Source organism: Pseudomonas sp. Tn43, from assembly GCF_014192635.1.
GTDB lineage: Bacteria > Pseudomonadota > Gammaproteobacteria > Pseudomonadales > Pseudomonadaceae > Aquipseudomonas.
In genome coordinates this window covers 1-57,671 of record NZ_JACHYG010000012.1, presented here as the reverse complement: position 1 = coordinate 57,671, position 57,671 = coordinate 1, and the positions used below count along the sequence as shown (strand labels likewise).

General features: G+C 60.5%; 43 protein-coding genes, 1 tRNA gene and 2 pseudogenes (1 of these 46 running past the window's edge). 11 read left to right on the top strand and 35 right to left on the bottom strand.

Annotated elements, in window-relative coordinates; translation table 11 throughout:
- Positions 1–177, top strand: partial view of a sensor domain-containing diguanylate cyclase gene (locus FHW68_RS23445; protein ID WP_095633567.1) — the final stretch only. It extends 813 nt beyond the left edge of the window; 177 of the gene's 990 nt are visible here — the last part of the coding sequence; its start codon lies off the left edge, out of view; its stop codon occupies positions 175–177.
- 131 nt (positions 178–308) lie between these two features.
- Here the strand turns inward: FHW68_RS23445 and FHW68_RS23440 are convergent, their stop codons facing one another.
- From FHW68_RS23440 to gabD, 3 genes are all read right to left on the bottom strand, one after another.
- On the bottom strand, positions 309–1,523 hold the full coding sequence (locus tag FHW68_RS23440) for a response regulator (RefSeq protein WP_183683340.1): 1,215 nt from the start codon (positions 1,521–1,523) through the stop codon (positions 309–311).
- 135 nt (positions 1,524–1,658) lie between these two features.
- Positions 1,659–2,936 carry a 4-aminobutyrate--2-oxoglutarate transaminase gene (gabT, locus tag FHW68_RS23435; protein WP_095633569.1) on the bottom strand — a complete coding sequence of 426 codons (1,278 nt, stop codon included), beginning with the start codon at positions 2,934–2,936 and terminating at the stop codon, positions 1,659–1,661.
- Between the two features lie 175 nt (positions 2,937–3,111).
- Entirely contained in the window at positions 3,112–4,554 is a 1,443-nt protein-coding gene (gene gabD / locus FHW68_RS23430; RefSeq protein WP_018929370.1) for an NADP-dependent succinate-semialdehyde dehydrogenase, read from the bottom strand.
- Between the two features lie 347 nt (positions 4,555–4,901).
- Here gabD and FHW68_RS23425 point away from each other — a divergent pair.
- Positions 4,902–4,978 (top strand) — tRNA-Arg (locus tag FHW68_RS23425).
- Between the two features lie 104 nt (positions 4,979–5,082).
- On the opposite strand, the gene FHW68_RS23420 is transcribed toward FHW68_RS23425, so the two are convergent.
- Positions 5,083–5,967 carry a LysR substrate-binding domain-containing protein gene (locus FHW68_RS23420; protein WP_095633570.1) on the bottom strand — a complete coding sequence of 295 codons (885 nt, stop codon included), beginning with the start codon at positions 5,965–5,967 and terminating at the stop codon, positions 5,083–5,085.
- A 104-nt stretch (positions 5,968–6,071) separates the two neighbouring features.
- Between FHW68_RS23420 and FHW68_RS23415 the strand changes: the two genes are divergently transcribed.
- Positions 6,072–7,373, top strand: a complete 1,302-nt coding sequence (locus tag FHW68_RS23415; RefSeq protein ID WP_256582874.1) for an MFS transporter — start codon at positions 6,072–6,074, stop codon at positions 7,371–7,373.
- Here FHW68_RS23415 and FHW68_RS23410 read toward each other — a convergent pair.
- The 7 genes and pseudogenes from FHW68_RS23410 to FHW68_RS23385 form a co-directional block, all read right to left on the bottom strand.
- Entirely contained in the window at positions 7,327–7,659 is a 333-nt protein-coding gene (locus FHW68_RS23410; protein WP_095633571.1) for a type II toxin-antitoxin system HicB family antitoxin, read from the bottom strand. The two genes, FHW68_RS23415 and FHW68_RS23410, sit on opposite strands and share 47 nt — an antisense overlap.
- Positions 7,656–7,760, bottom strand: a pseudogene (locus tag FHW68_RS27345) (type II toxin-antitoxin system HicA family toxin); the annotation flags it as partial. The pseudogene FHW68_RS27345 and the gene FHW68_RS23410, both read right to left, overlap by 4 nt.
- A 194-nt stretch (positions 7,761–7,954) precedes the next feature.
- Complete coding sequence (locus FHW68_RS23405; RefSeq protein WP_221217253.1) at positions 7,955–8,221, bottom strand: hypothetical protein; 267 nt, start codon at positions 8,219–8,221, stop codon at positions 7,955–7,957.
- 21 nt (positions 8,222–8,242) lie between these two features.
- A complete protein-coding gene (locus tag FHW68_RS23400; protein ID WP_095633573.1) occupies positions 8,243–8,866 on the bottom strand; it encodes a hypothetical protein in 624 nt (207 codons plus the stop codon).
- Positions 8,863–9,444 (bottom strand): RNA polymerase sigma factor, encoded by a 582-nt coding sequence (locus FHW68_RS23395; RefSeq protein WP_095633574.1) that lies wholly within the window; start codon positions 9,442–9,444, stop codon positions 8,863–8,865. Before FHW68_RS23395 ends, FHW68_RS23400 begins: the two co-directional genes overlap by 4 nt.
- Positions 9,445–9,461: 17 nt before the next feature.
- Entirely contained in the window at positions 9,462–11,195 is a 1,734-nt protein-coding gene (locus FHW68_RS23390; protein WP_095633575.1) for a VWA domain-containing protein, read from the bottom strand.
- A gap of 85 nt (positions 11,196–11,280) precedes the next feature.
- Entirely contained in the window at positions 11,281–11,841 is a 561-nt protein-coding gene (locus FHW68_RS23385) for a YbhB/YbcL family Raf kinase inhibitor-like protein (RefSeq protein WP_095633576.1), read from the bottom strand.
- A gap of 137 nt (positions 11,842–11,978) precedes the next feature.
- On the opposite strand from FHW68_RS23385, the gene FHW68_RS23380 reads away from it, so the two are divergent.
- Positions 11,979–13,508, top strand: a complete 1,530-nt coding sequence (locus FHW68_RS23380) for an apoptosis inducing factor family protein (protein ID WP_095633577.1) — start codon at positions 11,979–11,981, stop codon at positions 13,506–13,508.
- A gap of 163 nt (positions 13,509–13,671) precedes the next feature.
- Here FHW68_RS23380 and pgaD read toward each other — a convergent pair whose 3' ends face one another.
- The 6 genes from pgaD to FHW68_RS23350 form a co-directional block, all read right to left on the bottom strand.
- The gene (pgaD, locus tag FHW68_RS23375; RefSeq protein ID WP_183683338.1) at positions 13,672–14,199 is read right to left on the bottom strand and encodes a poly-beta-1,6-N-acetyl-D-glucosamine biosynthesis protein PgaD; all 528 of its coding nucleotides are present in this window, start codon (positions 14,197–14,199) and stop codon (positions 13,672–13,674) included.
- Positions 14,196–15,551, bottom strand: coding sequence for a poly-beta-1,6-N-acetyl-D-glucosamine synthase (gene pgaC, locus FHW68_RS23370; protein ID WP_095633579.1), 1,356 nt, complete (start codon positions 15,549–15,551; stop codon positions 14,196–14,198). Before pgaC ends, pgaD begins: the two co-directional genes overlap by 4 nt.
- Position 15,552: 1 nt before the next feature.
- Positions 15,553–17,550: a poly-beta-1,6-N-acetyl-D-glucosamine N-deacetylase PgaB gene (gene pgaB, locus FHW68_RS23365; RefSeq protein ID WP_183683336.1), complete on the bottom strand. Its 1,998-nt coding sequence runs from the start codon at positions 17,548–17,550 to the stop codon at positions 15,553–15,555.
- Between the two features lie 12 nt (positions 17,551–17,562).
- On the bottom strand, positions 17,563–20,043 hold the full coding sequence (gene pgaA / locus FHW68_RS23360) for a poly-beta-1,6 N-acetyl-D-glucosamine export porin PgaA (RefSeq protein ID WP_183683334.1): 2,481 nt from the start codon (positions 20,041–20,043) through the stop codon (positions 17,563–17,565).
- 421 nt (positions 20,044–20,464) lie between these two features.
- Positions 20,465–21,976 carry a YdgA family protein gene (locus FHW68_RS23355; protein ID WP_095633582.1) on the bottom strand — a complete coding sequence of 504 codons (1,512 nt, stop codon included), beginning with the start codon at positions 21,974–21,976 and terminating at the stop codon, positions 20,465–20,467.
- Positions 21,977–22,188: 212 nt separating this feature from the next.
- Positions 22,189–22,824 (bottom strand): NADH:ubiquinone oxidoreductase subunit N, encoded by a 636-nt coding sequence (locus FHW68_RS23350; protein WP_095633583.1) that lies wholly within the window; start codon positions 22,822–22,824, stop codon positions 22,189–22,191.
- Between the two features lie 232 nt (positions 22,825–23,056).
- Here FHW68_RS23350 and FHW68_RS23345 point away from each other — a divergent pair, with 232 nt between their 5' ends.
- Together FHW68_RS23345 and FHW68_RS23340 are read left to right on the top strand one after the other, a co-directional pair.
- Entirely contained in the window at positions 23,057–23,335 is a 279-nt protein-coding gene (locus FHW68_RS23345) for an antitoxin of toxin-antitoxin stability system (RefSeq protein ID WP_095633584.1), read from the top strand.
- Entirely contained in the window at positions 23,332–23,613 is a 282-nt protein-coding gene (locus FHW68_RS23340) for a type II toxin-antitoxin system RelE/ParE family toxin (protein WP_183683331.1), read from the top strand. The genes FHW68_RS23345 and FHW68_RS23340 overlap by 4 nt, the downstream gene beginning before the upstream one ends.
- Before the next feature lie 3 nt (positions 23,614–23,616).
- On the opposite strand, the gene FHW68_RS23335 is transcribed toward FHW68_RS23340, so the two are convergent.
- Both FHW68_RS23335 and FHW68_RS23330 read right to left on the bottom strand, forming a co-directional pair.
- The gene (locus FHW68_RS23335) at positions 23,617–23,862 is read right to left on the bottom strand and encodes a DUF2789 domain-containing protein (RefSeq protein WP_095633586.1); all 246 of its coding nucleotides are present in this window, start codon (positions 23,860–23,862) and stop codon (positions 23,617–23,619) included.
- 135 nt (positions 23,863–23,997) lie between these two features.
- Positions 23,998–24,465, bottom strand: a complete 468-nt coding sequence (locus tag FHW68_RS23330) for an aminoacyl-tRNA deacylase (RefSeq protein ID WP_183683329.1) — start codon at positions 24,463–24,465, stop codon at positions 23,998–24,000.
- Between the two features lie 213 nt (positions 24,466–24,678).
- On the opposite strand from FHW68_RS23330, the gene FHW68_RS23325 reads away from it, so the two are divergent.
- Positions 24,679–25,227 (top strand): NfeD family protein, encoded by a 549-nt coding sequence (locus FHW68_RS23325; protein WP_183683327.1) that lies wholly within the window; start codon positions 24,679–24,681, stop codon positions 25,225–25,227.
- A gap of 2 nt (positions 25,228–25,229) precedes the next feature.
- Positions 25,230–25,988 carry a slipin family protein gene (locus tag FHW68_RS23320; protein ID WP_095633589.1) on the top strand — a complete coding sequence of 253 codons (759 nt, stop codon included), beginning with the start codon at positions 25,230–25,232 and terminating at the stop codon, positions 25,986–25,988.
- Positions 25,989–26,073: 85 nt separating this feature from the next.
- Here FHW68_RS23320 and cysC read toward each other — a convergent pair whose 3' ends face one another.
- The 5 genes and pseudogenes from cysC to FHW68_RS23295 all read right to left on the bottom strand — a co-directional run.
- Complete coding sequence (gene cysC, locus FHW68_RS23315) at positions 26,074–26,679, bottom strand: adenylyl-sulfate kinase (RefSeq protein WP_183683325.1); 606 nt, start codon at positions 26,677–26,679, stop codon at positions 26,074–26,076.
- Positions 26,663–28,177: a TolC family protein gene (locus FHW68_RS23310; protein ID WP_183683324.1), complete on the bottom strand. Its 1,515-nt coding sequence runs from the start codon at positions 28,175–28,177 to the stop codon at positions 26,663–26,665. The genes cysC and FHW68_RS23310 overlap by 17 nt, the downstream gene beginning before the upstream one ends.
- 39 nt (positions 28,178–28,216) lie before the next feature.
- Complete coding sequence (locus FHW68_RS23305) at positions 28,217–35,416, bottom strand: Ig-like domain-containing protein (RefSeq protein ID WP_409258780.1); 7,200 nt, start codon at positions 35,414–35,416, stop codon at positions 28,217–28,219.
- 134 nt (positions 35,417–35,550) lie between these two features.
- Positions 35,551–36,387, bottom strand: a complete 837-nt coding sequence (locus FHW68_RS23300; protein ID WP_183683322.1) for a sulfotransferase — start codon at positions 36,385–36,387, stop codon at positions 35,551–35,553.
- Positions 36,388–36,619: 232 nt separating this feature from the next.
- Positions 36,620–37,855 (bottom strand): annotated as a pseudogene (locus FHW68_RS23295) (glycosyltransferase family 39 protein); the annotation flags it as partial.
- 245 nt (positions 37,856–38,100) lie between these two features.
- Here FHW68_RS23295 and FHW68_RS23290 point away from each other — a divergent pair.
- Positions 38,101–38,688: a phage tail protein gene (locus FHW68_RS23290; protein ID WP_095631000.1), complete on the top strand. Its 588-nt coding sequence runs from the start codon at positions 38,101–38,103 to the stop codon at positions 38,686–38,688.
- Between the two features lie 53 nt (positions 38,689–38,741).
- A complete protein-coding gene (locus tag FHW68_RS23285; RefSeq protein WP_183683320.1) occupies positions 38,742–39,053 on the top strand; it encodes a DUF6916 family protein in 312 nt (103 codons plus the stop codon).
- Between the two features lie 145 nt (positions 39,054–39,198).
- On the opposite strand, the gene FHW68_RS23280 is transcribed toward FHW68_RS23285, so the two are convergent.
- The 11 genes from FHW68_RS23280 to FHW68_RS23230 form a co-directional block, all read right to left on the bottom strand.
- The gene (locus tag FHW68_RS23280) at positions 39,199–39,696 is read right to left on the bottom strand and encodes a GNAT family N-acetyltransferase (protein WP_183683318.1); all 498 of its coding nucleotides are present in this window, start codon (positions 39,694–39,696) and stop codon (positions 39,199–39,201) included.
- A 12-nt stretch (positions 39,697–39,708) separates the two neighbouring features.
- On the bottom strand, positions 39,709–41,805 hold the full coding sequence (locus FHW68_RS23275) for a biotin/lipoyl-binding protein (RefSeq protein ID WP_183683316.1): 2,097 nt from the start codon (positions 41,803–41,805) through the stop codon (positions 39,709–39,711).
- Positions 41,806–43,125, bottom strand: coding sequence for an efflux RND transporter periplasmic adaptor subunit (locus FHW68_RS23270; protein ID WP_183683314.1), 1,320 nt, complete (start codon positions 43,123–43,125; stop codon positions 41,806–41,808). It lies immediately after the preceding gene.
- Positions 43,122–43,904 (bottom strand): efflux RND transporter periplasmic adaptor subunit, encoded by a 783-nt coding sequence (locus FHW68_RS23265; protein ID WP_095631005.1) that lies wholly within the window; start codon positions 43,902–43,904, stop codon positions 43,122–43,124. Before FHW68_RS23265 ends, FHW68_RS23270 begins: the two co-directional genes overlap by 4 nt.
- Positions 43,905–44,062: 158 nt before the next feature.
- Positions 44,063–44,929, bottom strand: coding sequence for an ABC transporter permease (locus FHW68_RS23260; RefSeq protein ID WP_007906397.1), 867 nt, complete (start codon positions 44,927–44,929; stop codon positions 44,063–44,065).
- A 19-nt stretch (positions 44,930–44,948) separates the two neighbouring features.
- A complete protein-coding gene (locus tag FHW68_RS23255) occupies positions 44,949–45,809 on the bottom strand; it encodes an ABC transporter ATP-binding protein (RefSeq protein WP_183683312.1) in 861 nt (286 codons plus the stop codon).
- A gap of 5 nt (positions 45,810–45,814) precedes the next feature.
- On the bottom strand, positions 45,815–46,840 hold the full coding sequence (locus FHW68_RS23250; protein ID WP_183683310.1) for an ABC transporter substrate-binding protein: 1,026 nt from the start codon (positions 46,838–46,840) through the stop codon (positions 45,815–45,817).
- A 15-nt stretch (positions 46,841–46,855) separates the two neighbouring features.
- On the bottom strand, positions 46,856–47,767 hold the full coding sequence (locus FHW68_RS23245; protein WP_183683308.1) for a TauD/TfdA family dioxygenase: 912 nt from the start codon (positions 47,765–47,767) through the stop codon (positions 46,856–46,858).
- Between the two features lie 291 nt (positions 47,768–48,058).
- Positions 48,059–49,426, bottom strand: a complete 1,368-nt coding sequence (locus FHW68_RS23240; RefSeq protein ID WP_095631009.1) for an HlyD family type I secretion periplasmic adaptor subunit — start codon at positions 49,424–49,426, stop codon at positions 48,059–48,061.
- Positions 49,416–51,572, bottom strand: a complete 2,157-nt coding sequence (locus FHW68_RS23235) for a type I secretion system permease/ATPase (protein WP_095631010.1) — start codon at positions 51,570–51,572, stop codon at positions 49,416–49,418. The genes FHW68_RS23240 and FHW68_RS23235 overlap by 11 nt, the downstream gene beginning before the upstream one ends.
- 39 nt (positions 51,573–51,611) lie before the next feature.
- Positions 51,612–52,964 (bottom strand): TolC family outer membrane protein, encoded by a 1,353-nt coding sequence (locus FHW68_RS23230; protein WP_095631011.1) that lies wholly within the window; start codon positions 52,962–52,964, stop codon positions 51,612–51,614.
- 358 nt (positions 52,965–53,322) lie between these two features.
- Between FHW68_RS23230 and FHW68_RS23225 the strand changes: the two genes are divergently transcribed.
- Positions 53,323–57,671: retention module-containing protein (locus FHW68_RS23225; protein WP_183683306.1), on the top strand; the 4,349-nt coding region annotated here is incomplete at its 3' end.

The window sequence follows — 57,671 nt, the reverse complement described above, 5'->3', positions numbered from 1 at the left end:
CGGGAAATTCAGCGGTTAAGCTTCAGCCATGATGATCAGACCTTTGGCATCACCGTCAGCCAGGGCCTGAGCAGCCTGACATACGAGGATGAAAGCATCGACAGTCTGTTCGCCCGCGCCGATGCGGCGATGTACCAGGCCAAGCGCCAGGGCAAGAACCGCATCATTTCTGGCTGAGCTCGAATTGAAATTCAACGCAAAACTTGTGGGAGCGGGCTTGCCCGCGATGGCGGACTATCAGCCACATCAATGCTGAATGCCAGACCCTCATCGCGGGCAAGCCCGCTCCCACAGGTATTGCATAAAAGTTATTTTTTGCGCAAACGCATCAGTTCCGGCAATCCGATCTTGAGCAACCGCGCTGTGCGGCTCCTGGCCAGTGCCTCGACGCCCTCATGCTCAGTCAGGCGCGCCAGTTGTGCGGCCATGTTCATCACCAGCGCTTCGCGGGAGTAAACCCCGCCACCGAACTGGTAAACCGCCGCAATCAGCTCCCGCAGCTCCAAGGGCAGGCGCCAGCGGGTCCGTAGCGCCGAACCATAGGCCGCGCCGAATTCGGCCAAAGCATCGCCGACTTCCTGCCATTCATCCAGCTCACCGCCGGCCTGCTTCCACTCCTGCAAACAACGCAGCAACGCCAGGTCGCCGAGGCAATGCAGCATGCCTGCGCAATAACAGCGCGCCTGATCCAGATCCAGCAAACGCGCCAGTGTCCGGGCGTATTCGGCGGTGTGCAGCGACAACTCCCAATAACGCTCGGCATAGTCCGCCAGCTGCGGATCGCTGAGCCGGGCACTGCGTTTGAGAGCGAGCCCCAGAATCAGGTTCATGCTTTGCCCGGTGCCCAAGCGTTGCAGCGCCTGGGCCAGGGTTTGCACAGCGACGCCATGATGCTGGGCTGCGCTGTTGGCGGCGGCGATCAGGACAGCGGTAATTTGCGGGTCCGTGCGGATTTCGTCTTCCAGCCGTGTCAGGTCGAGGCCATCGGGATTGAGGCTGCGGTTGATCGCCACCTGCACATCGGTCATCAATGGCGCACCCTCCGCCAGCTCGCGACGTCGCTCCAGGTACACCGACAAGGTCATGCCTGGCGCCAATGACGGCGCCTCGCAGGACACCTCTTCGCCGGCGTTCAGCAGCAAATCCTGCAAGCGCTGGGTCAGGGTTTCGATGTTCAAGGGTTTGGTCAGGTACGCCGTTGGCGCCAGAGGCAAGACTTCGCGCACGCTGGCGCTGTCGTTGCGGCTGCTCATCAGAATGAAGGGCAGCGGCGGATTACGCTTGCGCTGCCGGACATTGCGCAAGACGTTCAGGCCATCGACGCCAGGCAATTCCCAGTCGACGATCACCAGGTCGTAAGGATTTTCCGCCAACAGCTGCAGGGTCTCCTGGCCATCAGCACACAGGTCCAGCCGCGCGTCGCAACGCACATTCAATAACACCTGCTTGAGCAAGTCGCGGGACCAGGGATCGGCCTCGGCAATCAGCACACGCGGCACAGCGGGTAACACCACAGCAGTCATCGCACACTCCAACGGCAATGCTTGCACCTTAGACAATGATGGCCATTCGATACAGCTCAATTGCCTTCGATCTTTTCACGCGGGTACAAAAAAACCCGCCGAAGCGGGTTTTTTGTCGATCAGGTCACAAATCAATCAGAGCTCGGCGAAGCACTCTTCGATGATTGCCAGACCTTTGTCCAGTTGCTCGTCCGGCGAGGTCAACGGTACCAGTACCCGCAAAACGTTGCCGTAGGTGCCACACGACAGCAGGATCAAGCCCTTGTCACGCGCCTTGGCCACAACGGCTGCTACGGCAGTCGGGTTCGGCTTGTGCGTGTCGCCGTTTTCGAACAGCTCGACTGCGATCATCGCGCCCAAGGCACGTACTTCGCCGATCACCGGGTACTTGGCCTGGATAGCTTTGAGGCCCGTCACCAGACGCTCGCCGACCGCTTTGCAGCGATCCAGCAGGTGCTCTTCTTCGAACACTTCCATCACGGCCAGGGCCGCGGCGCAAGCGATCGGGCTACCGGCATAAGTACCGCCCAAGCCGCCTGGGGCGATAGCGTCCATGTATTCGGCCTTGCCGCACACACCGGCCAGCGGGAAGCCGCCGGCGATGGATTTGGCGAAGGTGGTCAGGTCGGCGGCAACGCCCATCTGCTCCATGGCGAAGAAGGTGCCGGTACGGCCAGCGCCCGTTTGAACTTCGTCAGCGATCAACAGAATGCCGTGCTGGTCGCACAAAGCGCGCAGACGCTTCATGAACTCTTTAGGCGCAACATAGAAACCACCTTCGCCCTGAACCGGCTCGATGATGATCGCAGCGATGTCACGCGGCTCGGCGTCGTTCTTGAAGATGCGTTCGATGCTGGCGATCGAATCGTCGATGCTCACGCCGTGCAGTTCATTCGGGTACAGCGCGCGGAAGATGCCGCCTGGCATCAGGCCCATGCCGGCCGAGTAAGGCACGACTTTACCGGTCAGGCCCAGGGTCATCATGGTGCGACCGTGGTAAGCGCCGGTGAACGCGATCACACCGGCACGGCCAGTGGCGGCGCGGGCGATCTTGATCGAGTTTTCCACAGCTTCGGAGCCGGTGGTCACCAGCAGGGTTTTCTTGGCGAAATCACCCGGCACCTTGGCGTTGATTTTTTCGCACACTTCCACGTACGGCTCGTAGGCCAGTACCTGGAAGCAGGTATGGGTCAGCTTGTTCAGCTGTTCGGTCACGGCGGCGATGATTTTCGGGTGCACGTGACCGGTGTTCAGCACGGCGATACCGCCGGCGAAGTCGATGAACTCGCGACCTTCAACGTCGGTCACGGTGGCGTTCTTCGCGTGGTCGGCGAAGATCGGGTGAATCTGGCCAACACCGCGCGGTACAGCGGCGGTGCGGCGGGCCATCAACTCAGCATTAGTCTTGCTCATACATTCCTCATTCGCCGCTCATCGGTCGGCGTGGTTCAAGGATTAAGTGGCGGGGAAGCAACTACGGCAGCATGCGATGATCGACTGCCACAGCGTTCCCGGCCACAGAGAAAATTCCGTTTGAAGCGTCGCAAAGGGACAGCGCTCTCGTGCCCTTTGCGCTTGAAGCATTGCCTTAGATGCCCAGGCAGAGGTATTTGATTTCCAGGTAATCTTCGATGCCGTACTTGGAGCCTTCACGGCCCAGGCCCGACGCCTTGATGCCGCCGAACGGTGCGACTTCGTTGGAGATCAACCCGGTGTTGACGCCAACCATGCCGTATTCCAGGGCTTCAGCCACACGGAACACACGGCCCAGGTCGCGCGCATAGAAGTACGAGGCCAGACCGAACTCGGTGTCGTTGGACATCGCGATCACGTCAGCTTCATCTTTGAAGCGGAACAGAGGCGCCAATGGACCAAAGGTTTCTTCCTTGGCCACGGCCGCGTTGTTCGGCACGTTGGTCAGAATGGTCGGCTCGAAGAAGTTGCCTTGCATGCTCTTGCCGCCCGCCAGCACGGTGGCGCCTTTGCCGACGGCGTCAGCGATGTGCTCTTGCACCTTGGCCACGGCTTTCTCGTCGATAAGCGGGCCAGTGGTGGTGCCGTCTTCCAGACCGTTACCGATCTTGAGTTTGGCCACGGCCACTTTCAGTTTTTCGGCGAACGCGTCGTAGACCGAATCCTGAATGTACAGGCGGTTGGCGCAGACGCAGGTCTGGCCGTTGTTGCGGTACTTGGAAATGATCGCGCCTTCGACGGCCTTATCCAGGTCCGCGTCGTCGAACACGATGAACGGCGCGTTACCGCCCAGCTCCAGCGACACTTTCTTGATGTCCTTGGCGCATTCGGTCATCAACTGACGACCGATTTCGGTCGAGCCGGTGAAGGACAGTTTGCGCACGATCGGGTTGCCGGTCAGCTCGCTGCCGATATCGCCAGCGCTGCCGGTCACCACACTGAACACGCCGTTCGGAATACCGGCACGCTGAGCCAGCTCAGCCAGGGCGAACGCCGAGAACGGGGTTTGCGAAGCCGGCTTGAGCACCATGGTGCAACCAGCGGCCAGGGCCGGGCCGGCTTTACGGGTGATCATTGCGGCCGGGAAGTTCCACGGAGTAATCGCAGCGGTCACGCCGATCGGCTGCTTGATCACGATCAGGCGCTTGTCTGGCTGGTGGCCCGGAATCACATCACCGTAAACGCGCTTTGCCTCTTCGGCAAACCACTCGATAAAGGAAGCGGCGTAAACGATCTCGCCCTTGGCTTCAGCCAATGGCTTGCCCTGCTCCAGGGTCATCAGACGCGCCAGGTCGTCCTGATTCTCGATGATCAGCTCGAACCAGCGACGCAACTTGTTCGCCCGCTCCTTGGCGGTCAGGCTACGCCAGGCCGGCAGCGCTTTATCAGCGGCTTCGATCGCACGGCGGGTTTCGGCAGCGCCCATTTTCGGCACAGTGCCCAGAATTTCGCCCGTTGCCGGGTTATTGACCTTGATCGTCTGACCGTTGTCCGCATCAACCCAAGCGCCATCGATAAAGGCTTGCTGGCGGAACAACTGGGTGTCTTTAAGCTGCATGTCGGCTTTCCTTAACAGCACCGCGCGAGGCGGAGCGAATTATGATTGTAGAAAGGCGCCTTATAGGCTGCCGTCAGGGAAATCATTCACCGGGCTGAAGCACATAAATAGCGCACAAATCGAACTCGTGCGGTTCAGCACCCAGACAAGAGCGTTTGAAATCTCAAACGAATCCTAGGATCAAAGGGGGTAAAGGACAATAGGCTGTTCGAAAAAAAGAACGAAAACGCCGCATTTGCCTATTTTTTCTGATCAGCGTAGCAAACGCAGGTTACGCTTTAGAAAAACGCAGGCTATTCAGCGGCATGGACGCCCGCAGCGCATATGAGTATCATGGCGCCCGCATCGCACCAGTAGCTCAGCTGGATAGAGTACTGCCCTCCGAAGGCAGGGGTCGTGGGTTCGAATCCCGCCTGGTGCACCATATGTAGAAGTGAGAAAGCCTCAGGCCGTAGGGTCTGGGGCTTTTTTGTGCCCGGCAAAATCAAAGGAGACCTTACCTGGAAAGCCTTCTTTTCGAACTGTCACTCAATAGAAAATTTCACTTCGAATAGCCTGTATGACAATACTCGACAATCGCTCAGTCAACGGATCAGGATTAGCCTCTCGCCTATGCAGGGTCAGGGCTATAGAAGGTAACGGTGGCAACCCTCGTTCGTCGGCGATCAAGAGCTCGGTGCCAGGCTGCAAACCCAAGGCCGTTCTGATCGTGTAACCCAAGCCCGCCTCGGTCGCCGCCGACAAGCCGTTGAGGCAGGAGCTGGTGAACGACAGCAACCAGGGAATCCCTTCGCGAGTCAGCGCTTCAGTGGCCATCGAATGGAACGGACAGGGCGCGTCGAACGCGATAATGGGCAACGGCGTTCCTGATTCGATACGCCAGTCAAGGTACTGGTGAGAAGAGCCTATCCACTGCATGGGCAGTTCCGCCACCCTCTCCTGATACCCGGCTCTATTGACGTCCCCCCACACCACCGCGAGGTCGAGCGAGCCATTTTCGATCCGGCTCAGCAGATCAGCATTGCGCGCAATCCGGGCCTCGACTCGAACATCCGGATGGGCCCTGGCGAACCGACCGAGCACGGTTGGCAAGAAGCTGCTCAGGTCCTCCTGAAGCCCAAGACGTACCCACCCCTTGAGCTTGAGCTCGGAAACAGCCGTGATCGTCTCATCGTTCAGACTTAAAAGCCGTCGGGAATAATTGAGCAGCACCTCTCCGGTGTCCGTCAGGGCCAGCTTGCGACCTGCTTTTTTGAACAACGGCGAGCCCGCCTGGGCTTCCAGCTTCTTCAATTGGGCGCTGATGGCTGACGTCGAACGAGCGAGCTTTTGCGCCGCCTTGGCAAAGCTGCCCAATTCGACCCCGGTGACGAAACTGCGCATGACATCTAAATCGAAATTTACCGGTCTCATGACAATCCTGTTTTTCGGGACGAACACGCAAAATAATTTGATATTCGAGACGATACTCTCATGCGAGTCTTTTAACCCACAACTATTGAACTGGTGGGATTCTTATGCCTGTAGATAACGGTCACCGCTGGAAAGTGCTTGGCGTCGGCGTTGCGGCCAATGCAAGCTTTTCCAGTGTAGTGGGGGGACTACCCGCGACAGCTGTCTATATGAGAGCAACGTATCAACTTGATAACTCCGAGTTGGGGCTTGTTTTGGGAGTTCTAGGTTTGGGCATCGCCGTTAGCGAGATCCCTTGGGGGCTACTGACCGATCGTTGGGGGGATCGTCCTGTTTTGCTGACGGGGCTTCTCACCTCCGGGATCGCCTTGCTGGTACTGGCGATGCTTGCCTTCTCCGCACCCACGGTGGTCTTGCTGGCGGTAGGCCTGTTCGTGGTGGGCTTGCTTGGAAGCAGTGTCAACGGCGCCAGTGGTCGAGCGATCATGGCCTGGTTCAAAGAGGGCGAGCGAGGGTTGGCCATGAGTATTCGGCAAACGGCTGTGCCAGGGGGTTATGCCTTGGGGGCGGTGATGCTGCCCTATCTCGCTCACTCGTACGGATTTGTCGAAGTCTTCACCGCCTCAGCCCTGTTCTGCCTCATCGCAGGCCTGTTTGCGTGGTTCTGGCTGTATGAGCCTGATTTCTCCAGCAATGCTGCGAAAAAGCAGAACCTGGAGGCTAGCAATAGCCCTTTGAAAGACTCGAGGGTCTGGCGAATCGTATTGGCCATCGGCCTGCTCTGCGCACCGCAATTTGCCATTCTCACTTATGCAGCCGTGTTTTTTCATGACTTTGGCAACATCAATATCACGCTGGTTTCCGCTACGTTGGCGGTCATACAAATGGGTGCGATCGTCAGCAGAATCTGGAGCGGGCGCTGGACCGATAAAAACAAAAACCGGCGCAGTTACCTTAAAGCCTGTGCCTGGTTGAGTGCGGTGACCTTTCTAGTGCTGGGCGTTACAGTTTCGGCAACCAGCTTCTACGGCATGAGCGAAACCCCGCTGGTCAGCGCCCTGATCATTGGTGTGATGGTCATTGCCGGGATCAGCGTGTCCGCCTGGCACGGCGTTGCCTACACAGAACTTGCCACACTGGCAGGGGCCAATCGGGCTGGCACAGCCTTGGCCATGGGCAACACCTGCGTCTTTGTCGTGCTGTTCGCGACGCCCATCGCTGCGTCCGCCCTCATGACTCATTTCTCCTGGGGCGTGGTGTGGCTGGCAGCTGCCTTTTGTGCATTGTTGACGGTGCCGCTCTTTCCCCGCACAGGTGAGCGTCCGTCACGCACAAGATGTGTTAGGCGGACGCTTACAGTCAGGCATGCACTTCACGATCAAGAACGTCCGCTACCCACTGATTGATACTCTTGTGGGCTAGCTGCGCTTTTACGGCGACAGTTGCGTGGAGTGCCGGCGCTAAACGCAGACTGAGATGGCCAGAATAGGGCTTCTGCGGCGCACGTCTGAGCTTGGCGCAAGTATCCAGATAATCAGTGACGGCCTCTTCGAATGCATTTCGAAGCTCCTGTACCGACTCGCCGTGAAACCCAACGACATCTCTAATACCAGCGATATGGCCGACAAACAGACCATCTTCCTCGCTGTATTCAATTCGGGCGGCATAGCCTTTGTAATTCATTACGCTCATGGGGTGACTCCTGCTTGTTCTAGGAAAGCCCGAGCATCACGAACCTGGTAGGGCTTTGCTTCTTTGTCCGGGTGTGGTCGGTGAAAGGTGGCGGATGAACCAGTCGCTGCCGATGCTCATCGCCTTACCCCACAACATTTTCTGGGTAGTTCTTGGGGTAGTTTCTTGGGCGGTTTCTTGGGTAGTCAGCGGAGCTGCTGCTACCTTCCCCTACACCTGTTGCGTAAAACACGCCTAGATGGACTCAAGGTCAAACAGCATTTATCAATGACAAAAAACCGCCGAAGCGGTTTTTTCATTCTGTCGTCCAGTCAAACTCGTCGTAATCATCATCCTCTTCATCCTCAAACACTTCATCATCAAGAACGTCTTCCTCAAGATCATCTTCTGCCTGCTTCGCCAGAAGAAACTCCTTGCGACTCTCAGTCACTGCTCGCCGCAGTTCCTCACCCTTCACCGGGCAGTTGAGCATTTGGGCGATGCGGTCGATTTTTTGTGCCACGGCATCCTCCAACGCATCGACTATGGGCCGATAGTGCGCGCTTTCGGGTGTCGATGCCAAATTTGCCGATCGCTGTTCACTTCATTTCTTCTGCAAATCCTTGAGTCGGGCCGTGAGGTTTTCCTTGGGGAAGCGCTTGTGCAATGTCGTCAGCAGCGCCTCGGCCGCTTCGCTTTGACCGGCTTCTTGCAGGCGTATCACTTCACGTAATTGATCATCCAGTGACTTGGCCGGCGCGGCGGCGCGTTTGCTGAGTTTGGTTTCGTCAGCCATTTCGCTGTTGATCGATTCGCGCTGCAGCGGTGCAGAAAACTCCGCCATGGGCGCAGCCGGTGCCGGGGCGGACATTGCTCCGGCCGGTGCAGCAGGTTCATGCACTTCAGCCGCTTCCTGTTTGGAGAGCGGTGCGGAGGCTTTGGGCGCAGGTGCGAAGTCATAACTCGGCAGTTGTTCCGACGGGCGCTGCACCAACGCCAGCATCAGCGCAACGCCGACGAGGCTGGCGAACGCAACCTGCCAACGGGGTTGTTGGCAAGCGCGGAGCCAGCGCTGCCACAGGTTCGGCTTCGGCGCGGGGGCTTCGCGTTGGGCTGTTGCGAGGATGAAGGCGTCGAGATGCGCCGGTGGTTCGCCGCTGCTGTGATCGCGAAAATGCTTGAGCACTTCATCGTCCGGCGATGGCGGTGTTTGTCGGGCGTCAGTCATGTCAGTACCTCCTCGGCCAGCAGCCGACGCAGTTTTTGCTGGGCGTAGCGCAAGCGGCTTTTTACGGTTTCCAGCGGGGTTTCGGTGAGGGTGGCGATCTGCGGCAGGTCAAGATCGCCGTGGGCGCGCAGCAGGAACACTTCGCGCTGGTCGGCGGGCAGGGTTTGCAGGGCGGCTTCGAGGCGTTGACCGTCGCGGCTCAGGCTTAGCAGTTGTTCGGGGTCGGCTGCGTCATCAATCATGGCGTGAGCTTGTTCGTCATAGCTGTCGTGCAACGGGTTGTGAATGCCGTGCTTGCGCCAGTGATCGATCAGTCGGTTGCGGGCAATCTGGTAGAGCCAGGTACGAAAATTCGCTCGGCCTTGTGGCTGACTGGTGCTGCGGATCAGGCTCAGCCAGGTTTCCTGATACACCTCTTCGGCCAGTTCGGGCTTGCCGCTGAGGCCGAGGAGGAATCGATAAAGACCCTGGCGATGGCGGGCGTACAAAACTTCGAACGCCGGCCCGTCGCCCGAGCGGTAGCGCGCCAGCAGCGATTCATCGCTGCCGGCGGCGGAGCTGATTGCAGGATCGGACATGTCAGTGCTGGCCTCTCTCACTCGATCCGGTTGTCGTTGGATGGTTGATTCGAGGCCATCGAGGCTCGCAGGCTCTGCGCCAATTCCACCAATTGCACGAACTCCGCGCGCAGGCCGAATTGATCGTCACCCCGGGCACCACGGGCCAGGGCTTCGGTGTCCTTCAGGCTGAAATCGCCGGTGTAGCGCCCGTCCTTGAGCTGCTGGGAAAAGGCCGCGACGGCGGCGGCAAAGCGCAGATCGTCGCTGGCGACGGAGAGTTTGCCGGCCTCACCTTTCAGGATTGGCCGCTCGATCAAGCGACTGTTCCCCCCTTCCGGCAACTGATAACGCACTCGCAGCATCGCCAATTCTCCGGTTTTTGCGGAAACATCGGCCCCAGGATTGCCATAGCGCAATGGCTCCAGCCAGCCCTTCTCGCCCTTGGGGACAATTTCATACAGCGCGGTCACCGTATGTCCTGCACCAATTTCTCCGGCGTCGACTTTGTCGTTGCTGAAATCCTCACGCTTCAAGGCGCGATTCTCATAACCCAGCAGCCGATATTCGCTGACCTGCGCCGGGTTGAACTCCACCTGCAGCTTCACGTTTTTCGCCACCACCGCCAGGGTCGAGCCGAGCTGATCGACCAGCACTTTGCGCGCCTCGCGCAGGTTGTCGATGTAGGCGTAGTTGCCGTCGCCTGCGTCGGCCAGTTGTTCCATCAGGTGCTCATTGTAGTTATCCACACCAAAACCCAGGGTGGTCAGAGACACGCCAGTCTTACGTTTATCCACAGCCATTTGCTTGAGGCTGTCGAAGTCGCTGATGCCGACGTTGAAGTCACCGTCGGTGGCCAGCAGGATGCGGTTGATGCCTTTGGGGATGAAGGCCTGTTGCGCCATTTGATACGCCAGTTCGATGCCCGACGCGCCGGCGGTCGAGCCGCCTGCGGTCAATTGATCGATGGCAGTACGAATTTTCGCTTTATCCCGTCCGGATGTCGGCTCCAGCACCACGCGAGATTCTCCGGCATACACCACCAGCGAAACCCGGTCCTGCTCGCGCAGTTGATCGATCAGCAATTTCAGGGTGCTTTTGACCAGCGGCAAGCCTTCGCGACGGTCCATGGAGCCGGACACATCCACCAGAAACACCAGGTTCGCCGGGGCGAGTTCCGCCACTGCGCGATCGGATGCCTTGATGCCGATGCGCAATAAGCGGGTATGCGGGTTCCACGGCGACGGCGCCAGCTCGGTGGTCACGCCGAACGGCGAGCCATCGGTGGGCAAGGCGTAGTTGTAGGGGAAATAATTGACCATTTCTTCCAGCCGCACCGCCCCTTCGGGAGGCAAGCGCCCCTGATTGAGCAAGCGCCGGACATTGGCGTAAGCGCCGGTGTCGACATCGGCACTGAAGGTCGACACCGGTGCTTCGGTCACGCTGTGAATCGGGTTATCGGCCAACGCCTGATATTGCTCCCGCTGCTCGTCCCGATAGCCCTGTGGATAAGTCTCACCGGCCGGCACAGGCGCGAACGCGACCGACGATGCCGGTCGTGCGCTGCGCTTGGCCAGCGCGGTGTCCGCCATGACCTCGCTACGCACCAACGCTTCGGTTTTCAGCGGACCTTGAGCCGAAGGCGCAACCGTTGCCGGGCTGTTCGTCTCAGCGTCTGGCGTGGATGAAGCGCCGCAACCGGCAACGGCCAGCAACAATCCGGCGGCGAAACCCTGGGCGGCCGGGCGGAGGTAATGCAGAGGGAGGGACATGGGGCTGACCTCAGGAGGAAATTGACTCATTCATCCTCTGAGACGGACAGCCCGTCAGGTTCGGGTTAATCGCCGGAAAAAATTTTCAGCGGTGATAACGCCGCACCACGCTGCTGTTTTTCAGCACATGGCCTTTGATTTGTTCCATCAGCTGCGCGCGGGTCAGGCCGGCAGGCAAGGCGTCTGGCGCCAGGTCCAGGGCGTAGAGCTGAATGAGGTAGTGATGGGAGCCGTCGCCAACGGGCGGGCAAGGGCCGATGTAACCGGTAGTGCCATTGCTGTTGCTGCCACTTACGCCTTCAAGGGCGGATTTGGCCCCCACACCGGCCGGGATCTGACGTGTCGTGGCCTTGATGCCGTAGTGAATCCAGTGATCGACGCCCAAGCCTTTCTGGCCATCCGGGTCGTGCATGACGATGGCATAGCTGAGGGTGCCCGCAGGGCCGGCATTCCAGCTCAAGGCCGGTGACTGGTTTTTACCGCCACATCCGTTGGCATCACTGGCCGCCACCGACGTGAATAGACGATTGTCCGAAACACCGGGAATGCTGAGGGTGAAACGTTCCTGAGCCTGCGCCGGAAACTGCACACAAAGGGCGACTGCAACGGCCGCCAGCCAAGGGTTCAAAAAGGTCAATCGGGTCATTCCGGAGCACCTGTGCGGGTGAGGCCGTGGTCGGCTGGCAAACTATAGCCGGACCGTTCATGCGCTGGCAGCAGAATTGGCTGAACCTGGGAATAAGCGCCAAACTCCTAAGTGAAACACTTGCCAGGAGATCGATCATGGCCCTGCATCGCGTTGCCCGTTTCGCCGATGTGCCCCAAGACCGTGGCCTTGAAGTCCGGATCGAGGACACGAAAATCGTCTTGCTGCGGGCCGGCGATCAATTGCGCGCCTATCAAGGCGAATGTCCCCACGCCGGGGCACCGCTGGCCGAGGGTGCGCTGTGTCACGGGCGGCTGATCTGCCCATGGCACAAGGCAGCCTATCGGCTCGAAGACGGCGCGTTGTGCGAGCCGCCGTCTCTGGACAGTCTGCGGCGTTACCCGCTTGAAGTGCGCGACGATGAGGTCTGGGTCGATGACCAGCCGATGCCCACCGCCAGCACCCCACCGGCGGACGATAAGCGGACGTTTGTGATCATCGGGGCCGGCGCTGCAGGTACAGCCTGTGCGGCGGCACTGCGGGAGAAAGGTTTCGGCGGCCGGGTGGTGTTGATCGACCGTGAGCCCGAGGCCGGGTATGACCGCACGGTATTGAGCAAATTCGTGATTGCCGGCGAGATGCCGCCCGACGAAGTGCCGCCCCTGCGCGATGAAAGTTTTTATCGCGAACAACGCATTGAACAGATAAACAGCGATGTGATGGGACTGGATGCAGCGAACCGGAGTCTGCGCCTGGCCGATGGTCAATCGTTGAGCTATGACGCCGCCGTGATCGCCACCGGCGGCGCCCCCAATCATCTTTCACTGCCTGGCGCTGATCTGCCGCAGGTATTTGTATTGCGTTCCAAAACGCAGGCGCAGCGGATTCTTTCAGCCGCCAAACCGGGTCAACGAGCAGTGATTGTCGGCGACAGTTTCATTGCTCTGGAGTCTGCCTCATCCCTGCGTGGATACGGCCTGGACGTCACCGTCCTGGCCCGCCATGCCATCCCTTTCGAGGCGCAGTTCGGCGATGCCGTCGGCAAAGCGATTCGTGCCCGGCACGAGGCCAATGGCGTGCGATTCCATACCGATGGCGAGGCTGCGCAGATCGAAGGCACAGGCAAAGTCGAAGCGGTGCTGCTGGACAACGGGCAGCGTTTGCCGGCGGACCTGGTGTTGGTCGGCATTGGCGTCACTCCGGCAACGGCCCCGTTCGCCGATCTGCCAAAAGAAAAAGACCAGTCATTGAAGGTCGATGGTGGAATGCGCGTGACCGACGGCCTCTGGGCTATCGGCGACATTGCAACCTTCCCGCTCAACGGCCAGCCCCAACGGATCGAGCACTGGCGCCTGGCCCAGCAACAGGCGCGAATTGCGGCGGCGAATATGCTCGGCGGCGATGAGCGCTACCTCGATGTACCGTATTTCTGGACCTGGCACTTCGGCAAAAACTACGACTACCTCGGACATGCCGAGGCGTGGGACGAGGTTGAGTTCAAGGGCGACCCTGACCATCCGCCGTTTATTGGTCTGTTCGGCAAGAACGGCGTGGTGGCGGCGGCCGTGGCCTGCGACCAGGAGAGGGCGATGGCAATGCTTGCCGAACGGATGAAACAACCGCTGTCGGTGGATGAGGCCTGGCGCCTGATCAGGGACGTTGGCTGACCGACATCTTCCACATCCCCCCGTAGGAGCTGCCGCAGGCTGCGATCTTTTGATCTTTGGTATATTCAAAACCGCTGAGAATCAAAAGATCGCAGCCTTCGGCAGCTCCTACATAGAGCCGGCCATGCAATGTAGTGAATGACACAACAGGAACATAGCAAGCTCAGACGTGGCTCAGCGGCTCGCGGTTGTCGTCATCCTCGGCTGGCAGGCAGATCACCAGCGCAGGCTCCAGCGGCGCCAGGGGCGGTGACAGCCGGGCCGGGTCAACCGGGATGAAGTGCGTAACGACGTGGCTGACATCGCCATCCTGATCGTTATGAATGGTCATCGAGCCTGGCGTGCGCAGTTTGGCCAATCGGTCGCCGGTCAGCTTGAAGCTTTTGCTGAGCCCCTGATCATCCACCACCGGCGCCGGCAAACGGCGCTGGGCAAAGCGCTTGCTTTTGCGCTGTTGATAACGCGCCCAGGTGATCAGGATCATCGCGTTCAACAACGCCACCCACAGGTAAATCTGCAACGTGCCGAGGGCGTCGAACAATGACACATCAATGCGCGGGCCGGCACGGGTATCGATCAACGGCCACAAACCCTGCACCAGTAAATACAACAGCCCAATCCAGGCAAGCACGGTGAGAAAAACATCGATCATGACCAGAAAGGGTCGCTGCCGGGTTCTGATGATTTTCATTGGATGACTTCCTCTTCATCGTCATTCAGCGGCTTGATGCCCCGGTCGGGGCTGACCCAACGCGCGCGCTTCTGATGTTGGCCGAACAGTACTTTGGGGAAACTGACCAGAGTGGTCAGCAGGCTGATCAACCAGAACACCAGCGGGTACCAGACCACCCAGAACATGGTCCTGCCGAGGCCTTTTTCATAACGGCGGTCGATCAGGAGGCTGACGGCGAATTGCATCAGGCAGACCACTGCCAGCAGCAGCCCGGTAAACGCCGGTGGCATCAGGTGATCGACGGCAATGGCGGGCGGCATCTCGATGAATTTGCCGACACCCCAGAAAATCACCGACAGCAGGAACGTGAACGCCCAACCGGTGGACAGGCAGTATTCGAACAGCAGCGGCCAAAGGTAACGATGGCGGTATTGCCAGATGCCACGGATGTTTTTGAACAGCACCTCGGCGCCGCCCTGGGCCCAGCGCAGACGCTGTTTCCACAGGCCACCGAGGGTTTCCGGCATGAGGATCCAGCACAACGCGCGGGGCTCGTAGAAGATGCTCCAGTGATCCAGTTGCAGCTTCCAGCTGATGTCGATGTCTTCGGTGATCATGTCCGGGCTCCAATAGCCGACCCGGTTCAGCGCCGTGCGACGGAAGGCGACGATCACCCCGGAGACGGTAAAGATCCGCCCGAACACCCGTTGGGTACGCTTGATCAGGCCGATGATCGACGAAAACTCGCCGACCTGCACGCGGCCGATCAAGGTCGAACGGGTGCGGATGCGCGGGTTGCCGGTGACAGCACCGAGGCGTGCATTATCGAGCATCGGCGCCACCAGATACGCCGCAGTGTTCGGCGCCAGCAGCGCGTCACCGTCGATGCACACCAGATACTCGCTGCGCGCTGCAATGGCGCCCATGCGCAGGGCCACAGCCTTGCCCTGATTCTCCGCCAGGTGCAGCACCCGCAGGCGCGGATCCTGCACCGCCAGTGCATCGAGCACCGCGGCGGTGTTGTCTTTGGAGCCGTCGTTGATCGCGATCACTTCGATATTCGGGTAATGCTGGGCCAGCGCCGCATGGATGGTATCGGCCGCGTTATCACCTTCGTTGTAGCAAGGGATCAGGATCGAGATCAGCGGTTCGCCGGCCAGCACTGGCGGCAACGTAGTGTCCTGCCACGGCCAGTGCCGCTCCCAATGCAGCCAGAAATACAGGCCGCCGGCGATCCACAACCCCGACATGAACAGCGGATAGAAGAACACGAAGTCCATCAGGAATTGCCCGGTGAGCAGAAAGATCAGCCCCAGGGGAACCCCGAGGACAATCGCCAGAACCAGCAGGGCTAGAAGTCTGTCCAGCATATTAAGGATTCCACTTGTTGGAGAGCGCGGGCCGCACGGTTTTCAGCTCCGGCTGGTTCTCGAGGAAGTTGTCCGGGTAGTAGCCAAAACTGGTGGCGCCCTGACGCTTGAGGCGGCCCATCCACTCAGCCAACTGTTCGCCGTCGATGTCGGCGTCGGTGCTTTTCGTCCAGTCGCGGGCCTGCAATTCGAACACCGTGCGCTCGAGTGCGCCGGGGCGCGACTTGACCGTCGCCACCAGCGTTTCGAGCCAAGGGCCAGATTGCTGGCGGCTCTGTTTTTCCATGAGTGGCATGGCCATTGGCGCCGTCCAGTCGTAGGCGCTCAGGAAGTCATCGAGGTTCTGCGCGAACCAGGCTTCACTCTCGGGGTTGAGCATTGGCTCGGCGAAAATATTGCGCGCCGTTTTCACTTGCGGGCCACGAATGGCGCGGACTTTGGCGGTCAGTTCGTGAGTGAAATCGATCAGGTAGCGGCTCTTGAATCGCGTCCAGCGTTGCAGGCTGGCCGGGTCGTCACGCAGGGCGGCAATCGAACCCGGCAGACCGTTGGCGGCATAGACCTTCAGGGCTTCGGGGCCAGCGTCTTCGAAGTCCGACAACACCGCGTCATCGTGATAGAGGACGCCGTCGACCGACGTCATGCGCGCCATGTCTTCGTAGATTTCACCAATGATGCGCCGCACGTTCGGGTCGAAGGGCGACAAGCGCTTGTACTGGTCCGGATCGATCGAGGTGACGCCGGTTTTCGGGTCCCAGCGGGTAACTCGTGGCAGCTTCGAATCGAGGGCAAAACTCAGCACCGGCATCCAGGCATAGACTTTGACGTTAGCCCGAGTACGCAACTGCCAGGCCACGCGGTCGAAGATATCGGCGCGCATCGGCAGGTGCCGGTTGGGGAAATACAGCGAATGCACCAGGCCATCGCCGGCAGGGTCGGCGAAGGCTTGCAGGAACACCGTGTTGGCGCCCATGTCGGCCATGCGCTGGATCAGTTTGCCGAGGTTGATTTCCTGTTGGGCCGGGTCCGGGTCGTAGACGTTGTCCAGGTCCACATGCACCACGCGCATCGGCGATTCGGCCTGCACAGAAACGATGCTGTTGGCGAAGTGCTCACCATCCGGATCGGAGGCCACCAAAAAGCGCGGGCTGCTCATCAGGTTGTCGAGGGCATCGAGGCCGTCTTCCAGAGTCAGGGCCATCTGATAGCCCTGCTCGTTGATCACTTGCAGCGAGGTGCCGTCCGCCGCGCCGTAGGGCCAGACCCAGACACGGGGCTTGTAGCCGGTGACCTTGCGAATCTTCTCCGAGATGGCCGCCACGTCGGCGCGCATCCGGGCCTGGAATTGGGCTTCGGTTTCATAGCGACCGCTAGCCGCGTCATAGCGCCGGGTCGCGGCCGCTGGTTGCAGGTTGCCTTGCGGGTTGGCCAACACGCCTTTGTGACTGGCGTCGGTGTGGGCGGCGATTTCCACCAGACCGGACCGGGAAATCTCGCGGATCTGCTCCCAGGTCAGGAAGTCCGAACGCTGCCGTGGTGTGCCGGCGAAATCCACTGGCTGATTCAGCGGCGTATCGATCCACACCCCCACCGGCGCCAGCAAGGCGGGCCAGTTATAGGCGCGCAGCACCGGCAACACGCGGGTGTAGAAGCTCGAATAGCCATCGTCGAAACTCAACACGATCGCCCGCGGCGGCAGCTCGGGGCCGCCGTTGCGCGCGGCCATGATCTGATCGATGGTGACCGGCTTGTAGTTGTTCTCCCGCAGCCACGCCAGTTGCTCGATCAGCCGTTCGGTGCGCACGGCCACCACCGCCTGATCGGGGTCACGGTCTTCGACGTCGTGGTAAGAAATCCCCAGTACGTGGTTTTTTGGCCAAGGCTTTTCATTGGCCGGCATCGGGCGTTCGGACGGTGGTGCGAAGGCCGGAGCTTGCTGGGCGCAGGCGCTGATCAACAGCGCTCCCAGCAAAAGGATGAAACGCGAAATAAAAGGCATCTTCAAACTCTTCTAGAAGCGGTAAGTGAGGTCGACGAGCAGGCGCAAATCGGTTTCGCGGTCGCCGTCATAAGGCCGGTTGATCACGCTCAGCAGGCCGCCCACCTCGAATACATCGTTCCAGCTGTAGCGCTGGCCGTAACCCAGCAGCCCGACGCCGCCAGTGCCGTGATCGCGCTGGCTATAGGTGCCCGCGCCGGCCTGGAACTGCTGGCTCCAGGAGGTTTCGTAACGGTGGTAGAGCACGTGATTGACGTTCACCGTCGGCAGCACGCTGAAGTCGGATTTGGGGTTGAAATACGGCACGTCGTCGGACTTGGAGTTACGGCTGGTGCCGACCTCCAGGCCGAGGTCGACCTGCAACCCCGGCGCGCGATAAACCCCTTCGCGACCGGTGAGCAAGGCTTCGACACGGTTGTTGCCGTCGCTGAAGTGCGAAGGGCTGATCGCCAGTCTCCACTCACGGCTCTCATTGGCGCGCCAACGGATGAAACCGCTGCCGCCGTTGGCGGCGATGTCGCTGTTCAAGGCCCGCAACGGCGTTTGCGCCGACAGGTATTCGAGGCTGCCGCCGTACTGCCAGTGATCGTCGATGTCTCGGGCAATCGCCAGGCGCGCGCCTTGTTTGTCACCGAAGCCGTAGGAATGGTTGGAGACTTCCGCTTCCAGGGTCATGTCACGGGTCCGGCGTTCGAGCCCCACGCGCTGAAAGCGATGGTGACCGGTGCCTTCCTGGAAGTCGCCGGTGGCGTAACCGGCACCGGCGAACACGCGCCAGTCTTCATCGATGGGCGGGCTGTACAGTGTGGTTTCGATGCCGAAATCGCGACTGCCGTTAACCGCCCCGGCGTCGTCGTTGCCTCCGCCATAACTCTTGCCGCCGTAGGCCTCCACCCGCAGCTCGGCCATGTCATGGACCGCACGTTGGCGCTGCAAACGCTGGACCTGACGGTTGTCAGGAAAACGCACGACTACATCGTCGGTCAGTGCATCCATCTGCCGCCATTCCTGCAAGTCCATGGCGGTGTGGCCCTGGGCAATTTCCAGCCCGATGTCCCGCGGTGCCATGCTCTCGGTTTCCTTGAGCTGATTCTCGGCGCGCCGTGGCCAGTCCCGGGCCAGGTACAGATCGGCCTGGGCCAGACGCAGGCCGAGGTTGCCCGGGGCCTGATTGACCAGCGTCTGCAAACGCTGCTCGCCCGCCGGCAGATCAGCGCCGTAGGTACCCGCTTGGGCAGCGAGTTGCTGCGCGTCCATCCATTCATCGTTGGGACTGCCCACCGGTAAGCCTTTGAGCTCGACCCGCGGCTTCTGTGTTTTCGCCAAGTCCTCGGCGACCTGACGTGCTTCATCGGCCTTATCGCTTTCGAGCAAGGCGTAATAGAGCGCGGTGCTGTCTTCCAGACGGTCGCCGACATCGGCATCCGGCGCGACCAGCACCTGACGGTACAGATCGGCGGCGATTTCTGGCTGACGCTGATCCAGATAAGACGACGCCACCCAACGCAGGGCATAGGTCGGGATCTTCACGCCTGCGGCGAGCAACTTCTGGTATTCGGCGATCACATCAGCGGTGCGGGCACGGGCCTTGAGGGCGCCCATGCGATCGATTCGCCAGCGGATGACGTCATCGTGGGCCTGAGGATCCGGTGCCCAGCTCGCCAGCAACTGGTCGTAATCGGCCAGAGCCCGATCGGCGATCAGATAACGTTCTTTTTCGCTGCGGGTGGCCAGCTCGGCCAAACGCACGCGCTCTGCGGCCAAGTCACCTTCAAGGCGGCGCAACGTGACCGGATCCAGCAATCCCGGCCGCTGACGCGCCAGGCGCAAGGCCGGTTCCGGCAGGCGGGCGCGTTGCAGGGCAATCACGTATTCCCGAGCGACGTCGGGCTTGCTGCCGGCGCGGACGAAGGCCTGATCGTATTCAAACAGCGCGTCATAGGTGGCACCGGCGCGGGTCAAGGCGTAGGCCAGGGCCAAGCGGCGGGAAGGATCATCCGGTTTTGCCGCCACCATTGCCCTAGCGCGGGCAACCGCTTCGTCAGGCTTGCCGGCATCGGCCTGGGTCATCGCCAGCCCCAGCTGCAGATCGGCGTTTTTCGGATCAAGGGCCAGGGCCTTGTTGTACACCCGGGTCGCCGAATCCCAGCGCTTGAGGTTGCGATAGGCACGCGCGGTGGCGGTCAGGGCCTGAACCGGCAGCGCCCGATTGTACCCCCGGGTTTCATAGACCTGGACCACTTCAGCGTCCAGACCGGCCCAACTGGCGATCTGCAAGTGATCGCTGATCTGGCCGGTGGTGGCCTGATTGACCGGCACCTGGCGCAACACCGTCAGCGCAGGCGTGTGGTTGCCGGCTCGTGCATCGTGAACCATTTGGTCATACGGCGTATCGGCGAACGCCAGCACCGGCCAAAGCAATTGGCCGCACAGCGCAACGCGAAACAAGGGGCGCAAACCACGATGAATAAAGGGACCAGCAATACACGGCATTCGTCAGCATCCTTACATGGCCAGCCGGGTCGCAATGTCCCCTTCCCCTTCTTGGCGGAAAGCCGGATCGAAAGACCCGGCCAGGCTTTATCGACGCAGTTTTGCATGCCAGCGAAGTCAACTATTCAGCGCGCAATAATTCTTCAGATTCGTGATGTTCGGGTCTTCTCCAATGCCACTCAGCCAAGTGCAAATCCATGTGGAGCGAGCTGTGGCGAGGGGGCTTGCCCCCGTTTGAGTGCGCAGCACTCACAAGATCTTTGGTGCATCAGAGATTTTGGGGCTGCTGCACAGCCCAACGGGGGCAAGCCCCCTCGCCACAGCTCGCTCCACAGGAAGGGTGCTCGGCTGACCCCAGACAGCAAAACGCCCGGCGTCTGCGTGTTGCAGAGGCCGGGCGTTGTGTTGAAGCCTGAAATTTTTACTGGATGGAGACGTTGCCGGTGCCGCCGAGCTTGCTCATCACAAAGCCGACAAACTCCTCGAGGGTCATTTTCTGGCCGTTGAAGTCCACCTGATTGTTGGCGTAGTGCAGCTTGGTGACAACGTTGTTACCGTCCAGCTTCGCCAGTTGCGTGCCCACCGCCATGCTGCTGAACATGTCGGCGGTTGCGCTTGCCTGATCGGCAATCAGCTTGGCATCGGTCTGGCCGTCGATTTGCGATTGCACGGTAAGCACATCAACCAGCATTGGCTTGGACACCAAAAGGTTGAAGTCCAGCAGCGCGATTAACTGCTTGATCAACTGGTCTGGCGGCAAGTCCATGGATTGCGGTTTGGTCAGGTCCAGCACCAGGTTGACGCGGCTTGCGCCGTGGGTGGTGTTGAACGACAGGTTTTCCAGAGCCACCTGGGGACCTGCGGCCAGCAGTTTCTCCAGGCTGGTCTTGACCTGTTCCTCTTCGGCCGGGGTCAGGTTCAGCTCCGGCGCCGGTAGACCGGCGGCAGCGGCTTCAGTGGCGGCCTTTTCGTACGGTTGCAATTTGGTCTGGTAGATCTGCATCAGCGACATCGTTGACGGGATGTCGAGGTTTTTCAGGCTCATGGCCATTTGCGCAGAGCCGATCACCTTGCCGTTCAAGGACATTTCACCGACCTTGTAATCGGCACGCCCCGAAGCGTTGGTGCCCGATTCCTCGGTCTTGTTCTTCATTTCAAAGTTCTTGACGCCGAATACCGACTGCTTGGCGCCGAAGGTGGTCTTGCTGTGGGTCAGCCCGACGGTGTTTTCGCCGGTGTAATAGCCGTACGTGCTTTTGTTCAGGTTACTGGCCACGGTCAAGCCGTTGAGCTCGACCTGCACCGGGGTCTGATCTTCAGCCACGGTGGTCAGCTTCAGGCTGTCCATATATCCGTCGGCCTTGACCTTTTGCGCCTGGGCACTGGCGTCTACGTCGATTTTCATACCGGAAAAGGTCAGACTGGATTTGTCATCCAGCGCGGTTTCCAGCGGCACAAACTCGAGGGTGCCCTTGGTGGAATTGTCGTAGCCAATGTTAACCACGCCTTTGACCGGGGATTTGTCCTTGGCGGCGGCGAACCACTTTTCGGTCAGCGGGGTCTTTTCCAGTTCGTAGTGACTGGTCGCCAGGACCGGCAACCACTTCAGCGACACCAGGCGCGAGAACGGCAGTGGACCGTGTTCGATGCGATCGACGAACAGCAACTCGACCGGCGTTTCACCAAACATCTCGCCTTCGCCCTTGAGGCGATAGTGCGCGGTACTGCTGAACACATGGCGGTCCAGCGACACCAGCTCCAGAGACGCCGTGCCGTTGGAACCCGCCAGCGCGGCTTGCAGTTCTTTGTTGGCGTCGGTGATCGAAGTGTTCAGTACCCCATCGAGCTTGCTGCCGGTGTACCACGCACCGCCGGCACTGATTGCACCGATGGCCACGACAATTCCTAGAAGCACGCCTGCTGATTTATTCATGAAGTACCCGTCAATGTCCGTTGTTGAAAGTGTGGTCGTCTTCCCTGAACCCATGGGGTTGCGGTCACGACTGCGCTGAAAGTGGGATGGAGATTAGCATTTGCGCCGCAAAGCGGCCCAATGATTAAAGGTGAAAGAATGTCTATGAACCGCGCAGGGGGCGAGAGTTTTGGTGGTCATGAGATCGCCATCGCGGGCAAGCCAATATCAACTCAGGAATATTGAACCTCAATCTCATCCAATTGATGATCAAAGCTCTTGAGCCGCGCCGTCCACGTATACACCAGCACTTCAAAATCCCGATTGATCACCGCCCCGCCGGTCACTTCCGCGCGCGGGTCGCAGAAATCCAGCTGATAGCGTTCACGGGCCATGGCGTTGGCGACATCGGACAGCTCGCGCGCATTGTTGAGCCAGTGCCACCCTTCATCGGCCACTTGCTTGTCCAGCGCCAGGCACTGTTTTTTCAAGGTTTCGAGGCTTTTTTCCAGCGGCGTGCCAGTGAGTTCGCCCATGACTTCCTGGAACGTGCGCCCCGGTTGCCAGTAACTGCCCCAGAAATACCGGTCGAACACCGTTTCGACACGACGCAAAGCCACCTTGGTGTCCCAGATCAGCACCAAGGTCTTGCCTTGTTCGAGTTGCCGTTTCTTGATGCGCTGGTTCTGCAATGAAGCCCAGGCGACCACCACGATAGCCATCACGGCGATCAACGCCGCCGCGCTGTCGAGGAATATCAGCGCCGTGTCGAGCTCGTGAGCCAGCATGACGCCGTAGAAATAGGTGGCCGACAGCAAAACCAATGCCGCAATGGCGCACCAGAAGCCGGGAGCGTAAGGGTTTTTCATTATTAGATCCCCATGATCAACGCAAGCCTTGATCGACGGGTTCGCCGCGCGCCCCCATCAAGTCAAAGCATAGCAATGGCCTCAGGGTTTGCCGGAGTGGGACCCTTGCGTTCGTCCGCTTTCCGGGCCGCAATGCAAGGAACGTCCGTCTGTCGTGACGTGTACAAGCTTGACCCAAGGAATGTAGTGAAGATGTATATACTTCGTCAGTACATATTCCGAGGACTTGGACATGTCAAAACAAGCCGTTTTTACGATGAAACTCGAACCCGAATTGCGTGAACAGTTCATGGCCGAAGCAGAAGCTTCTCATCGTCCTGCCTCTCAAATCGTCAGGGAAATGATGCGTCAATTCGTTCAAACCCAACGCGAATCGCGCGAGTACGAAGCATTCCTGCAGCGTAAGGTCGACAAGGCCCGAGTGTCCATGCACGCTGGGGATGGCCTGAGCAATGAAGAAGTTGAAGCAGAATTCACTGCCAGGCGAATGCGAGCAGCCATACAAGAATGAAGATAGTCTGGACGCCAATAGCAGCACAGGATCGTGCAGACATTTGGGATTACCTGCATGCCGTCAACCCGCAAGCCGCCATCGACATGGATAACCGCTTCATGGACGCGATATCCCGCCTTGCCCAATACCCAGAAAGCGGCCCTGTCGGAATCATTGCAGGTACCCGCGAGTTAATTCCACGTCAGAGCTATCGCGTCATTTATGAACTAGGGCCAGACGCGATCTGGATACTCGCTCTAGCGCACACGTCCCGACAGTGGCCACCAGAAAGATGATTGTTATACCCCCCGCCCCTTCCTCAGCAGCACATCCAGCTGATCCACCACCTCTGCCCAATCCGCATCATCCAGAATTTCCTCACGCAGCAGCTCTGCCTGGCTCTCATTCCAGAAGAACGCGTCCGCAAGGTGCAGTTCGGGTTTGAGCGGTGAATGGGTAGCGATGAATTTATCGATGCTTTCGGCGTCATCCGGCAGGCCGAGTTGTTTGAACAGCGCTGGGAGGGTGTGGGTTGGGGATTCCATATCGGGCTCCTTCGTGATCGCGTATTTGGATGGGGACCGCGGTGCGGCTATTCGCGGGCAAGCCCGCTCCCACAGGGTTTTCGCAAATCCTGTGGGAGCGAGGCTTGCCCGCGATGACGTCAGTCGGGTCGACTGTTATGCCGACAGGCTCAACTCACGCACTTCGGCATGCGGCACTATCTTCAGAAATTCCGGCACGCTCATATGTACCAGATTGCTGTGGTTGCCGGCTTCCAGGTAAATGTCTTTCTGCCGGGTCAGCAGTGGGTCGATGACCATGTCCATTCCGTAGGATTCGCCCAATGCAGGCACGGCACCGCGTTCGCAATCGTCGAACAGGTGCGGCAGGTTGCTTTCACGGGTGACTTGCCATTCGCCGCTGCCGCGCACTTTGCTCAAGTCCAGGTGACAGCTGGCGGGGAGTACGGCCATCAAATAGTGGCCATGGTTGTCGTCAAGAATCACCGATTTGGCGACCCGTTCGGCAGGAATGCCCGCCAGCCGAGCCGTTTCAAGGCTGCTGGCCGAGTGCGGGTGAGAAACGATGTCATATTCGCAGTGAGCCTTGTCCAGGCAGTTCTGCACGGTTTTTGCCATACGCATGATGCACCTCGGTGTCCGCAGCAACGAATCACGGACGGTGGTTAACTTTTTTGTCTCCATTAAAAGTCTAGGCCCGCCGAGGGGTTCCGATGGGAAATCCGCCCGTCGGACGCTTTCGACAACGGGTCAGGATTCATACAAATGCGTGCTCAACTAGACTTGTATACAGAGTCATAAATGACTCGTGGACGGATGACTCTCCCGGAGGGTCAAGTGAACAGGCGTTGCTGTGCAATGACGCCGCTGCTGGCCCTGAGCGGACCGGTTTTCGCGGCGGACACGCTTATTGTGCTGGTCCCCGATCCCCTCGGGCTCTGGCTGATCACGTTCGGCATTGCGTTTCTGATCGCCGAGGCGGCCTTGCCCAATTACGGGGTGATCGGCCTGGGCGGCCTTGTGATGTTCGTGATGGGGGCGGTGATTCTGACGAACACCGAAGTCCCCGTTCCGTTGATGATCGGCTTGGGGCTGATCAGCGCACTGCTGCTGATTTTCCTGGTGATCCGCGCCTTGAAAACCCGACCGCGCCGCAACGTCAGCGGTGACGCCGAAATACTGGGCGCCGTGACGCCGATAACGTCGTTGCAGGCCGGTAATGCCTATATCGGCTGGGTACACCTGCAAGGCGAGCAATGGCAAGTCATGAGCGCAACACCGCTTCAACCAGGCCAACAGGTTCGGGTAGTGGCACGCAAGGGTCTACTGCTGGAAGTGGCCGCGGCTGACGCGGTGCCCGCAATGAATAATGATGGCGGAGAATAGTCATGGGCCTGCAACTGGGTTTTGCCACGCTGCTGTTATTGCTGATTGCACTGGCGGGGTCGACCTTCCGCATCCTGCGCGAATATGAACGCGGCGTGGTGTTCCAGCTCGGGCGCTTCTGGCAGGTCAAGGGCCCCGGCCTGATCCTGCTGATTCCGGTGGTTCAGCAAATGGTGCGTGTCGACCTGCGCACCGTGGTGCTCGATGTGCCGGCCCAAGATGTGATTACCCGCGACAACGTCTCGGTCAAGGTCAACGCGGTGCTGTATTTTCGCGTGCTCGATCCGCAAAGAGCGATCATTCAGGTTGAAGACTTTCTCATGGCCACCAGCCAACTGGCCCAGACCACATTGCGGGCAGTGCTCGGTAAACATGAACTCGATGAATTGCTGGCTGAACGGGAACGGCTGAACGTCGACATCCAGCAAGTGCTCGACGCGCAGACCGATGCCTGGGGCATCAAGGTGGCCAACGTCGAGATCAAGCACGTGGACCTCAACGAATCGATGATTCGCGCCATCGCCAAGCAGGCTGAGGCCGAACGGGAACGTCGGGCCAAGGTGATCCACGCCGAAGGCGAATTGCAGGCCTCGGAAAAACTCATGCAGGCCGCCGAAATGCTCGGCCGTCAGCCGGGGGCCATGCAACTGCGTTACATGCAGACGCTGAGTTCGATTGCCGGCGACAAGAGTTCAACCATCGTTTTTCCGCTGCCGATCGAGTTCCTCAAGGGGATGGCGGATTTGTCGTCGAAGCCTTGAGGAATAATCTCCGGGCGCCAAAAGATCGCAGCCTTCGGCAACTCCTACAGGTGTACGCCGGGCCATTGTAGATACCGTGCCCGACTTATCGTTTCGGCAACACCGCGCATTCACCGAGCCAGGTCAGCAAACGATCGAGACAGGCCTCGATCGATTGCGCACCGGTGTCGAGCACCAGCGATGCGCATGGCGGTGGTTCGTAAGGCGCGGAAATACCGGTGAAACCCGCCAACTCACCCCGTCGAGCCTTGGCGTAATGACCTTTGGGGTCACGCTGTTCACACACCGCCAACGAGGCGCTGCACCAGACTTCACGGTAATCCTCACCCAACCGTCGGGCGAACACTTCACGCAACTCCATCAAAGGCGCGATCATCGCGAGGATGACAATTTGCCCGTTCTCGACCAACAGTGCCGCGAGCTCACTGGCGCGGCGAATGTTTTCCAGGCGATCACTGTCGCTGAACCCAAGATCGCGATTGAGCCCCACCCGCAGTCCATCGCCATCGAGCACCACACTTTGCACGCCGTGCTCGAACAACTCGGCGTGCAGTGCCTGGGCCAATGTCGATTTGCCCGCGGCCGGCAAACCGGTCAGCAACATTGCCGTGCCCCGATGGCCGTTGCGGGTCTCCCTTTGGGCGCGGCTGATGCTCGCCATCGGCGCCAGCAGATTATTGGACCGGGGCATGGGCCACCGGCACTGAGATATTGCCCGCCGCCCACGCCTCTTCGCGATTGGCCAGGGCCGTGGCGATGGACTGGACTTCGGTCGATTGCACTTCGTCCGGCAGCGGATCGAGACCGGCGCTGGCGAAGATCTGCCCGTAAGCGTTGCGCAGGTCGGCATAAGACAGGTCGCGTCGCAGGTCCGCCTGCAAGGTGTTCAGCTCGCCCTGGATCAGGTCCAGTTCGCCCAGCCCCGCCGCCTGATGACGATTGCGCAATTGGCCGACGATTTGCCCATCGATGTCTGACAGTTGTTGATTGGTCTTGAACTGCCGCATCGCTTCGCGATAGTTGGCGTTGGCCACGTAAAGCTGCGCCAGGATGGCAATCGACATCGCCTGCCTGCGCGCCGCGGCGACTTCTTCACCGGCCTTGGCAACGTCAATCGCGGCGGGCGCGGAAATGACATTGAACAGGTTCCAGGTGACTTTCACCCCATAATCCGCCCAGCCCTGCTCCACCAAAAACGAGTTGCTGTCGTAATGCCCGCCTGCGGCAAACTCCAGCCCCGGCAGCAGACGCAGCATGGCTTTGCGGGTTTCGGCGGCGCTGATGCGGGTCTGGTAATCCTGCTCGCGCAACTCCGGCCGACTGGTGAGGGCTTCCTGTTCCAGGCTGGCGAGGTCGACCTTGAGTTCCGGGATGACGTAATCGTCCTGGGTCGCCAGCGTCAGATGGGTGCTTAGCGGCAGGTTGATCAAGGTCGCCAGTTCGGTTTTCGCCAGCGACAGTGCGCGGCGTTGTTCTTCCAGTTGGCGGGTGGCTTCGATCAACGAGCGTTGATAGCCCAATGCCTGAATCGGATCGCCGATACGCTGCTCGCTCATGCTCTGGCTATTGGTGCGAGCGGTTTCGACCCGGGCCATGAGGCTGTCGATCTGTTTGAGCAAACGTTCGGCAGCCATGGCTCGCCAATAGGCCGAGCGCACATCCTGCACGATGGTGTTGATGACCTTGCGCCGACGCTCCTGGACGATCAGTCGCTGGTCGCCCTGTTGCTTGGCGCTGATGTAGCTGACACCAAAGTCGAGCACGTTCCAGACCATGGTCAGGTCTGCCACTTCACGGTCGCGGTCCTGGGAGGTCGACGGTTCCAGGGACTGGGCCCCGGTCTCGACGCTCTGGCTGCTGGAGGCGCTGACGTTGTTACGCCCCACGTAACCGGCATCCAGCGCCATGCGCGGCAGCATGTCGAAACTGGCGAGGTCGAGTTGGCGCTTGGCCAGGGCCTCTTCCATGATCTTGAGCCGGCCTTCGAGGTTGTATTTCACCGCCCGGGCCATGGCCTGATGCAGGGTCAGCGGGCCACTGAGGGGCTCCTGTCCCTTGTACATGTTTTGCAGATCGCTTTTGGCGCGCTGTTGGCTGACGCTGCGTTCGATCGGTTCACTGGTCACTGCACAACCGCTGATCGCCAGCGCCAGCAGGCTGGCACCGAATAACTTCTGACTTCTCTTCATCCTTGGAGCCCCCGGGTGCCGCCTTGCTTTATGGTTTCTTCAGGCCTGCATTTCACTGATGCCGACCTGTTGCAAAGCCGCGGCCAGGCTTTCGACCTGCCGCTGCTCGGTGTCTTTGATTTGTTGCAATTGCTGGCCAAGACTCGGTGCGCCAAACACGCCGCGCAGTCCTTGGGAAACATCTCCCATCCTGATTGAGTTATTGCCGAAGGCATTCAGCGAGTCCCCCTCGCTGACCGTGTCCTGATTGAACAGACTCGACAGCGTGCTGCTGCCAAAAACCCCGCCATCGCCGCCGCCAAAACCGAGGAAGCCGTGACCTGAGCCATCGCCACCGTTTTCACTGCTGCTGAATACCTGGGCGATAAAGCTGGGCGTCAGCGCCCCATGGCTCATGAAAATATCGCCCAAAGGCCGAATGCCGTTGCCGATCACTCGCTGTTCAAACAGCGGGGTAAAGGTCAGTGGCGAGCCGAGATCGCCAGTGGGTGGCGTAAAGATGATCGGCTGTAATGGCACGTTGGGCAGATCGGGCACGCTGACAGGAACCGTGACCCGGAACTCGGGTTCCGGCGGCACCACGACAATCGGCGATGACGGTGCAACGACTGTATTGATCGCATAGCTGTTCGACAGGCTGACACCGCTGCCCGTGTTGCCTGCTGAATCGCTGACGCCAGCGACGCTCAGGCTGATCGCATTGTTGCCACTGCTGACGTTAGCGTTCGGCGTCAGGGTCGCAGTCCAGGTTCTACCGCCATCGCTGCTGCTCAAACCGGACAAGCTGCCGTTCGCCACGTTGATGTCGGACAGGTCAAAGCCACTCACTGCTTCGTTGAAGGTGAAGGTCACCAATGAGGTCTGGCCCACGCCCAGGTTGGGGTTGGCAACTACCACCGTGGCCGTCGGCCGTTCGCCGTCGATGGCGTAGTTGTTGGATACCGCGACGCTGGCGCCGATGTTGCCCGCCAGGTCCGTCACGTTGCTGGTGTCCAGCGCAATGAAATTGCTCGGGTCGGTGATACTCGCGGTGGGTGTGAACGTTCCGGTCCAGGTCTTGCCGCCGTCGCTGCTGGCCAGATTGGTCAGCTCGCCGTTGGTGACGCTCAAGTCCGACAAATCGAAGTCGCTGACCGCCTCACTGAACGTGAAAGTCACCAGTGTCGTCTGGCCGATGCCCAGGTTCGGGTTGGCAACCACGATGGTGACGGTCGGGCGAGTCGCATCGAGTGCGTAGTTGTTGGAAATGGCGATGCTGGCGCCGGCATTACCCGCCGCGTCGAGCACATTGCCGGTGTCGAGCAGGATCAGGTTGGTCGCATCGTCAAGGCTCGCGGTTGGTGTGAGTGTGGCGGTCCAGGTCACACCGCCGTCGCTACTGGCCAGGTTGGACAGCACGCCATTGGCCACGCTGAGGTCCGCCAGATCGAATCCGGACACCGCTTCACTGAAGGTAATGGTCACCGTGGTAGTTTCACCAATGCCCAGTTTATTGTCCGCCACCACAATGGTCGCGGTCGGGCGAACGGTATCAATCGCGTAGTTGTTGGAGTCGGTCACGCCGACGCCGCTATTGCCCGATACGTTGGTCACACCGCTGTTGTTCAGGCTGATCAGGTTGGTGGTATCCGTCACGCTGACCGCAGGTGTGAAGGTCGCGGTCCAGGTCACGCCACCATCGATGGACGAAACGTTGCTGAGGGTGCCGTTGGCTACCGTCAGGTCGGCGTTGTCAAAACCACTGACCGCCGAGCTGAACGTGATGGTGACCAACGAGGTTTCCCCGACCTTCAGCGCGTTGTCGGCGACCACGATGGTGGCGGTCGGCACTTCGGTTTCCACCACATAGTTGGCCGAGTTGGTGGTGCCTGATCCGGCATTGCCGGCCAGGTCCGAGAGGCCGCTGTTGCTCAGGGTGATGAGGTTGCTGGTGTCGGTAATCCCGGCGGTCGGAGTGAAGGTCCCAGTCCAGGTGATGCCGCCGTCGCTGCTGCTCACCGCGCTCAACGTACCATTGGCGACGCTCAGGTCGGCGTTGTCGAAACCCGTTACCGCTTCGCTGAAGGTGATGGTCACCAGCGCGGTTTCGCCCGGTTTCAGGGTCGTGTCGCTCAGCACGATAGTGGCGGTCGGGCGTTGGCTGTCGATGGCGTAGTTATTCGAATCGGTGGTGCCGGTCCCCGTGTTGCCTGCCCCGTCGATCACTGCGGTATTGTCCAGGGTAATCAGGTTGGTCGAATCCGTGATGCTCGCCGTCGGCGTCAAGGTGGCGGTATAGGTGATGTTATCGCTGGTGCTCAGATTGCTCAGGGTACCGTTGCTCACGGTCAGGTCGGCCGTGGTAAAACCGGTCACTGCCTCGGAGAACGTGATGGTCACCACCGAGGTTTGCCCCACCCCCAGCGCCGCGTCCGCGACCACGATGGTGGCCGTCGGGCGCACGTTGTCGATGGCGTAGTTGTTGGAATCGGTAGTGCCGCTGCCGGCGTTGCCCGAGCCGTTTTGTACACCGCTGTTATCCAGGGTGATGACGTTGCTGGTGTCGGTGATGGCAGTGGTCGGCGTAAAGGTTGCGGTCCAGGTGATGCCGCCATCGCTACTGCTCACCGAGCTCAAGGTGCCATTGGCGATGGTCAGGTCAGCATTGGAGAAACCGCTGACCGCTTCACTGAAGGTAATGGTCACCAGCGAGGTTTCACCGACGCTCAGCGCAGTGTCCGCGACGACAATAGTGGCGGTCGGCAGCACCGTATCGAGGGTGTAGTTGCCGGAGTTGGTGGTGCCGCTGCCGGTGTTGCCGGCCAGATCGGCCACGCCGGTATTGGCCAGGGTAATGACGTTGCTCGGATCATTCACGCCGACGGTTGGCGTGAAGGTCGCGGTCCAGGTGATGCCGCCGTCACTGCTGCTGACCGCGGTCAAGGTGCCGTTGGCGATGGTCAGGTCGGCGTTGGTGAAACCGCTGACCGCTTCGCTGAAGGTGATGGTCACCAGCGAGGTTTCGCCTGCGGTCAGTGTGGGATCGGCCAGCACAATCGTGGCGGTCGGACGCAGCGTATCGATGGCGTAGTTGTTGGAATCGGTGGTGCCGCTGCCGGTGTTGCCCGCCAGATCCGCCACGCCGGTGTTGTTCAAGGTGATCAGGTTGGTGGGGTCGTTGATGCTCGCACTCGGCGTGAAGGTCGCGGTCCAGGTAATGCCGCCGTCGCTGCTGCTCACCGCGCTCAAGGTGCCGTTGGCAATGGTCAGGTCCGCGTTGGTGAAGCCGCTGACCGCTTCGCTGAACGTAATGGTCACCAGGGAGGTTTCGCCGATTCTCAACGCCGTGTCTGCGACCACAATGGTGGCCGTCGGGCGCACGGTGTCGACCGCATAGTTATTGGAGTCGGTGGTGCCGCTGCCCACGTTACCGGTGGCGGCAGCCTGCACGCCGGTGTTGTCCAATGTGATCAGGTTGGTCGCGTCGGTAATGCTGACTGTGGGGGTGAAGGTGGCGGTCCAGGTGATGCCGCCGTCGCTGCTGCTGACCGCGGTCAAGGTGCCGTTGGCAATCGTCAGGTCAGCGTTGCTGAAACCGCTGACCGCTTCACTGAACGTGATGGTCACCAGTGACGTTTCACCGATTCTCAGGGCGTTGTCCGCAACGACAATAGTGGCGGTCGGCAGCACCGTATCGAGGGTGTAGTTGCCGGAGTTGGTGGTGCCGCTGCCGGTGTTGCCGGCAATGTCGGCCACACCGGTATTGTTCAGGGTGATGACGTTGCTCGGGTCATTCACGCCGACGGTTGGCGTGAAGGTCGCGGTCCAGGTAATGCCGCCGTCGCTGCTGCTCACCGCGCTCAAGGTGCCGTTGGCGATGGTCAGGTCGGCGTTGGTGAAACCGCTGACAGCTTCGCTGAAGGTGATGGTCACCAGCGAGGTTTCGCCTGCGGTCAGTGTGGGATCGGCCAGCACAATCGTGGCGGTCGGACGCACCGTATCGATGGCGTAGTTGTTGGAATCGGTGGTGCCGCTGCCGGTGTTGCCCGCCAGATCCGCCACGCCGGTGTTGTTCAAGGTGATCAGGTTGGTGGGGTCGTTGATGCTCGCGCTCGGCGTGAAGGTCGCGGTCCAGGTGATGCCGCCGTCGCTGCTGCTGACCGCGCTCAAGGTGCCGTTGGTAATGGTCAGGTCCGCGTTGGTGAAGCCGCTGACCGCTTCGCTAAAAGTGATGGTCACCAGGGAGGTTTCGCCGATTCTCAACGCCGTGTCTGCGACCACAATGGTTGCCGTTGGCCGCACCGTATCGACCGCAAAGTTGTTGGAATCGGTGGTGCCGCTGCCGGCGTTGCCCACCAGATCCGCCACGCCGGTGTTGTCCAGGGTGATCAGGTTGGTCGGGGCGGTGATGCTGGCGGTCGGGGTAAACGTCGCGGTCCAGGTGATGCCGCCGTCGCTGCTGCTCACCGCGCTCAAGGTGCCATTGGCAATCGTCAGGTCGGCGTTGGTGAAATCGCTGACTGCTTCATTGAAGGTGATGGTCACCAGCGAGGTTTCGCCGATTCTCAGCGCATTGTCTGTCACCACGATGGTTGCGGTTGGACGAAGCGTATCGATCGCATAATTGTTCGAGTCGGTGGTGCCACTGCCGGAGTTGCCCGCCAGATCCGCCACGCCGGTGTTGTTCAGGGTGATCAGGTTGGTGGTGTCGTTGATGCTCGCGCTCGGCGTGAAAGTCGCAGTCCAGGTGATGCCGCCGTCGCTGCTGCTCACCGCGGTCAAAGTGCCGTTGGTAATGGTCAGATCCGCGTTGGTGAAGCCGCTGACCGCTTCGCTGAAAGTGATGGTCACCAGCGATGTTTCACCGATTCTCAGCGCATTGTCTGTCACCACGATGGTTGCCGTTGGCCGTAGGGTATCGATGGCGTAATTGTTCGAATCGGTAGTGCCGCTGCCGGCATTGCCCGCCAGGTCGCTGACTCCGGTGTTGTCCAGGGTGATCAGGTTGCTCGTGTCGGTAATGCTCGCACTAGGCGTGAAAGTCGCGGTCCAGGTGAGGCCGCCGTCGCTGCTGCTCACCGCGCTCAAGGTGCCGTTGGCAATGGTCAGGTCCGCGTTGGTGAAGCCGCTGACCGCTTCGCTGAACGTAATGGTCACCAGCGAGGTTTCGCCGACTCTCAACGCCGTGTCTGCGACCACAATGGTGGCCGTCGGGCGCACGGTGTCGACCGCATAGGTATTGGAGTCGGTGGTGCCGACGCCGGCGGTGCCCAGAATGTTGATCACACCGGTATTGTCCAGAGTGATGACGTTGCTTGTATCGGAAATACTGGCGGTCGGCGTGAACGTTGCGGTCCAGGTGAGGCCGCCATCGCTGCTGCTCACTGCGGTCAAGGTGCCGTTGGTGACTGTAAGATCCGCATTGCTGAAACCGATGACCACCTCGGAGAACGTAATGGTCACCAGGGACGTTTCACCGATGCTCAGCGTGGTGTCAGCGATCACAATGGTCGCGGTCGGCGGCGGTGCATACGCAGTGTTGAGTACGCCGCCGTCGTTATAGATGGTCCCGACTGCGGTTGGCGAGGTGCCGGTGCTCCCACCGCCCTGCGCGGTACCGCCTGCGCCACTGGCCGCGGCATTACCGGCCAGAGCGGCGAAGTTGGCGGCTGTGATCAACAGCGTGCCTTTGTTCCAGATCGCACCGACGCCACGGCCGCCAATGCCGCCATTGCTGGCATTGCTGCCTTGGCCACCACCACCGCCGCCGCCACCGCCGGCACCGATGTTGTTGCTGATGGTCGAGGTGCCAATGATGGTTATGGTGCCGCTGCTGGCGTTGTAGATCCCGCCCACCGCGTTGCCGCCAGCGCCACCGACCTTGTCCCAACCGGCCCCGCCGCCACCGCCGCCAATGGAAAGCGTGCCATTGGTGGCCGATGCACCGTTACCGCCGTTGCTGTAATAGGAAACGCCTACGCCGCCAGCCCCGCCGGTGGTGGTACCGCCGCGACCGCCCATGTGGGTGGCGTCATAACCGCCGCCGTAACCACCGACACCGCCGCCGCCCGCCTGGCCGCCCAATGTGCCGGTGCCCGGCCCTGCCGAACCGCCATGCCCGCCGCCCTGGCCGCCCAAACCGCCGCCACCGCCACCGCCACCGCCGTAAAAAGCGCCGGTGACACCGCCGCCGCCACCACCACCGGAAGCGGCGTTGGAGGTCACGCTGACGTTGTTCAGGGTCAGAATCCCTGCGTTGAAAATCCCCCCGGCCATCGCGCCCGTGGCGCCATAGCCACCGTTGCCGCCATTGCCCGACACCAGGCCACGGGTAATCACCAGGCCATCGAGGGTCACGATACTGCCAGACGTCACTTCCATCACTCGGGTCCGGTACTGACCGTCGAGAATCACGTCAGCCGCGCCGTCGTTGTTCAAGTCGCCATCAACGGTGATGTTCTTGTTGATCAGCAGCTCGGACGTCAGCTGTACCGTCATGTTGCTGCTAAAAGTGACGATATCGCCGTTCTGCGCCGAGGCGATGGCCGCGCGTAGCGAACCGACGCCCGTGTTGGCGTTGTTAGTGGCGGTCCAGGTGGCCAGGCCCCACTGATATTCACTCATGGCCGTGGCCGAGAGGACGTTGGCGCTTTCGATGTTGCCGGTGGCAATTTCCAGCTCCCAGTCGCCACCCAGGCCGGTGCGATCGCTGGAGGCGGCCACATCGCGGCCGGTCAATTGAGCCAGCGAGTCGATAAAATTCAAGCCGCGCTCGCCGTCGGCGGTGTAGCAGCCGTAAATCAGGATATCGCCGCCGACGTTCATGTCCTTGCCGATTTCCGCCAGCACTGCGCTGCGGGCCGCGACGTTGTCGGCAGACAAGTAGCTATTGCCCAGCCACAAATCGCCCGCATTGCCATGAGCAATGATCTGCACCGAGCTGATGCCCTGATGGCCGTCCAGATAATCGGCGATTTGTTGCAGGCCATCTTGGCTGGCATCCAGCTGAACCACCTGGGTGCCGGGCGCAACGCCTTGAAGCAGGCTGTCGACATCCTTGACCCGCGAATCGACAAACACCACGCTCTGCCCCGGCACTGCAACGGGTGCTGGCGCCGGTGTTGCATCGGCCTGGCCGTGAGTATCTTTGCTGGCCACCGGTTGATCGGCCGTCGGCGCTTTGACCGCCTCGGCGGTGGCAGGGCTGTCCGCCTGGGCAGTATCGGCAACCGTGGCGGCCACCGCGCCGTCGAACAGCATGCGGGGCTCCAGGGACATGATCATCGGCGAGGCCAGCGCTCGTGCGCCTTCGGTAACCCGCGACTTGCCTTTGCTCCACCACATGTTGCTCACCCGGACTCGAACTTTCTGAGGCATCAATGAAAACGCCGCGATCAACTGATCGCGGCGTCGGCTTTCATACGAATGACATTGGCGGCGCTGGCTGAACCATCGAGCCAAAAGGACAACTCGGCGTACTGCTTGAACAGGTCCGGCGGCAGGATCGTTCGCCTGGATTGCAATTGGACCTTGGCCTTCACCTTATGCAGCCCCGAAAGGCCGAGGGCCTGATCGAATTCCGGTGCGTCGTAGGCCAAATGGTCGAAGTCATGTTCGAACCAGGGTTCGCCAATGAAATCGTAGACCAGGCGCATCACCCGCTCCGGCGCCTGGCTCAGCAGGTCGTAATCGATGATCAGCAACGAGTCGGCATGTTCGCCGTAATAGGCTTCCTTGAGGGCGGCCCAGGAAAACCCCACCAGCCGATTGCGCTGGGCCAGGGTTTCGCAGCGGCTATAGACCGTGTTGCGTTCGACCGCATCGCCGAACAGCTTGGTGTTTTCGAAGGGGTTGGCACGGTACAAGCGCTCGATGCTGTCCATGACCCAAGCGACATTGCGCACGCAGGCAATGATTTTGGCTTGAGGGAACAGATCGCTGATCGCCGGCAGGCGCGAACTCCACAGGCGGTTGGTGTCGAACACCACCGGTTTATCGGCCTTGTCGGCGTAGTAAGAGTCGAACAGGCCACGCAACAGACGGCGACGCAGGTCGGTGTCGATCACCGCACCGAATTCGCTGCCGGCGCTGCACTGTTCCAGAACACCGGAAAAGAGCGCACCCACGGGGCTGGTCATACCGGCATGAAAACGCGGATTCTGCAAAAGAATGGCAGAAAGAAGGGTCGAGCCTGAACGCGGCAAGCCGGAAATAAAGTGAAAGCGCTGCATCCATTCACCCGCCAGAAGTCCATTTGTATGACGAGCGTAGACCATGAATGGCCATACGACTAGTGGTGTTTTGATATCAAATCGGAGCTAAATCGACTGAAAAAGGTGATGCATATAACTGACTGAAAGATGAATCGATTAAGCCTTGGATGCGGCTTACCTCAGCACATATAAACGTGCCTTGGCGCCGCCCGCCCCGGTTTCACTCAGACGCTGCCAACCCTGTGGCAAAGTTCACATAGCTGACCATGACGCTGATCTGATCGTTGCTATCCACCGTGGCATTGTTCTTCAGCCCCACCAGCTCGATGCCGACAAACAGTACCAGCACAGCCAGCGCCACTACTTTGAAGTCCGCGTACAAACGATCGATGGCCAGCGCTACAAGCATCGGCAAGCCCAGGGCATAAGCGCTCAGGTAGCGCTCGATGAACACCGGGGCTATGAACGACACCGCAAATACCAGCAACAATGGGAGAACGGTATAGATCAGCGCCAGCGCACTGCCACGGAAAACACTGCGATCGCGCGTCAGCGCCACACCCGCCAAAGCCAGCAACGCCAGTGGCAGCGCGATAAAAATCAGCGTGGGCAAGTTCTCGCTATCGTCCTGGATCAGGAACGACCAGATCATCGAAGGTAATGAGCCGAGCGTGACGAACGCCTCCCATCCCCTGTCGCCATTGGCTTTGAGCTGATCCGTATGCTGTAGCAGATCGAACAGATTGGGCACCCACGGCAGGTACAACGCCACAATCGCCATATTGGCCAGCCACCAGCCAGAGCGCTGAATGTGCCGTAATCGATACCCTGGCTGCACGCGGATCAGTCCCAGATACAGCCAGTGACACAGCACGCAAAACGCTGTGAAGTAATGGGTGTAGAACGCCGCACTCATCAGCAGGGTATAAATCACCAGGTAGCGTGTGCGTTGCGGTCGCTTGATCCAATACATCAAGGCAATCGTGGCACCGATCAGCCACAGCCCCAGCCACGAATACATACGCACTTGCTGGCTGTAATGCACCGCCGTGGGCAGCAGCGCCAGCAGGACCCCGGCCAGCAACGCGGCACGGCGGGTAGCGAGCAAGTCCACCAACCAGACGCCAAGCCCCACCGTGACAATCCCCGGCAGCGCGCTCAGGCTGCGAATCGAAAAAATGCCATCTCCGAACAGGTCGACCCAGCCATGCAGCAGCATGAAATACAGGGGTGGATGCACACCATGGGCCGCGTGCTCCCAGATCCCGGCCAGGGAATATTGGCTCAGCAACAGGCTGGACCCTTCGTCGCCCCGGATCGCTGCCGTCGTCAGGTGGTAAAAACGCACCAGCGCGGCCAACATCAGAATCGACAGGAGCCAATGCTCCCGCGCCCATCGCAGCAAGCGACGGGCAGCCGCCCACGATCCCGGCATCGCATGCGGGTCCTGGGTATCGCCCAGCGGTGTTTCTCTGCGCGCCTCCATTGCCTTCCCTCTGCAACGGCCAAGTGAAAAACCGAAGCTTTCCCAGCACTGTAGGACAGGCGCGAGCCCGACGTCGATGCTGGCCTTGCGACGGACGACGTCCGGCAATCATTCCGATCAGCGTCTACGCTTTGGCGTGGCGTGAACCAGCCATGGAGATGAAAGGAGTCGGCTGATAGCGCGAACTGCCCGTAACCGGGCCTGCAACGTGACGCATCAGACACTAACCTGAGGGATGAGGAACCATGGAAGTATTCATCGGCACTATCCAGTCTTTCGCCTTTAACTTCGCCCCCAACGGCTGGGCCCTGTGCAACGGCCAGACGCTGAGCATCTCGCAATACAACACGGTTTTCGCACTGCTGGGAACCTACTACGGAGGCAATGGCACCACCAATTTCATGCTGCCCGACCTGCAGGGTCGCATGCCAGTCGCCATGGGCAACGGCTTGGGCCTGACCCCGCGGGTCATCGGCGAAGTCTCTGGCACCGAGAACGTCACCGCGACCATCAATAACCTGCCCAACCACACCCACGCTCTGTCCGGGCTCACTGCCACCACTACCCTGCAATTGGCCAGCCCGGCGAGTAATCCGGTCACCAACCCGACCGCAACCAACTCGTACATCGGCGCCTCGAGCGGCGGGCCGGGCTCGGCGAGTATCTACTCCGATCAGCAAGGCGCCGCAGCCGTGCCGCTCAAGGGCGTAGCCACGACGGTGACGGGAGAAATCTCGTCCGCCGGCAACGGCTTGCCCATGGCGGTGATGAACCCGTTCCTGGTGCTCAACTTCAGCATCGCCCTGAGCGGTCTTTTCCCTTCGCGTAACTGAGGGTCTGGCCGGGGGTTCAAATCCTCCGGCCACTTTGCTTATGGAGTGATGCCATGCTGCAACAGGTTCAAAGCCGCCATTTTCAGGCACTGCTGGGCAAAACGGGGACGCTGCGGCTGCCCGATGGCAGTGAATTGCCGATCCATATCGAAACCCTTGCAGAAACGCCCCGCTCACAGCTGCCCAACAGCGAGCGCAAGCCGTTCAGCGTCGAGTTCACTAGCCTGCAACCCACTGATTTTGTCGATGGCTTGTGTGTGATGGAGTTGCCGGAACTGGGTCAGGTAGAAGGTATTTTTGTGTCGCGAGTGCCAGCCATGGGGCGTGATCCGCAACGGGGGTATTTCTACATCGCGTTCAACTGAGAACTTTGTGGGAGCGGGTTTGTGGCGAGGGGGCTTGCCCCCGTTGGGCCGCGCAGCGGACCCAGGATCTGCGAGCGCTGCGCACTCGAACGGGGGCAAGCCCCCTCGCCACACAAGGCGCACCCACAGTTGATCGGCGGTGGGTTCAACCCTGTGGGTACCACACCAACCGCTCCGCCGCCGGATTGCGTTCTTCAATCTGAAACCCCAGCGCCAGGTAATGCTGGCGAGCATGGGGGTTATTGGCCCAGACCACCGTCGCCACCGGGCAGCGAATTTGCTGCGCAGCTTTTTGTACGCCTTGCAGCACCGTCCGACCGTACCCCTTGCCGCGGGCCTGGGGGATAAACGCCAGGTACAGCACGCGAATTTCGTTGGGGCCGAAGTCGGTGGTCAGTGCGCCGATGGCTGTGTCGAGTTTCTCGATCACGTAATGCATCGCATTGGGAAAGTTCTCCCCCAGCCCTTGTTCCTGCACCCTGAATTGCTGGGCGACCACCTGCTCAACCACTTCCTGCTCACCGTCGATCCATTGCAGATCCGGCCGCGCCGCTTGATAAAGGCTGTGCAGAAAAGGGCTATCGCTGGTTCGCGAAGGCCGGACCACCAGGCCGTCCGCGGCCACTGAATCAATATTCGCCATCGCTGTTCTCCCTTAAAAACCGCTTTCCCTGACCCCCAACGCGGCCAGGCGCCGCCAGGCGACTCCCAATAACGACTCGCCACTGCCCTGCAACACCACAATGCCGCGCAACGGCTGCACCGGCGTCGGGGTATTTTCCAGAAGGCTCAACCGCGCGCCGTACTGCGCCTGCACCGGCTCGGCGCGCTGATGCTGATCGCGGCGCACGGCAATCGGCCCGTGGTGATCGGAGGTCAGCGCTTGCTGATCGACATAAGCCACGCCGTTGGTGTCAATTTCGCTCAATTGCACGGCGATCGCCGGGTGCATCGGATCGTCGGCGATGAACCGTCCGCTGGCTCCCGGGGCGACACGCCAGAGTTCGGCTTCGGCCAGATAACCGCGCAACCGCGCGCCGTCTTCAACCACCCGCGCCAAAGGATCTTTGGTCGAAAGCCAGCGGCCGACGCTTAACTGTGGCAACAGATCGCGCACCTTGCCACCGTGGGGCGCGCGCAGCAGCAGGCGTTCGCGCTGAGCGGCCAGGCCGCGATATTCGGCCACGGCTTCGGCCAGGCGCTGCTCGACGATTCCGGCGTCGGCGGCAGTTTCGCTACGGCCGGCCTGGCGACGCATCTGTAATTGCTGAATCTGGATTTCACGACGGACGATGGCCTGGCGTGAATCCAGATCCGGGGACTCCAGTTCGATCAGCACCTCACCTTGAGCGACGATCTGGCCATCATGCACGTTCACCGTTTTGATCCGCGCCGCCACCGGCGCGTGCAGAGCGCTGGCGCGTCCGGCCTCAAGCATCGTCGGCAACTCCACCGCGCTGCGCCATGGCAACGCCAACAGCAGCAACAGCCCAAGCAACGTCAGACCGCTGAGCAGTACCCTAGGCGCATGCGCCTGTTCGCGACGGCTCCACCATTGCCGCCACTCACTCAGGATCGGCAGGAAGATGAACCACACCAGTTCCACCAGCATCAGGAAAATCCCCAACACTTTGAAGAACAGGTGGTAGACCGCCAGCGCAATGCCGAAAAACAGCACCGCCCGCCACAGCCACGCGCCATACCCCCAGAGCAACAAACGCCGCTGCATCTTCGGCGACCACGGCTCCGGCGCCGGGGCTGCGTAGCCGAATAAAACCTCGCGCAGCCGCCAGCGGCACAAGGCAAAGGCCCGCCCCTGAAGGTTGTCCACTTCCCAGAAATCACTGAGCAAGAAGTAGCCGTCGAAACGCATGAACGGGTTGAGGTTGATCACCAGTGTGGTGATCCAGGTCGCACTGGCGAGCATGAACGCCGCCGTGCGTCCGGGGCCGTCAGGCAACAGGGACCAGGCCAGCAGCGCAATACACGCCAACACCAGTTCCGCCAGCACCCCGCCGGCACCGATCAGCAACCGCGCACGGCGATCATTGACGCGCCAGGCATCGCTGACGTCCGTGTAAAACATCGGCAGCAGCACCATGAACGCCACGCCCATGCTCTGCACTCGACAACCGGCACGCTTGGCCATGAAGGCGTGACCGAACTCGTGGCACAGCTTGGCGAAAAACAGCGCCACAGCGAACGCCAAGGCACCGCCGAGGCTGAACAGGTGCGGAAAGGTGGCGATAAACCGCTGCCAGTCCCGCGATACCAGAAACACCCCGAGCCCCAGCGTCACGGGTAATCCGTAGCGCAATGCACGCGGGCCGAAACGCTCCAGCCACGGCCAGGCGCGATTGAGAAAGGCGTCCGGGCGCCACAGCGGAATCCGGAAAAACAAGTATTGGTGCAGCAGGATTTGCCACAGGCTCTGGCGCTGGGCCGCGGCCTTCAGGCTGTAACTGGCGCGCTGCGACGGGTCGAGAGCGCTGATCAGGTCGTGGCCGCGCAAAAACGCCAGCAATTGCTCAAGCGCCACGTCATCCAGTGGCAGCCCCGGTTCGCGGTTGGCGGCACGCAGCACGTGTTCCGGATCGCCCAGGGACCAATGGCGCAGCAGGCGCATCGCCGCCGCACCGAGTTTGAAATAGCGCCCGCGCACCGGGTCGGCCAGGGTCCAGCGCGGCGACCCGTCGAGGGCCGGAGCCGCCGTCGACAATTGCAGGTCTGCCCGCAGGCTCGGCAAATTCATCTACAGGCCCACGCTCTGACGCAACGCGGCCAGCGGTCGACGCAACAGGTACAACGCCAATGGCGCACGGTCGCCGAAGACTTTCGCGGTGCCGCGCAGGCCGATGCGTGGCGGCGCAGCCTCGAACGTCGCATCCAGCCGATAAGCCAGTTGCCCGGCCGCGGTGGGCTGTGCTTCGTAGGCCGAACGTTCGAGTTTGGCCAAGTGCCGCTGCAGCGGATCGCTGTCGAGAAACAGCGCGACTTGTGCGCCCGGTTCCAGGGCAATTGCATCGCCCACGGCCAACTCGATGCGCAACTCGGCCTGGTTCGGGTCGGCGATCTCCATCAGCCGCTCGCCGGTTTGCACCGGTTTGCCGGTCCAGCGCTCGGCGTCGGCAAACACCGCGATACCGTCCCGCTCGGCGCGTACTTCGCTGCGTTTGAGCAGCTCCCGGGCGTAATCCCGTTCGGCGCGCTTTTGCTCGACTCGCGCCGCCAGCAGATCGATTTTCGAACTGGATTCGGCATCGGCGAAGGAGCGTTGGGAATTGGCCTTGAGTTCCGCTTCGGCAACGCCCAGGGCGCGCCCGGCCACATCGGCCTGAGCCTTGAGCGTGGTGCTTTCGAAGCGCAGCAGCAGGTCGCCGGTTTTTACCGTCTGGTTAGGTTTGACGAGGAATTCGGCGATCACGCCGTCCAGCGGCGCCGCGACCACCCGACCGCCCAATGGGACGACTTCGGCCGGGGCCAACACTGATTGGCGCACCGGGATCAATAGCCCGAGCAACAACACGGCAACCAGCGCCATCTGACGCTTGCGCGTCCAGCGCAACCGCCAGGGTTTGCGCGGTTGCTGCGCGAGCCAGGCATGGCTGTAGGTGTCGCCCAGTTGCGACAACAGCACTTGTTCGGAAGGGTTCCACGGCACATCCCGCGCCAGCCACAGGCCGCCGAACACCTCGCCCTGAGGATCGATCAGCGGCAGCCAGAACACCTGAGCGGCTGACAGGCTTTGCCAATCGGCCAGAATCGATTCGCTGAGAAGATCGGGCGCAATCACCCGCGCCTGTTTCAACACATCAAGCTTGAACAGCTGCGCGACAGCTTGTTCGACAAACGCCACGAACGGCGCATTCGGGTCCACGGCACTGACGCCCGTCACCGCCTGCACTTTGCCGGCAATCAACAGCGCGGCATGGCGGAAACCGAACAGCGCCTGGCCGTCGTTGACCAGGCTGTAAGCCAGTTGCGAAGGCGTGCGCGCGGCGCGGGTCTGGCGTTCGAGATCGAGAAACCTGGCGAACACCTGCTCGGCGCCGCCGGTCACCGGGGCGTTCATTTGAACTCCGCGAAATGCGCCGTTCCGCTCATGCCGGCCAACAGACCGTTGGCATTGGGCAACGCCGCCACCAGCAGCAAGGTCTGGCTGCCTTCGTCGATTCGAGCGCCCAGGCGTTTGACCGTGGCATCCAGCGGCTGACCGGTTTCATCGGGGACAAAACTGAAGGTCTGGCCGGGCTTGAGCTTGCCCATCCAGCGCGACGGCACCAACAGGTGAATTTCCAGGGTGCGGTTATCGACCACGTCCAGCAGCGGCGCGCCGGCGGCAACGCTTTCATAGCGCTTGACCTTGCGCTCGACGACCTGACCATCGAATGGCGCCACCACGCTGCAGCGTTTGACCTGAACCTGATAGACCTGAGACTGCGCCTGAGTCTCGCTGACCTTTGCTTCGGCCCGCGCCACTTCAAAGCGCCCGACCGAATTTAACGCCGCCAGTTGTTTGTTGTGCGCCAGTTCTTCACCCGCACCACGGCTGGCGGCCTGAGCCGCATTGAGTTGAGCCTGATAAGCCGAACAGTCAAACCGCGCCAGGGTGTCGCCCTTTTTGAACGACTCGCCTTCACTGAACGGCAACTCGACAATGCGTCCCGACAACTCGCTGGCCAGCACCGCCTGATCCCGGGCTCGCAGCACACCACGGGCTTCACTGCCGGCCGACGCATTCGCGCCAACCGCGCTGTTTTCCAGCAGCGGATCATCTGGCGCAGGCGTTTGCGCCTGTACTACGCACGTTACAAAGGTCAATCCCGCAACCCAAACACGAAAACGCCGCATAACCGTAACTCCCTGACGGATGAGCGGAGTCTACGACAGCGGGGGTGAGCGTCAAGCTCGCCCACAGTGATCTTCAATGGAAGCGGACTATGTGTTCGACACAGAACCCTGTGGGAGCGGGCTTGCTCGCGATGGCGCCAGATCAGTCACCGCAAAACTCAGCGCTGCATCCCCCACCGCTTCACCGTCACCCGCTCCAACGTATCAAACACCAGATTCTCCACCAGCAACCCAATCAGGATCACCACCGCCAACCCGGCAAACACCTTGTCGGTGTACAGCTCATTACGATTCTGGAAGATGTACCAACCCAAACCGCCCTTGCCGCTGGTCGCGCCAAACACCAACTCAGCAGCGATCAGCGTACGCCAGGCGAAGGCCCAGCCGATTTTCAGCCCGGCAAGAATCGACGGCAGTGCAGCCGGAATCAGGATGAACAACACGAAACGCATGCCCTTGAGGCCGTAATTACGCCCGGCCATGCGCAAGGTTTCCGAGACACCGAGAAACCCGGCATAGGTGTTCAAAGCCAACGCCCAGAGCACCGAATGCACCAGTACAAAAATCAGGCTGTTCTGCCCCAGGCCAAACCACAGCAGCGCCAAGGGCAACAGCGCAATCGCGGGCAATGGGTTGAACATCGAGGTCAGCGTACTCAGCAGATCGCGACCGAACCGGGTCGACACCGCCAGTGTCGTCAGGACAAACGCCAGAACGATGCCGATCAGGTAACCCTTGAGCAAAACAACCAGCGAAATCCACACCTTGCCCAGCAGTTCGCCACTGAGCAGGCCGTCCTGCAGTGCGCTGGCGGTTTGCAAAAAGCTCGGCAGCAGCAGGTCGTTATTCTGGTAACGGGCGACGGCCTCCCAAAGCACCGCGAGCAAAATCAGGATCAGGCTTTTACGTAGCCAGCCTTGCTGCCAGAGACGCTGGCCGAGCGGCAATTCACGCTCCAGCGGTACGCTGGTCAGCGGCTGCAAAACAGTTTCGTACTCTTTACGCGCAGATGATGAATGGCTCATCGGGCAATCCTCCAATGGCTCAATAAGCGATGCGAATGTCGGCGAAATCCAGCGCACGCTCGGTTTCCGCCGACTGACCTTCATCGAACAACAGCCGATGAATCCGCCGCGCCGATTCCTGGAACGCCACGCCACCCAAACTGTGCAAGTCGTATTGATGACTGTGGACTTCCGCCCGCACCCGACCCGGATGGGGCGACAGCAGCAAGATCCGATTGCCCACCACCAACGCTTCTTCGATGGAGTGAGTGACGAACAGCAGCGTGAAACGCACCTCTTCCCAGAGCAGCAACAACTCTTCCTGCATCTTGCGTCGGGTCAGCGCATCAAGGGCCGCGAAGGGCTCGTCCATCAACAGGATCTTCGGCTGCATGGCCAAGGCGCGAGCAATGGCCACGCGAGCTTTCATGCCACCAGACAAGGTATGCGGGTAGGCATCGGCAAACGCCGCCAGACCGACCTTGTCCAGATAGTGCAGCGCCCGCTCCTCAGCCTCTTTGCGTTTGAGGGTTCTGGAAGCGAGCAGCGCAAACATCACGTTCTGTTTGACGGTCTTCCACGGTGGCAGTTGATCGAACTCCTGGAACACCACGATCCGGTCTGGCCCAGGCGCATCGACCCGCTGGCCTTGCAGGCGAATCTCACCCTCACAGGGCGGGATGAACCCGGCAACGGCTTTGAGCAACGTCGACTTGCCGCACCCCGAAGGACCGAGCAGCACAAAGCGATCCGCCGAATCGATCTCGAAACTGACCTGATGGGTCGCTCGAACCACCCGCGCAGGCGTGCGGTATTCCAGGCTGACCTGGTCGACCGACAGCAGCGCTTGAGCTGCCGTGATCGGTTTGCTGGCCGTGTGGCCTTGCAAAGGGGCGTTCATATCGGTCAGCTCCCTTGCAGCGGTGTGGTGTCCTGGAAGAAGTAATCCTTCCACGAATCCGGCTTGTTTTTGATCGCGCCAACGCGATAGAGGAACTCGGCCAACGGGTAGGTATTTTTCGGTGTGATGCTGAACTCGAACTGCGGGTTGTCGATGATTTTCAGCAACGCCGCACGATCGATTTTGGCCTTGGTGACGCGGATATAAGTGTCGGCCGCCGCACCTTTATCGTTCTGCGCAAACTCGGCCGCTTCGGTCAGTGCGGCGATGAAGGCTTTGTAGGTTTTCGGGTTTTCGTTGCGGAATTTCTCGGTGGCGAACAGCACGGTCGGCGAGTTCGGACCCAGCAAGTCATAGGTGTTCAGCACCACATGCACGTTAGGGTTTTGCAGCGCCTGATCCTGGAACGGCGGGTTGGAGAAATGCCCGCTCAACTCGGTACCGCCAGCGATCAGTGCCGCGGTGGCATCCGGGTGCGGAACGGCGATGGTGTACTTGTCGAGGCGATTGAATTCCTTGTCGCCCCATTGCTTGGCCGCCGCGTATTGCAGGAAGCGCGACTGCACCGAGACCCCAACCGCCGGCACCGCAATGCGGTCCTTTTCGGTGAAGTCGGCGATGGTTTTGACCTTGGGATTATTGCTCACCAGGTAGTAAGGGAAGTTGCCCAGGGAGGCCACGGCTTTGACGTTTTGCTTGCCGTGAGTGCGGTCCCAAATGGTCAGCAGCGGGCCGACGCCGGCTCCGGCAATGTCGATGGAACCGGAGAGCAACGCATCATTGACCGCTGAGCCGCCGGAGAGCTGGGTCCAGTCGACCTTGATGTCGATGCCTTCCTGCTTGCCGTACTTCTCGATCAGGTTCTGATCGCGCACCACGTTGAGCAGCAGATACACGATGCCGAACTGTTCGGCGATACGAATTTCACCTTCGGCGTGAGCCACAGTCGGCGCTACCAGGCTGCCGGCGAGCAGACTGAAACCCAGGCCAATGGCCGCAGCCAAGGGTGCAAATGGAAGACGTTTGGACATGGGAATTCTCCGAAATCAGAAAGGCGCGTCGCCCTGGATGGTGGTGCGATACAACTTGCGGCGCAGATGGCTGGGGCATCCGGCGGCGAGGTGAATCAGCGAACGGTTGTCCCAAAACACCAGGTCGTGGGCCTGCCATTGATGGCGGTAAATGTTTTGGGGCAGCACGCTGTGGGCGTAGAGCTCGTCGAGCAATTGTTGGCTCTCGTCTTCCGGCAAACCGACGATGCGGGTGGTGAAGCCCTCGCTGACGAACAACGCCTTGCGCCCGTTTTCCGGGTGGGTGCGGACGATGGGGTGAACCACTTCGGCAACCTGAGCGAGTTGCCCCGGCGTCAGGGTCGGGCGCCAATTGCCTTCGAATTTGCTCTCGCTGTAGCGCGCGGTATAGGAATGCGCGGCCGAGCGCCCTTTGACCGCTTTGCGCAGTGCTTCGGGCAGGCTGTCCCAGGCTTTGTGCATGTCGGCGAACAGCGTGTCGCCACCTTCGGACGGCAGCTCTTGGGCATGCAGCATCGAGCCCAGGCTCGGCAGTTCTTTATAAGACAAATCCGAATGCCAGAACTTGCCGGCATCACCAAGACCGATGGATTGGCCATTTTCGATGATGTTGGAAACGATGAGGATTTCCGGATGCCCGGCCAGCAGGAACTGCTTGAGCACATGGATCTGCAACACACCGAAACGGCGGCTGAAGGCGATCTGCTGTTCGGGGGTAATGCGCTGATCGCGGAACACCACCACGTGATGATCCAGGTGCGCGCGATGGACGCGGGCGAAGTCCCGGTCGTTGATCGGGCGGGACAGGTCCAGGCCGATGATTTCGGCACCGACGGCGCCGCTGAACGGGCGGATTTCGAAGGGCTGTGACGCAATGGCGGCGACGCTGGTTGACACAGGCTTTGGAGAAAAAGAGACAACTGACATAAAAATCACTCCCACGCACAGCGCGCTCAAGGGCGCGCATCGATCAGAAACTCACGGAGGCCCCGTGTTGGTTCGTGTCGTGCGGCGCGCCGATTGGTCGGCAGGTACGCAGGGGAGTGACTTTATAGGTATAAGAATTGAAATTTAAATACCGTTAGTGAATAACGATATGGCTTTTGAAGTGCAGCGTCTTTGAGGCCGTCTTCGCGGGCAAGCCTCGCTCCTACAGAAGCCCGCGTCCCTGTAGGAGCGAGGCTTACCCGCGAAGAGGCCATCAGCCCCAACCGAGAATCACCGCTCGTGCAACGCCTCGGCACGCGCCCGAATAATCGGCTTGAGCAAATAACTGAGCACGGTCTTCTTGCCGGTAATGATATCCACCGACGCCACCATCCCCGGGATGATCAGCAACGGCTTTTCATCCGTTCCGAGGTGGCTGCGCTCGGTGCGCAGCTTGATGATGTAGTACGTGGTCTTCTTGTCTTCGTCGGTGATGGTGTCGGCGCCGATCTGCTCCAGCTTGGCTTTCAGGCCGCCGTAAATGGTGTAGTCGTAAGCCGTGAATTTCACTGTGGCGTCCTGCCCCGGATGCAGGAACGCGATGTCTTGCGGACGGATCTTGGCTTCTACCAGCAAGGTGTCATCCAGTGGCACGATTTCCACCAGATCGCTGCCCGGCTGGATCACGCCGCCGATGGTGTTCACCAGCAACTTGTTGACGATGCCGCGCACCGGCGATGTCACCAGCGTCCGGCTAACCCGGTCTTCCAGGGCCTTGCCAGTGGCTTGGGCCTTGTTCAGGTCAGTGCGTGCTTCGTTGAGTTGGGTCAGGGCTTCACTGCGGAATTTGCCGCGAGTTTCGTCGATCTTGCGCTGCACTTCCTTGATCGCCGATTCGGCCCGAGGAATCGCCAGGGTGGTGGCGTCCAGTTGGCCACGGGTTTCAACCTCGGCGCGCTTGAGTCGCAGAACCTCCACCGGCGACACCGCGCCCTGAGCCACCAATGGCTCGGACATGTTGATTTCCTGACGTTGCAGCGACAACGCGTTGCGATACTGAGACTGTTTGGAGGTGAACTCGCGCAGCTCTTGTTGACGCTGGATCAACTGCTCCTTCAAACCGCCGATTTCATCGTGCAGTTGCTGACGACGACTGATGTACAGCGATTCTTCACTGGCGGCCTGGACGGGAACAGCCTTGAGCACATCGGCGGGGAAATTCAGCGCACGGTCATCGACCTCGGCGCTCAAGCGCTCCACACGCAGCAACATCGACAGCCGATCGGCTTCGGTTTCACCGACATTGGAGGCAAACCGTGTGTCGTCCAGACGAATCAGCGGCGCGCCGGCCTCGACGATCTGCCCTTCGGTGACGAACAGCTCGGAGACGATACCGCCCTCAAGGTTCTGGATTTTCTGGATTTTCGATGACGGAATCGCCTTGCCATCGCCCTTGGTCACTTCATCGACCACCGCGAAATGGGCCCAAAGCATCAGGAACACGAAGAAGCCGATGATCGCCCAGATCGTCAACCGCACCACGCGCGGGGCGTCTTCGATCAGCGCTTTGTTGACCTCGGGAAGGGGCTGGCCTTGCAGCGATGCGGAGCCTTTGAAGTAGCGGCGGATGGAATCTTTGACCCCGGACTTAAGCAACACTGATCTGCCCCTTCTTCAACGCTTCCATCACGGCGGCTTTCGGCCCATCGGCGAGTATCTGCCCACGGTCGATCACCAACAGACGATCCACCAGCGACAACAGCGAAGCCCGGTGCGTCACCAGCACCACGGTCTTGTTTTCAATCACCGCAGCGAGGCGTTGCTTGAGGCGTTCTTCGCCGGTGTTGTCCATGGCGCTGGTGGGTTCGTCCAGCAACAGGATTGGCGGGTTGAGCAGCAGTGCTCGGGCCAGGGCGACATTCTGGCGTTGACCGCCGGACAGGTTCTGCCCACGTTCACCGACTTGCAGTTCATATCCTTGCGGATGCAGGCGGGCGAACTCGTGGACGCCGGCCAGTTCCGCCGCTTGCAACACCAGTTCGTCTTCAACATAGCGCGCGCCCGACACCAGATTGTCGCGCAGGGTACCGGCGAGCAACTGGATGTCCTGGGGCACGTAGCCGATGTTGTGGCGCAATTCGCTGACGTCGATCTGACGGATATCCACACCATCCACCAGGAGCGCGCCGTCGTCCGGCTGATAGAGGCCCACCAGCAGTTTGGCCAGGGAGCTTTTGCCCGAGCCGCTACGGCCAATGATGCCGATCTTCTCACCGGGCTTGATGATCAGGTTGATGTTCTTCAGCGCGGGGTTCTGCTGATCCGGGTAAGTGAAGTTCAACTGACGGCATTCAATGGCGCCTTGCAGCACCTTGCGGCTGAGTGGACGCTCATCGAAATTGCGCTCCTGGGGCAGCTCCATCATTTGATCGACCGAAGTCATGGTCACACGCGCCTGCTGATAGCGGGTCAGCAGGCCGGACAACGAAGCCAATGGGCTGAGGGCACGACCACTGAGCATGTAGCACGCGATCAAGCCGCCCATGCTCAGGTGGCCGTCGATGATCTGATACACACCGAAGACGATCATGATCACCCCGGCCAGTTGCTGGATCAGCAAGGTGATGTTCATCGCCAGACCGGACAGCATTTTCACCCGCAGCTCGAGGCGGCTGAGGGTGCCGATGGTTTGCTCCCATTGATACTGGCGTTCACTTTCGGCATTGTTGACCTTCACCGCATCGAGGCCGGCGAGGGTTTCGATCAGGCTCGACTGGCGCTCGGCACCCAGGGCCATGGTTCGTTCCATGGTCGCCACCAGCGGTTTTTGCAAGGCATAACCGATCAGCAAGGCAATCGGAAACGCCAGCACCGGAATCCACACCAGATGCCCGCCCAGAATGGCGATGACCATGAAGATCAGCAGCGTAAACGGCAGGTCGATCAGGCTGGTGAGGGTCAGCGACGCGAGAAAGTCCCGCAGGCTCTGAAATTCATGGATGTTCTGGGCGAAGCTGCCGACACGGGCCGGACGGTATTTCATGGCCATACCGACGATGCGCTCGAACAGCGTCGCCGAAATAATCAGGTCGGTTTTCTTGCCGGCCAGGTCCAGGCACAAGCTGCGCAGACTCTTGAGGATCAGGTCGAACAGATAAGCGCCCGTGATGCCGATGGCCAGGACCCACAGGGTCGACTCGGCCTGGTTCGGCACCACGCGGTCGTAGACATTCATCACGAACAGCGGCGCGGCCATGGCGATGATGTTGATCAGAAAACTGGCGGCGATGGCGTCGGCGTACAGCCAGCGCGAACGCTTGAGGGTGTCGCGAAACCACGAACGCGCGCGCGGGATCAGCGTGCCGTGGTTAACGTCGAATTTATGTTGGGGTTGGGCGAAGAAGACTTTGCCGCTGTAATCGTCGGCCAGCAGTTCACGGCTGACACAAACTTCCCCACCATCGCTTTCGCTCAGCAGCAGGCGGGCCTGATCTTCACCGTGCCAGCCGAGCAGCACTGCGCTGCGACCGTCCTTGAGCAGCAACAGCGCTGGCATGGCAATCGCCGGAATCTGCTCCAGCTTGCGTTGCAACACCCGCCCTTGCAGCCCGGCGCGAGCGGCCGCGCGGGGCAGCAGTTCGACACTCAGGCGTTGTTTGGGTAACGGCAGGCCGGTGGTCAGCATCGCAGCGCTGGCCGGTTTCTGGTGCAAAGTGCAAAGGGCTAGCAGGCCGTCCAGTAACGGATCGTCATGCAGCGCGCGCGGATCATGAATGAGTTGAACTCCACTGACTTCTGATTCCACGCTCGACACTCTTGGCTAACGATTGAAATGGGGCAGGACTCAATTCATCCCGGGCAGCTGAACCTTGGGTTTCACATCGTTTTGCACAACGGATGCCAACGGTGCGACCACGCCCTGACTTTTGAGCAATTGGCCCATGGTCGCCTTGATTCGGTACTGAGTAAATAACTGAATGTTTTTGATCTCGGCCAAGCGACGGGAAGCGCTGAACAGCTCGTTTTCACTGTCGAGCAGGTCGAGCAAAGTACGTTCGCCGAGGCTGAACTGCTTCTGATACGCACTGCGCACGCTGGCGCTGCGATCGACATATTGCTGGGCGATCGGCACTTGGGCGTTGGCGTTGTTCAAGGCATTCCAGGCCAGGCCCAGCTCTTCGTTCAATACACGCAGAGCATTGTTGCGAATATCCAGCGCCTGGTTCGACAGGTAGGACTTGGATTCCAGATCAGCCTTGTTGCTGCCACCGGCGAACAAATTGAAGCGCATGCGCAGCATGGCTTGCCATTCATTGTTGTGACCATTCTGACCGTCAATATCGTTATCGGCGCTGCGGCCCAGTTCGGCATCGAAGCGCGGGTAGAAGCTCGACTTGGCAGCTTCGTACTGCTTCTCGGCGGCGGCGATATCGGATTCGGCTGAACGCAGGATCGGGCTGTTTTCCAACATCTGCGCCCGCGCTTCATTCAGGTTGGCCGGCAACAGCGCCATGAAATCGGCGGGCCGCTCCAGTTGATCGGGCATCTGGCCGACGGCGCTGAGGAAGTTGGTTTCGGCATCGGCCAGGTTGGTCTGTTCGGTGATCAGGTTGTTGCGGGCCTGGGCCAGGCGCGCGTCAGCCTGATCGAGGTCGGCGCCGCTGCCCACACCGCGCTGGGTGCGCAACTTGATCTGGTCAAGAATCCGCTCGTGGCTTTTCAGATTATCTTCGGCCAAGCGCACGAATTCGCGGCGAGTCAATACATCGAGATAGACCTGAGCGACGGTCAGCCCGGTACGTTCCGAGGTGCCCAGCAAGGAATAAGCGCGGGAATTAACGGTGGCTTGTTGACGCCCCACTTCGCTTGACGTCGCAAAACCGTCAAATACCATCTGTGACAGACGTAAATTTGACTCGCTACGGTTCAGCGTTTCCCAGTGGTTGCTGTTGCCAGCGGCGCGGGTGGTGACGCTATCAGTGCCTTCGCGACCGTAACCACCCAGCAGATCGACCCTTGGCAAGTATCCACCTTTGGCGGCCTTTAACTGATAATCCGCGGCCAATCGGCTGTTAACCCCTGCCTGAATTTCCGGATGGACATCCAGCGCCTGCTGCATGGCCTGGGGGAGGCTTTGCGCCTGAACAAAGCTGGCGGCAAGGGCGAAAGGTAGAGCCTTGAACAGGTGCAAACGCATAGTTGGAATTTCCCGGGACTTCTTGTCTTGAATCACTGCAGAACGTGGCGCTGCATCGGATGATGGCAACCGGAATGACCGTATGTCGGAAAGTTCAAAATCGGAACTGGCTCACACGTTGCAGGACAGGTCGCCGCTTAAATATCAATGTGACATTACAGGGACGATTGTTTAGGATGGCACCCATAAGGTCAATAGTTTGGCATAAAGTTAATTTCGAAAAAATATAGCCAATTTATTGGCGATTAACGCGTCAAACTTATGTACCGAATACCTTGAAAGTACGTCCAGCCCCGATCGACGATCACGCCGAGCGGTTCATGGAAGTCAACTGAACGTGACACCCGGAGAGTCTTCAATGAGCAGTGTTGTTGCCATCGTCAAAAGCATTGTTGGTCAGGTTTTCGCGGTGTCGCCAGAAGGCATCCGCCGTGTACTCGTTGAAGGCGACCGTTTGTTGGTCGGCGATCAGGTTGACACCGGTGCCGCCGGCGCCATTACGCTGGAACTGGCTGATGGCCGGACCCTGGACCTGGGCCGCGACACTCAGTGGAGCGGCAGCGATCCGGATTCCAGCACCGACCTTGCACAAGCCACTGCACAAGCCGCGCCATCGGTTGACGAATTGCAACAAGCCATCGCCGCCGGTGTCGACCCGACCACCGCTCTTGAAGCCACCGCGGCCGGCCCTGCGGCTGCGAGCGGGGGCGGCTCTATCGGTGGTGGCCACAGCTTTGTGACGCTGGAAGCAACCGCGGCCCGGGTCGACCCGACTATCGGCTTCCCGACTGAAGGCCTCGCCACGGCTGTATTGGCAACACAGGACACCCCCGGCGGCCAGACTGTCGATACCAGCGCCAATATCCTGCGCGAGTCGACCCTGAGCCTGAGCGCCACGCCGACCATCACTGAAGCCGGTGGCGTGCTGGTTTACACCGCGACCCTGACCGAAGCGCCGCTGACGGACCTGATCATCACCCTGTCCAACGGTTCGGTCATCGTCATCGCAGCCGGCCAAACTACGGGCACCGTCAACGTTCCGCTGGCCCCGAACGACACGGTTTATAACGACTCGACCCAGATCAACGTGACCGTCACCGGCACCACGGGCGGCAGCGGTATCGTGGTCACCCCGCCGACCGGTCCGGCCGTGACCCAGGTTACCGACACTGTCGACACCACCACCGTCACCCTTTCAGCGGGTTCGACCGTCACGGAAGGCGGGCAGATCACCTACACCGCAACGTTGACCAACCCGGCGCAGACGCCGGTCACCGTCACCTTGTCCAACGGTTCGACCATCACCATCGCTGCGGGCAACACCACCGGCAGCGTCAATGTTCCGACGCCGGCCAATGACGTTTTTAACAATGGCAGCACCGTCAGCACTACGATTACCGGCGTGGCGGGTGGCAACTTCGAGAGTCTGGTGCCCAATCCGGCTCCAGCCATAACGACTATCACTGATTCGATCGACACCACCACCGTCACGCTGACAGCGGGTTCGACCGTCACTGAAGGCGGTCAGATCACCTACACCGCGACCCTGACCAACCCGGCGCAGACGCCGGTCACCGTCACCTTGTCCAACGGTTCGACCATCACCATCGATGCCGGCCAGACCACCGGCAGCGTGAACGTTCCGACGCCGGCCAATGACGTTTACAACAATGGCAGCACCGTCAGCACCACCATCTCGGGAACTACCGGCGGCAACTTCGAGAATCTGGTGCCGAACCCGACTCCGGCGGTCACCACCATTACCGATTCGGTCGACGACACTGGCCTGACCTTGTCCGCTACCGGCAGCGTCACAGAAGGCGGCCCGATCACTTACACCGCCACGTTGACCAACCCGGCGCAGACGCCGGTCACCGTGACCCTGTCCAACGGTTCGACCATCACCATCGAAGCCGGTAAATCCACCGGTTCCGTGAACGTCGACACCCCGGCCAATGACGTCTACAACAACGGCAGCACCATCAGCACTACGATCACCGGCGCTGCCGGCGGCAACTTCGAGAACCTGGTACCAAGCACCACGCCGGCAGTCACCACCATCACCGACTCGATCGACAATACCGGCTTGAGCCTCAGCGCCACTGGCACCGTCGTCGAAGGCGGCCAGATCACCTACACCGCCACCCTGACCAACCCGGCCGGCACGCCGATGACCGTGACCTTGAGCAATGGCTCGGTCATTACCATCGAAGCGGGCAAGACCACCGGTAGCGTGACTGTCGATACCGCGGCCAACGACGTCTACAACAATGGCAGCACCGTCAGCACTACGATCACCGGCACCGCCGGAGGCAATTTCGAGCAACTGACCCCGAGCACCGAGCCAGCGCTCACCAACATTACCGACTCGAAAGATGACACCGGCCTGAGCCTGTCGGCGTCCACCGAAGTGGCCGAAGGTGGTCAGATTCTGTACACAGCGACCTTGACCCATCCGGCCGGTACGCCGGTGACTGTGACCTTGAGCAACGGCGCGATCATTACCATCGCGGCTGGCGCGACCACCGGCAGCGTGAGCGTCGATGCGCCTGCCGATGATGTTTATAAAGATGCCGGCAAGGTTGAAGTGACCATTACGGACACCGCAGGTGGCAACTTTGAGAACCTGGTGACAGACCCGGGGGCTGCGGTTACCGAGGTGACTGATACCCTCGAAACTTCGACGGTCAATCTGACGGCGACGTCCACCGTCGCTGAAGGCGGCACCGTGGTTTACACCGCGTCCGTCAACGCACCGGTCACCGGTTCGCCCGTCGTCGTCACCCTGTCCAACGGCCAGACCATCACCATTCCGGTTGGCTCGAGCAGCGGCTCTGTCAACTTCGTTGCGCCAAACGATGCCCTGACCGGTGGCGGTTCCCTGAGCGTCAAGATCGACGGCGCCACCGGCGGCAACTACGAGAAGCTGGAGGTCGATGGCAAATCGGCGGACACCTTGGTGACCGACACCGCTGACACCACCACCCTCAGCCTGAGCGCTACCGATTCGGTCGCCGAAGGCGGCTCCATCGTCTATACCGCGACCTTGACCAATGCGGCCGGGACGCCGGTCACTGTCACCCTGAGCAACGGCGCGATTATCACCATCGCGGCCGGTGCGACTACCGGTTCCGTAACCGTCGATGCGCCAAAAGACGACGTCTACAAAGACGCCGGCCAAGTTGAAGTGACCATCAAGGACGCCGCGGGCGGAAACTTCGAAAACCTGGCGACCAACCCAGCGGCGGCGGTCACCGAGGTGACCGATACCCTCGACACTTCGACGGTCAACCTGACCGCGACGTCTACCGTCGCCGAAGGCGGTACCGTGGTTTACACCGCGTCCGTGACTTCGCCTGTCACCGGCTCGCCTGTCGTTGTCACCCTGTCGAACGGCCAAACCATCACCATCCCGGTCGGCTCGAGCAGCGGCTCTGTCAACTTCGTTGCGCCAAACGATGCCCTGACCGGTGGCGGTTCCCTGAGCGTCAAGATCGACGGTGCCACCGGCGGCAACTACGAGAAGCTGGAAGTCGACGGCAAGTCGGCGGATACCTCGGTCACTGACACTGCGGATACCACCACCCTGTCGCTGACCGCGACCGGTGCTGTGGACGAAGGTGGCCAGATCACTTACACCGCCACCCTGACCAATGCCGCCGGGACTCCGGTGACCATCACGCTGAGCAATGGCGCCGTGATCACCATCGAAGCAGGTAAAACCACCGGCTCCATGACCATCGATGCACCGAAGGACGACGTCTACAAAGATGCCGGTACCGTCGAAGCAACGATCAAAAGCGCGACCGGTGGCAACTTCGAGAATCTGGTCACCAGCGACACCCCAGCGGTGACCACTGTCAATGACACCCTCAATACCAGCACCGTTTCGCTGAGTGCCACTTCGAGTATCGCTGAAGGCGGGACCGTGGTTTACACCGCCTCGGTCTCTGCTCCAGTGACCGGCTCGCCGGTGGTTGTGACCCTGTCCAACGGCCAGACTATTACCATCCCGGTCGGCTCGAGCAGCGGTTCCGTCAACTTCGTTGCGCCAAACGATGCATTGGCGGGCGGCAGTTCGCTGAGCGTCAAGATTGACGGCGCCACCGGCGGCAACTTCGAGAAGCTGGAGGTCGACGGCAAGTCGGCCGACACCTCGGTGACCGACACCGCTGACACCACCACCCTGTCACTGACGGCGACCGGCACCGTGGATGAGGGCGGCCAGATCACCTACACCGCGACCCTGACCAATGCGGCTGGGACTCCGGTGACCGTCACGCTGAGCAACGGCGCCGTGATCACCATCGAAGCAGGCAAAACCACCGGCTCCGTGACCATCGATGCACCGAAAGACGACGTCTACAAAGACACCGGCACCGTCGAAGCGACGATCAAAGGCGCGACCGGCGGCAACTTCGAAAACCTGGTCGCCAGTGAGACACCGGCGGTGACCACCGTCAATGACACCCTCGACATCAGCACCGTTTCGCTGACCGCCACTTCGAGTGTCGCTGAAGGCGGCACCGTGGTTTACACCGCCTCCGTGACTTCGCCAGTCACCGGTTCGCCGGTGGTTGTGACCCTGTCGAACGGCCAGACCATCACCATTCCGGTCGGCTCGAGCAGCGCCAGCGTCAACTTCACCGCGCCGAACGATGCCCTGACCGGTGGCGGTTCACTGAGCGTCAAGATCGACGGCGCCAC

Coding starts and splice junctions, on each gene's coding strand:
- FHW68_RS23440 (WP_183683340.1), bottom strand. CDS start 1,523: ATGACTGCTGTGGTGTTACCCGCTGTGCCGCGTGTGCTGATTGCCGAG.
- gabT (WP_095633569.1), bottom strand. CDS start 2,936: ATGAGCAAGACTAATGCTGAGTTGATGGCCCGCCGCACCGCCGCTGTA.
- gabD (WP_018929370.1), bottom strand. CDS start 4,554: ATGCAGCTTAAAGACACCCAGTTGTTCCGCCAGCAAGCCTTTATCGAT.
- FHW68_RS23420 (WP_095633570.1), bottom strand. CDS start 5,967: ATGAGACCGGTAAATTTCGATTTAGATGTCATGCGCAGTTTCGTCACC.
- FHW68_RS23415 (WP_256582874.1), top strand. CDS start 6,072: ATGCCTGTAGATAACGGTCACCGCTGGAAAGTGCTTGGCGTCGGCGTT.
- FHW68_RS23410 (WP_095633571.1), bottom strand. CDS start 7,659: ATGAGCGTAATGAATTACAAAGGCTATGCCGCCCGAATTGAATACAGC.
- FHW68_RS23400 (WP_095633573.1), bottom strand. CDS start 8,866: ATGACTGACGCCCGACAAACACCGCCATCGCCGGACGATGAAGTGCTC.
- FHW68_RS23395 (WP_095633574.1), bottom strand. CDS start 9,444: ATGTCCGATCCTGCAATCAGCTCCGCCGCCGGCAGCGATGAATCGCTG.
- FHW68_RS23390 (WP_095633575.1), bottom strand. CDS start 11,195: ATGTCCCTCCCTCTGCATTACCTCCGCCCGGCCGCCCAGGGTTTCGCC.
- FHW68_RS23385 (WP_095633576.1), bottom strand. CDS start 11,841: ATGACCCGATTGACCTTTTTGAACCCTTGGCTGGCGGCCGTTGCAGTC.
- FHW68_RS23380 (WP_095633577.1), top strand. CDS start 11,979: ATGGCCCTGCATCGCGTTGCCCGTTTCGCCGATGTGCCCCAAGACCGT.
- pgaD (WP_183683338.1), bottom strand. CDS start 14,199: ATGAAAATCATCAGAACCCGGCAGCGACCCTTTCTGGTCATGATCGAT.
- pgaC (WP_095633579.1), bottom strand. CDS start 15,551: ATGCTGGACAGACTTCTAGCCCTGCTGGTTCTGGCGATTGTCCTCGGG.
- pgaB (WP_183683336.1), bottom strand. CDS start 17,550: ATGCCTTTTATTTCGCGTTTCATCCTTTTGCTGGGAGCGCTGTTGATC.
- pgaA (WP_183683334.1), bottom strand. CDS start 20,043: ATGCCGTGTATTGCTGGTCCCTTTATTCATCGTGGTTTGCGCCCCTTG.
- FHW68_RS23355 (WP_095633582.1), bottom strand. CDS start 21,976: ATGAATAAATCAGCAGGCGTGCTTCTAGGAATTGTCGTGGCCATCGGT.
- FHW68_RS23350 (WP_095633583.1), bottom strand. CDS start 22,824: ATGAAAAACCCTTACGCTCCCGGCTTCTGGTGCGCCATTGCGGCATTG.
- FHW68_RS23345 (WP_095633584.1), top strand. CDS start 23,057: ATGTCAAAACAAGCCGTTTTTACGATGAAACTCGAACCCGAATTGCGT.
- FHW68_RS23340 (WP_183683331.1), top strand. CDS start 23,332: ATGAAGATAGTCTGGACGCCAATAGCAGCACAGGATCGTGCAGACATT.
- FHW68_RS23335 (WP_095633586.1), bottom strand. CDS start 23,862: ATGGAATCCCCAACCCACACCCTCCCAGCGCTGTTCAAACAACTCGGC.
- FHW68_RS23330 (WP_183683329.1), bottom strand. CDS start 24,465: ATGCGTATGGCAAAAACCGTGCAGAACTGCCTGGACAAGGCTCACTGC.
- FHW68_RS23320 (WP_095633589.1), top strand. CDS start 25,230: ATGGGCCTGCAACTGGGTTTTGCCACGCTGCTGTTATTGCTGATTGCA.
- cysC (WP_183683325.1), bottom strand. CDS start 26,679: ATGCCCCGGTCCAATAATCTGCTGGCGCCGATGGCGAGCATCAGCCGC.
- FHW68_RS23310 (WP_183683324.1), bottom strand. CDS start 28,177: ATGAAGAGAAGTCAGAAGTTATTCGGTGCCAGCCTGCTGGCGCTGGCG.
- FHW68_RS23305 (WP_409258780.1), bottom strand. CDS start 35,416: ATGCTGTTCGACGGCGCGGTGGCCGCCACGGTTGCCGATACTGCCCAG.
- FHW68_RS23300 (WP_183683322.1), bottom strand. CDS start 36,387: ATGCAGCGCTTTCACTTTATTTCCGGCTTGCCGCGTTCAGGCTCGACC.
- FHW68_RS23290 (WP_095631000.1), top strand. CDS start 38,101: ATGGAAGTATTCATCGGCACTATCCAGTCTTTCGCCTTTAACTTCGCC.
- FHW68_RS23285 (WP_183683320.1), top strand. CDS start 38,742: ATGCTGCAACAGGTTCAAAGCCGCCATTTTCAGGCACTGCTGGGCAAA.
- FHW68_RS23280 (WP_183683318.1), bottom strand. CDS start 39,696: ATGGCGAATATTGATTCAGTGGCCGCGGACGGCCTGGTGGTCCGGCCT.
- FHW68_RS23275 (WP_183683316.1), bottom strand. CDS start 41,805: ATGAATTTGCCGAGCCTGCGGGCAGACCTGCAATTGTCGACGGCGGCT.
- FHW68_RS23270 (WP_183683314.1), bottom strand. CDS start 43,125: ATGAACGCCCCGGTGACCGGCGGCGCCGAGCAGGTGTTCGCCAGGTTT.
- FHW68_RS23265 (WP_095631005.1), bottom strand. CDS start 43,904: ATGCGGCGTTTTCGTGTTTGGGTTGCGGGATTGACCTTTGTAACGTGC.
- FHW68_RS23260 (WP_007906397.1), bottom strand. CDS start 44,929: ATGAGCCATTCATCATCTGCGCGTAAAGAGTACGAAACTGTTTTGCAG.
- FHW68_RS23255 (WP_183683312.1), bottom strand. CDS start 45,809: ATGAACGCCCCTTTGCAAGGCCACACGGCCAGCAAACCGATCACGGCA.
- FHW68_RS23250 (WP_183683310.1), bottom strand. CDS start 46,840: ATGTCCAAACGTCTTCCATTTGCACCCTTGGCTGCGGCCATTGGCCTG.
- FHW68_RS23245 (WP_183683308.1), bottom strand. CDS start 47,767: ATGTCAGTTGTCTCTTTTTCTCCAAAGCCTGTGTCAACCAGCGTCGCC.
- FHW68_RS23230 (WP_095631011.1), bottom strand. CDS start 52,964: ATGCGTTTGCACCTGTTCAAGGCTCTACCTTTCGCCCTTGCCGCCAGC.